The organism is Photorhabdus stackebrandtii, from assembly GCF_011189495.1.
In the GTDB taxonomy this organism is placed as follows: domain Bacteria; phylum Pseudomonadota; class Gammaproteobacteria; order Enterobacterales; family Enterobacteriaceae; genus Photorhabdus; species Photorhabdus khanii.
Map to the genome: position 1 here is coordinate 57,672 of NZ_PUJV01000004.1, position 57,671 is coordinate 115,342.

At 44.4% G+C, this 57,671-nt stretch carries 40 protein-coding genes and 1 pseudogene (1 of these 41 only partly in view); 33 read left to right on the forward strand and 8 right to left on the reverse strand.

Annotated features, from left to right (window positions below; all coding sequences use genetic code 11):
* Positions 1–2,035, reverse strand: the 5' portion of a protein-coding gene (locus tag C5470_RS04900) for a DUF6137 domain-containing protein (RefSeq protein ID WP_166286466.1). The gene continues 1,997 nt to the left of window position 1, outside the view; 2,035 of the gene's 4,032 nt are visible here — the first part of the coding sequence; its start codon is at positions 2,033–2,035; its stop codon lies off the left edge, out of view.
* Positions 2,036–3,832: 1,797 nt separating this feature from the next.
* Here C5470_RS04900 and C5470_RS04905 point away from each other — a divergent pair.
* The 6 genes from C5470_RS04905 to C5470_RS04930 all read left to right on the forward strand — a co-directional run bounded on the left by C5470_RS04905 (position 3,833) and on the right by C5470_RS04930 (position 10,591).
* On the forward strand, positions 3,833–4,345 hold the full coding sequence (locus C5470_RS04905) for a fimbrial protein (RefSeq protein ID WP_166286468.1): 513 nt from the start codon (positions 3,833–3,835) through the stop codon (positions 4,343–4,345).
* 56 nt (positions 4,346–4,401) lie between these two features.
* Positions 4,402–5,070: a fimbrial biogenesis chaperone gene (locus C5470_RS04910; RefSeq protein ID WP_166286470.1), complete on the forward strand. Its 669-nt coding sequence runs from the start codon at positions 4,402–4,404 to the stop codon at positions 5,068–5,070.
* A gap of 23 nt (positions 5,071–5,093) precedes the next feature.
* Positions 5,094–7,574: a fimbria/pilus outer membrane usher protein gene (locus C5470_RS04915; RefSeq protein WP_166286472.1), complete on the forward strand. Its 2,481-nt coding sequence runs from the start codon at positions 5,094–5,096 to the stop codon at positions 7,572–7,574.
* A gap of 27 nt (positions 7,575–7,601) precedes the next feature.
* Entirely contained in the window at positions 7,602–8,567 is a 966-nt protein-coding gene (locus C5470_RS04920) for a fimbrial protein (protein ID WP_166286474.1), read from the forward strand.
* Positions 8,568–8,788: 221 nt separating this feature from the next.
* Positions 8,789–9,802 carry a fimbrial protein gene (locus C5470_RS04925; RefSeq protein WP_166286476.1) on the forward strand — a complete coding sequence of 338 codons (1,014 nt, stop codon included), beginning with the start codon at positions 8,789–8,791 and terminating at the stop codon, positions 9,800–9,802.
* Between the two features lie 45 nt (positions 9,803–9,847).
* Positions 9,848–10,591, forward strand: a complete 744-nt coding sequence (locus tag C5470_RS04930) for a 4'-phosphopantetheinyl transferase family protein (protein ID WP_081738284.1) — start codon at positions 9,848–9,850, stop codon at positions 10,589–10,591.
* A gap of 78 nt (positions 10,592–10,669) precedes the next feature.
* On the opposite strand, the gene hpaR is transcribed toward C5470_RS04930, so the two are convergent.
* Complete coding sequence (gene hpaR / locus C5470_RS04935; RefSeq protein WP_036849932.1) at positions 10,670–11,116, reverse strand: homoprotocatechuate degradation operon regulator HpaR; 447 nt, start codon at positions 11,114–11,116, stop codon at positions 10,670–10,672.
* Between the two features lie 386 nt (positions 11,117–11,502).
* Between hpaR and C5470_RS04940 the strand changes: the two genes are divergently transcribed.
* The 21 genes and pseudogenes from C5470_RS04940 to C5470_RS05045 all read left to right on the forward strand — a co-directional run.
* Positions 11,503–12,135, forward strand: a complete 633-nt coding sequence (locus C5470_RS04940; RefSeq protein ID WP_166286478.1) for a fumarylacetoacetate hydrolase family protein — start codon at positions 11,503–11,505, stop codon at positions 12,133–12,135.
* Entirely contained in the window at positions 12,132–12,896 is a 765-nt protein-coding gene (locus tag C5470_RS04945) for a fumarylacetoacetate hydrolase family protein (RefSeq protein ID WP_166286480.1), read from the forward strand. Before C5470_RS04940 ends, C5470_RS04945 begins: the two co-directional genes overlap by 4 nt.
* Positions 12,893–14,359, forward strand: coding sequence for a 5-carboxymethyl-2-hydroxymuconate semialdehyde dehydrogenase (gene hpaE / locus C5470_RS04950; protein ID WP_152963043.1), 1,467 nt, complete (start codon positions 12,893–12,895; stop codon positions 14,357–14,359). The genes C5470_RS04945 and hpaE overlap by 4 nt, the downstream gene beginning before the upstream one ends.
* 64 nt (positions 14,360–14,423) lie before the next feature.
* Positions 14,424–15,302 carry a 3,4-dihydroxyphenylacetate 2,3-dioxygenase gene (gene hpaD / locus C5470_RS04955; RefSeq protein ID WP_166286482.1) on the forward strand — a complete coding sequence of 293 codons (879 nt, stop codon included), beginning with the start codon at positions 14,424–14,426 and terminating at the stop codon, positions 15,300–15,302.
* A 13-nt stretch (positions 15,303–15,315) separates the two neighbouring features.
* Positions 15,316–15,705, forward strand: a complete 390-nt coding sequence (locus C5470_RS04960) for a 5-carboxymethyl-2-hydroxymuconate Delta-isomerase (protein ID WP_166286484.1) — start codon at positions 15,316–15,318, stop codon at positions 15,703–15,705.
* On the forward strand, positions 15,705–16,934 hold the full coding sequence (locus tag C5470_RS04965) for a Bcr/CflA family multidrug efflux MFS transporter (RefSeq protein ID WP_081738283.1): 1,230 nt from the start codon (positions 15,705–15,707) through the stop codon (positions 16,932–16,934). Before C5470_RS04960 ends, C5470_RS04965 begins: the two co-directional genes overlap by 1 nt.
* Entirely contained in the window at positions 16,924–18,396 is a 1,473-nt protein-coding gene (locus tag C5470_RS04970) for an NAD-dependent succinate-semialdehyde dehydrogenase (RefSeq protein WP_036849914.1), read from the forward strand. Before C5470_RS04965 ends, C5470_RS04970 begins: the two co-directional genes overlap by 11 nt.
* A 4-nt stretch (positions 18,397–18,400) precedes the next feature.
* Positions 18,401–19,204, forward strand: coding sequence for a 2-oxo-hept-4-ene-1,7-dioate hydratase (gene hpaH, locus C5470_RS04975; protein WP_152963046.1), 804 nt, complete (start codon positions 18,401–18,403; stop codon positions 19,202–19,204).
* An 11-nt stretch (positions 19,205–19,215) separates the two neighbouring features.
* Positions 19,216–20,022: a 4-hydroxy-2-oxoheptanedioate aldolase gene (hpaI, locus tag C5470_RS04980; RefSeq protein ID WP_152963047.1), complete on the forward strand. Its 807-nt coding sequence runs from the start codon at positions 19,216–19,218 to the stop codon at positions 20,020–20,022.
* Positions 20,023–20,120: 98 nt separating this feature from the next.
* On the forward strand, positions 20,121–21,497 hold the full coding sequence (gene hpaX, locus C5470_RS04985; RefSeq protein WP_036849908.1) for a 4-hydroxyphenylacetate permease: 1,377 nt from the start codon (positions 20,121–20,123) through the stop codon (positions 21,495–21,497).
* A 27-nt stretch (positions 21,498–21,524) separates the two neighbouring features.
* The gene (gene hpaA, locus C5470_RS04990; protein ID WP_152963049.1) at positions 21,525–22,415 is read left to right on the forward strand and encodes a 4-hydroxyphenylacetate catabolism regulatory protein HpaA; all 891 of its coding nucleotides are present in this window, start codon (positions 21,525–21,527) and stop codon (positions 22,413–22,415) included.
* 365 nt (positions 22,416–22,780) lie between these two features.
* Positions 22,781–23,098: a YjeO family protein gene (locus C5470_RS04995; RefSeq protein WP_036849904.1), complete on the forward strand. Its 318-nt coding sequence runs from the start codon at positions 22,781–22,783 to the stop codon at positions 23,096–23,098.
* 376 nt (positions 23,099–23,474) lie between these two features.
* Entirely contained in the window at positions 23,475–23,954 is a 480-nt protein-coding gene (locus tag C5470_RS05000; protein ID WP_036849901.1) for an Hcp family type VI secretion system effector, read from the forward strand.
* 2 nt (positions 23,955–23,956) lie between these two features.
* Complete coding sequence (locus C5470_RS05005) at positions 23,957–24,826, forward strand: RNase A-like domain-containing protein (RefSeq protein WP_166286486.1); 870 nt, start codon at positions 23,957–23,959, stop codon at positions 24,824–24,826.
* A 66-nt stretch (positions 24,827–24,892) separates the two neighbouring features.
* The gene (locus C5470_RS05010) at positions 24,893–25,213 is read left to right on the forward strand and encodes a contact-dependent growth inhibition system immunity protein (RefSeq protein ID WP_132355035.1); all 321 of its coding nucleotides are present in this window, start codon (positions 24,893–24,895) and stop codon (positions 25,211–25,213) included.
* Positions 25,214–25,474: 261 nt separating this feature from the next.
* Positions 25,475–25,765: a contact-dependent growth inhibition system immunity protein gene (locus C5470_RS05020; protein ID WP_166286488.1), complete on the forward strand. Its 291-nt coding sequence runs from the start codon at positions 25,475–25,477 to the stop codon at positions 25,763–25,765.
* Between the two features lie 41 nt (positions 25,766–25,806).
* Positions 25,807–26,127, forward strand: a complete 321-nt coding sequence (locus C5470_RS05025; RefSeq protein ID WP_166286490.1) for a contact-dependent growth inhibition system immunity protein — start codon at positions 25,807–25,809, stop codon at positions 26,125–26,127.
* A gap of 44 nt (positions 26,128–26,171) precedes the next feature.
* Positions 26,172–26,777: a contact-dependent growth inhibition system immunity protein gene (locus C5470_RS05030; RefSeq protein ID WP_166286492.1), complete on the forward strand. Its 606-nt coding sequence runs from the start codon at positions 26,172–26,174 to the stop codon at positions 26,775–26,777.
* Positions 26,778–26,821: 44 nt separating this feature from the next.
* The gene (locus tag C5470_RS05035; protein ID WP_166286494.1) at positions 26,822–27,130 is read left to right on the forward strand and encodes a contact-dependent growth inhibition system immunity protein; all 309 of its coding nucleotides are present in this window, start codon (positions 26,822–26,824) and stop codon (positions 27,128–27,130) included.
* 45 nt (positions 27,131–27,175) lie between these two features.
* Positions 27,176–27,490 carry a hypothetical protein gene (locus tag C5470_RS05040; RefSeq protein WP_036849896.1) on the forward strand — a complete coding sequence of 105 codons (315 nt, stop codon included), beginning with the start codon at positions 27,176–27,178 and terminating at the stop codon, positions 27,488–27,490.
* Between the two features lie 387 nt (positions 27,491–27,877).
* A pseudogene (locus tag C5470_RS05045) lies at positions 27,878–28,195 on the forward strand (SDR family oxidoreductase); the annotation flags it as partial.
* Between the two features lie 288 nt (positions 28,196–28,483).
* On the opposite strand, the gene C5470_RS05050 reads toward C5470_RS05045, so the two are convergent.
* From C5470_RS05050 to C5470_RS05070, 5 genes are all read right to left on the reverse strand, one after another.
* Positions 28,484–31,498 (reverse strand): PfaD family polyunsaturated fatty acid/polyketide biosynthesis protein, encoded by a 3,015-nt coding sequence (locus tag C5470_RS05050; protein WP_166286496.1) that lies wholly within the window; start codon positions 31,496–31,498, stop codon positions 28,484–28,486.
* Between the two features lie 2 nt (positions 31,499–31,500).
* Positions 31,501–35,754 carry a hotdog fold thioesterase gene (locus C5470_RS05055; protein WP_166286498.1) on the reverse strand — a complete coding sequence of 1,418 codons (4,254 nt, stop codon included), beginning with the start codon at positions 35,752–35,754 and terminating at the stop codon, positions 31,501–31,503.
* A 92-nt stretch (positions 35,755–35,846) separates the two neighbouring features.
* Positions 35,847–42,485 (reverse strand): type I polyketide synthase, encoded by a 6,639-nt coding sequence (locus C5470_RS05060; protein WP_166286500.1) that lies wholly within the window; start codon positions 42,483–42,485, stop codon positions 35,847–35,849.
* Between the two features lie 166 nt (positions 42,486–42,651).
* A complete protein-coding gene (locus C5470_RS05065) occupies positions 42,652–42,894 on the reverse strand; it encodes a DUF6347 domain-containing protein (RefSeq protein WP_166286502.1) in 243 nt (80 codons plus the stop codon).
* 571 nt (positions 42,895–43,465) lie between these two features.
* Positions 43,466–43,699 carry a hypothetical protein gene (locus C5470_RS05070; RefSeq protein ID WP_166286504.1) on the reverse strand — a complete coding sequence of 78 codons (234 nt, stop codon included), beginning with the start codon at positions 43,697–43,699 and terminating at the stop codon, positions 43,466–43,468.
* Positions 43,700–43,962: 263 nt separating this feature from the next.
* Here C5470_RS05070 and hpaB point away from each other — a divergent pair, with 263 nt between their 5' ends.
* From hpaB to C5470_RS05095, 5 genes are all read left to right on the forward strand, one after another.
* Positions 43,963–45,525 (forward strand): 4-hydroxyphenylacetate 3-monooxygenase, oxygenase component, encoded by a 1,563-nt coding sequence (hpaB, locus tag C5470_RS05075; protein WP_152963060.1) that lies wholly within the window; start codon positions 43,963–43,965, stop codon positions 45,523–45,525.
* Between the two features lie 20 nt (positions 45,526–45,545).
* The gene (gene hpaC / locus C5470_RS05080; protein WP_166286506.1) at positions 45,546–46,064 is read left to right on the forward strand and encodes a 4-hydroxyphenylacetate 3-monooxygenase, reductase component; all 519 of its coding nucleotides are present in this window, start codon (positions 45,546–45,548) and stop codon (positions 46,062–46,064) included.
* Between the two features lie 355 nt (positions 46,065–46,419).
* Positions 46,420–47,889 carry a dipeptide/tripeptide permease DtpB gene (gene dtpB, locus C5470_RS05085; RefSeq protein ID WP_166286508.1) on the forward strand — a complete coding sequence of 490 codons (1,470 nt, stop codon included), beginning with the start codon at positions 46,420–46,422 and terminating at the stop codon, positions 47,887–47,889.
* A gap of 142 nt (positions 47,890–48,031) precedes the next feature.
* A complete protein-coding gene (locus C5470_RS05090; protein ID WP_036849877.1) occupies positions 48,032–48,298 on the forward strand; it encodes an AbrB/MazE/SpoVT family DNA-binding domain-containing protein in 267 nt (88 codons plus the stop codon).
* Entirely contained in the window at positions 48,298–48,681 is a 384-nt protein-coding gene (locus C5470_RS05095) for a type II toxin-antitoxin system PemK/MazF family toxin (protein ID WP_036849874.1), read from the forward strand. Before C5470_RS05090 ends, C5470_RS05095 begins: the two co-directional genes overlap by 1 nt.
* Before the next feature lie 184 nt (positions 48,682–48,865).
* Here C5470_RS05095 and C5470_RS05100 read toward each other — a convergent pair whose 3' ends face one another.
* On the reverse strand, positions 48,866–49,585 hold the full coding sequence (locus C5470_RS05100; protein WP_166286510.1) for a class I SAM-dependent methyltransferase: 720 nt from the start codon (positions 49,583–49,585) through the stop codon (positions 48,866–48,868).
* Between the two features lie 1,244 nt (positions 49,586–50,829).
* Between C5470_RS05100 and C5470_RS05105 the strand changes: the two genes are divergently transcribed.
* On the forward strand, positions 50,830–57,453 hold the full coding sequence (locus tag C5470_RS05105; RefSeq protein ID WP_166286512.1) for a Tc toxin subunit A-related protein: 6,624 nt from the start codon (positions 50,830–50,832) through the stop codon (positions 57,451–57,453).
* The last annotated feature ends 218 nt before the right edge of the window (positions 57,454–57,671 follow it).

Consider the following 57,671-nt stretch of genomic DNA (forward strand, 5'->3'; position numbering starts at 1 on the left):
TCCGCAGGGTCTCCATCAGGCTGGCAGTGGCTTGCCGTAAATCCGCTGCTTCGCCGGCGCCAGCCAGTGCAGCGGCCGCCTTAAAGCGTTTCAGCGGAATTAAAAAAGCCAGGTAGGCAGCAAATGCTTTGGGTGCACATACCAGACTAGCAAGCGCAGTCGGTGCTAATTGGCTATGGTGTATTATTTCTAATAGAGAGCCAGGAGAAAGCCCGGATTCTACTGCACTGACCAAAGCATGTACGATATTTAGCCGATCGGCATCCTCGTAAACGGGCAGAATTTCTGTATCTTCTAGTACATAAAGTATACATTCCAGCAACAGGCGTGCATCGCTATACGGTTCGGTTATCGCAGCATCAACCCATGGAGCCAGTCGGATGGATGGCAATTTCTCAATCCATGCTTCAGTTTTGATTAATTGCATAAGCAGGCGCAGATCATTAAGTTGGATGATCCTGTCTGCAAGTGTTGGGATAGCCTTGCATAAGCGCGATAACGCAGACTGAGGATTGTTTTTGGCGGTGAAAACACTGAGATAATCCGCGGTTGCGTCCGTTGTCGGCCAATGAGAGGGTAGAAACTCAATGGCTCTCTCACCTGTCTGTGCGAGAAGCCAACCGGTTAAACCAGGGCTCCGAACAACATTACCTTTTTGTAGCCAGGTATCTGTTGGAAAAATCGAGCGTTGTTTAAGGGCGGTATAGGCTTTTTCCGTTAACATAGGCAAACCGGTCAACGCGTTTTGCAGAAGATCGGTAATACATTGAGATGTAAGCACCCCAATCGGCAGGGATTCACTGTCGTCAAACACACGTTGCGCTGAAGCCGGCAAATTAACCGATTCGGCTGCTTCCGTTTTCAGTACGACAAGCGGCTTTTGTGCACTAAAGTAGGCCAGCTCACCCATACCATCAATGACTACCCAGGGAACAGCGGGTAGATCCATTAATTGGGTAAGAAAAACCGGCAAATTTTGTTGGCGAAACATGATACCTGCATGTTCACAGGCCACCCCAGATTCAACGAAGACAGCGGTAAGCGCCGTTTGCACCGATGGGGGAAGACGCAGGTAACGAGACCAGGCATCATCCAATGTCGATGCAGAAAGGAAGCTGCCTAAAGAGGGTGCGACAGGATGCAATAGGGCTGTCACCGGTACTGCACGCATACAACGCGCCAACTCGGTTCGTACCTCGGCTGTTAACCGTTGAACACGACGTTCAAGCGTGTAACCCGGTGCAGGGCGCACCTGTACTAACCAAAGTTTATTTACGTGCACTTGGCATAATTGCGAGCTATACCACAAGGGAGCAGCTAATGTCGGCCAATGATAGGCGACCGAGTTTACCCTTGAACCAGGTGATTGCGCCGACGCAAAGCCAAAACCAAACGCCAGTTCACCCCGGATGCCATCAGGGGCGGCCAAGGTCAGCCCAGTAGCCGATACCAGGCCATGATCTGTTTCCAATACCCACTCAGTATCTAACGCAACTTCAGAAAAATATTGATGCAACTGCAGGATAATTTTGTACAAACTATGACATACATCAGCAGTCAGATAGGGTGCCTGTAAGGGTTCCACTAGGGATGGAATACCTTCAATCAACCGCTGAACAAAACAGGCGATTGGCTGAGGTTGATAATCAGGATTTATTAGCCGCTGTTGTGCAATAGCCTGAGGTTCAAATCCACTAAAGGTAACCTCAGCAACAGTCTCGGCAAAATCTGCTGTGCGATGGCAAATTACACTGGCATAGCCACCCGCATTGACGAAAGCGTCACCATCCTCCAGACCAGCACTACGAACAATCCAGGGAGGCGGACCACAGACTTCCACTACCTGTTTAACCCAACCGTGTTGCTCGGTAATATGCTTGCTGTAGATGGTGCGTAGTAGATCAGCATCAGCTTGTGGAGAAACCGCTGTGATAGCAAGCGCTTCATCAGCAGGAAGTATTACCAAAGGGGGAATAAGCACCGAAAAATCGACGTGCTGGGCTAGCTGGTACAATCGTTCAAATTTTACAGTCATACGTTTATTTTCTTACCTTCAAAGCCAGAATCCCAGGTGAGTTTTCGCATTGACAAATATGAGTCGCGACTTTCCTCCCACCGCTTCATTTTCTATAACATGCAGTGCTGTATTAATTGATGCGTATACGCCAATACTGCAACGTCACTAATTCAAGCCCTAATGACACAAATATTGCCTGCTCGATAGTCAATACATTAGGAAATAACAATGGCTAATTTTAAACAGTTTGTTAACTATCGGTATCAACATTACGTGCTTTCATATAACCTGTCAGCAATTTTACTGGCTGATTTTCCGCTTTTGCTCAACGTTGTGTATACGCCCTGTTAATCACCTTAGCTTAGCTTCTCTTCTAACTGAATTTTTCCTTGAATTGAATTTCACCAACTACGAAATTACGCTGTAGTTAAATCTCTTATATGAATGGTGGTCCATGAGACATAAAACCATCGAACCCATGAACCACATAGCACATTTAAAAATCAATTATTATTTTGTCGGAAAGCCTATTTTAAACTGATGGTTTCCTTTTCCATCTACCTTATTATGATAGTTCATCTTTCCATTACAACGCCCATATTCATGATCTCCATATAACTTCCCTGAGTTACTATTATTAGGGCCTACGGTAAAAAAACAGCGAAAACACAGACTAACCCTTGCTAACACAGTTATTTTTGCCTGATTAATGATTAAATCTTCACAATTAAAGCTATCGATAATGATTTTGATCATAAAACACACGACCTAATCATTAGCAATAGAATATCCCAACAAATAACCAGAAAAAAAGAACTAAATCGTCTGATTCATATCATTATTAATGATAAAACATTAGATTAGATAATAAATATCACTACTATCTCCGCTGTTCAAAACATTTAATCAATTGTTTAAATCTGAAAATTACATACAAACACACCAAATCAAACGATTAATTTATAATTATAACATTATGAAATAACAAGATATTTTTATAAAACAGAAAAAAAACACTATTTTTTTATTTAAGTTGTTGAAAAAGATCATATTTTAGTTAATACTCCTCTTCATCGCATGAGAATAGCCCTAAAGGAAGATGAAAGTTCCAAATTGAAAACAAGTTAGTAATATTAAGAAAAAATTGTTGCTATCGTAATCATAATCAAGATGGCAGTTTTTCTAATTGTATTAATATAGCAGTACAATGATTCGCTCAATCAGAACATTGATGTGAGTCTCTGTATTAAGATACATATGCCGAGCTTAACAGTGGTAGTTCGTCTTTCATTAACGCAGTTATTTCACTAGTGGACATCCGCTCAAAAGACAATAAAGATAAATTTATCCATGTATATATCTTGCCCACAAGCGCTTTTCACTGCATGATAACAATCACCTTGTAAAATTTCATGATTGGTATGAAAATTTATCTTATCTTGGTACTTGCGATATTTTAACAAAAATAAGAATCATTATTAATAACGTTAAAAAATTTGCAGTAATAGATGATATTTGGGAGAAAAAATTGCTCCTTGGGCTAAAATTAATATCAAAGATTATTATTAACAAACATGATGATATATCCAAAAAAAATCACAGAAATTACTGACAAACTATTTATCAGTAAAAGATGCTTAGTAAAAAATTAAAAGCATATACAAAATAGAGGTAAAAACTCAATCGAGTTATATATCACTATGTAAATTAATTCAATTATATAATCAACCATTAAATTATAACTCTGGTTGGGTATATAGTTTTATTACACAGAAAAAATCACACACATTTTTATTCAAGGTAAGGTATTTTTAAATGAGAAAGAATTTTATTTGGGTTTCTTTAGTGACAATATTAGGGTTTTTTAGCAGTTTTAGTGCGTTATCCCATGACGGAACAATTAGATTCCGAGGTACTATTGATAATGCAGGATGCACAATAAGTACCAAGAATGTAGACGTTAAATTCGGTAAATTATCAAAAAACACTTTTGGAACAGCTTCAAATACAGTTGGTGTAAGTAAAGATTTTTCTATTTCCTTAACAACCTGCCCCAGAGCAGAAACGCTAGGTATCTCTTTTGATGGTGATCCTGATACTAATAATAGAAACGTTTACAATTCAGGAGTTGCTGGAGTAGGCATCCAAATACTCAAGGCAAATGATGGAACTGAAATAAAACCGAGAGAACATGCTACAGGACTTGCAACAGTAACAAAAGGTGGAAATGCCGACATGCAATTCATAGCAAAACTAATTTCGACAAATAATAGTGTTTCAGAAGGTGCTATAGACAAATCAATCGGTTTCACAATCATATATCCATAATCATCGAATAAACATCTTTAATACAATTAAATATTTTTATAACTAAAGGAGTAAAAATGCTTCGCTTTATTACTCCCTTTTTACTTGTCCTTTTTATGGGACAAGTACAAGCAGGGATTACTTTAGGCGGCACCCGCCTTATCTATAATGGCTCACAAAAAGAAGCCACTATTTCTATCACCAACTCGGATACAGAAAGACCTTATCTTGTTCAGTCGTGGGTAGATAATATCGATAACAGTCAAAACAAAGTACCGTTTGTTATCACACCACCACTGTTTAAGGTATCGAAAGAGAGCGAACATCAGATCCGTGTTTCATATATCGGAAGCCATCTACCATCGGATCGGGAATCGATATTTTTACTGAATGTCAATGCAATTCCAGCGGTAGAAAAAAATGACAACAGCAAAATGATCATCACGATAAAAAACATTATCAAACTGATTTATCGTCCAACCGGGCTATCTGATAATGACGCTAATAATGCAATCAATCGTTTGGAAATATCACGTAATACCAATGGCATTCAGTTAACCAACCCCACTGCCTATTACGTTAATCTTAATGAAATGAGAATTGATGGAAAATCAATCGATAAACCCGGATTTATCCCGCCTTTTAGTGACAAGGTATTTCCAACCAAAAGTAGTATAAGAAGGGTGACTCTGACTGCTATCAATGACTACGGTGGTACAACAGAAGAGCGCCTGCTTAGTTTCTAATAAAATGATCTGATGAGTGTATTGTGAAAAAAATAATCAGCGTTGCTTTAATTGCTTATTGTTTATCATTACCAGCCTATGCAGAGCTGTACTTTGATATCAATGCATTACAATTATCAGATGAAGACAGAGAAAATATTAACCTGGATAGCCTGGCGAAAACAGATTCTCACATTCCAGGCGTCTATAAAGTCAATGTTATCGTCAATAGAAAGGATATTGGCATCAAAAGCCTATCCTTTATTGACTGTGGAGAGAAACTTTGCCCTGAGCTATCTGTCAGCTTACTAAAGGAAATCGGGGTAAAAACAGAAAGCTTTCCTGAATTAGCGTCACTTTCTGAACAAGAAATCATTTCTCAACCAGAAAAATATATCAAACAGGCATCAACAGAGCTGAATTTAAGCCAGCTTACTTTGCACCTGAATTTTCCTCAGGCAGCAATGAGATCACAAATCAGGGGCGATATCTCTCCTGATCAGTGGAATGATGGTTTGCCTATGTTTTTCACCAATTATCATCTGATAGGGATGCAATCCTGGAATAAAAATCAACGTGAACAGAATCAATATCTGAATTTACGCAGTGGTGTTAATTTAGGTCCGTGGCGTGTTCGCCATAGTAGTTATTACAGCCGTAATAACACAACATCTGAATGGAAATCACTTAAAGCCTATGCTGAACGGGATATTCGTCCATTAAAATCCCGTTTGGTATTAGGTGAAACATCAACCGACAGTATGGTTTTCGATAGTTTCACTTTTAATGGTGTTAAATTGATGTCTGATAGCCAAATGCTGCCGGATAGCCAGCAAGGTTTTGCCCCTGTTGTTCGCGGTATTGCCATGACTCACGCCAGAATAGAAGTCCATCAGAAAGATAATCTTATTTATCAAACTTTTGTTCCACCGGGTGCCTTTGAAATTACCGATATTTATCCCAGCAACCTTAATGGCGATCTGGAAGTATCCATTTATGAAGAAAATGGCAAAGTCAGGAAATTTACTCAGCCCTTTTCTGCCTCACCCTTGATGATCCGTGCAGGCCAAATGAAATACCTGGTTAATATCGGTAAATTCAGTGGCGACAAACAAACCAGTAAAAAAAGGTTTATGCAGACAGAGGCGATTTACGGGTTATGGGACAGTACCACTATTTATGGCGGCGCCATTATTTCTCCTGACTATTTAGGTAGTGCACTAGGCTTAGGACATAATCTTGGCTCATTTGGTGCGGTGTCAATCGATGTGACAAATGCACAAACGCATTCCCCCACCGGAGAAAAGAAAACTGGCCAGTCTTATCAGATACGTTACAGCAAAGGTTTTACCGCGACCAATACAACGGTGACATTAGCGGGTTATCGCTACAATACCAATGGTTATTACAGCTTTAGCGATGCCAATAATAACCACCAATTTACTGATAACCACCAAAATAACGCGCCAAAAAACCGGATGCAAATAACAATGGGCCAGAGTTTAGGCCAATATGGTAGTTTTTCATTATCTGCCTGGCAACAAGATTACTGGCAAGATAAAACCAGCAAGAATCAGTCATATTCTATGTCTTATAACACCAGTATTCATGATATCTCTTTATCGTTGGGCTACAATTATCACCGCAATCGCTCAAAAGTTAATAACGACCGGGTTTTTTCACTCAATATCAGTGTTCCTTTGGATAAGTGGCTGCCATCAGGTAATCACAGTGCAACCGTAGATTATAACACCTCTTATAATACAAACGGTGACAGCCAGCATTCGATGTCATTATCCGGCTCGTTACTGGAACAACAAAATCTAAGTTATACCATTTCTCAGGATTACAGTTACGAAAAATCAGAGAAAGAAAAAGAGTCAGGTAATACCGCCAGCTTATATTACAGAGGATCATATGGTTCAATTAATGCCGGTTACACCACGGATCATGGCAAAAATCAACGCATTAATTATGGATTAGAGGGTGCAATTATTGCACATCCCTACGGCGTTACACTGGCTCAAAATATCAGCGAAAGCGGCGCTAGTGCCTTAATCCGCGCCCCTGGAGCAGCCAATGCAAAAATACTTAACAATACTTCTATCAGTACCGACTGGCGGGGATATACCGTTGTTCCTTATATATCGCAATATCGGGAAAACGCGTTATCTCTTGATACAAATACATTCGGTGATGACGTCGATATTGACAACCCGACGGCTAAAGTTATTCCAACGAAAGGCGCATTGGTACTGGCGGATTATTCTATTCGCGTTGGTCATAGAGTATTTTTAACTTTACAGCATAAAGGTAAAAAACTCCCTTTCGGAACGGTAATCACCGGTAAGAATGGCGTCAATGGTATGATGAATGAAAGAAGTGAAGTCTTCCTCAGCGGTGTGAGTGACACAGCAGAATTAAAAGCTGATTTAGGCGATAAACAAAGCTGTTATATTAATTTTGACAGTAAATTATATCAAAAAAATAATGGTATTATCCTGGCTTCATTGAGTTGTCAGTAACTAAGAGAATATTTATCCCGGAACAATATGAAAAATAAATTAATTACACTGGCAATATTAATACTGACACTATTCAATATCACAAAATCAATTGCTACATGTACATTAAACAAAAAATTTAAAACTATTGATTTAAATGTTAATATAAATGAAATTATCAATGCAGATTTTAACACTCGAAGACCTATTACTATCGCTGAATATGGCCCAATGGAGCTGGCTAACAAAGTAGGAATTAAAGCCGATGCAACTATTGCTATCTGTGATAGTAATGAAAATATAGTTCATAAAACAAAATCAGGTGAAATAAAACCATTCAAAGATAGTGGCCGGATAAATACAAGTGTAGATAATTTATATTTTGTCGTATCCTATGATGGAAATGGTAGCTCTCATGATGATATCAATAAAAAAATAACTTTAAGAGATATCGGGAAAATAAAAATTGAGCTTATTCAAGAAAGAGATATCCGATCAAACTCTATACTAAAAAAAGGGTTGATCTCTTCTTTATCAACAGATGATGGTAAAAAATTAATAAATATCACATATAACAAGGACAATATCATTGGCAGTAAAAGCTGTATGACATCAACACCCTATAAAGAAATAAAACTCGGAAAGATTCATTCTTCTGCATTTAAAGGAAAAGGTTCTATAGCCGGTCGTAATGATTTTTATATTTTGATTCAATGTAAAGATAAAAATATCCCTGATATTAGTTTCTCAGGGGAAGTAGTGAGTTCAAGCCTAAATAACATTATTAAATTACATCAATACGGCGATGGAAACACAGCCAAAGGTATTGGTGTTCAATTATTACATAAAAATAGACCTGTTGATATGAACACACGTATTCCTATATCTGAGTGGGGAAGTAGTGAAAAAAATCTCTATTATTTACCACTTACTGCTCACTATTATCAAACTGATGATAAAATAACAGGTGGAAAAGCTAATGCCACAGTACATTTTACAATTGAATATAAATAGCTTTACAACTCCCTCTATTGATATTAGCATGTTAACATTATGCTAACATATAAAAAGCGAAACTCTCCGCAGTCGTGTTAACAAATAATTAAAAACAGATTTATACGAGAAATAAATCTGCCCTATTAATTTCACCAGTAAATTATATCAGAAAGATAATAGCATTATTCTGGCTTCATTGAATTATCGGCAATTAAGAATAAATCTCAACTGGAATATATATGAAACGCTACTTAATGATAATCACAATATTTACATTAATATTACTCAGTATTACAAACACATACGCACGCTGCTTATTAAATGCAAAACAGATTAGCTTAGATATTGAGCTTAATAGTATTAACATTAATCCCAATATAAATGAGAAAAAAAGCATTCTTGTTGGCGAGTTTAGACCATTGCAACTCGCCCAACTCATGAATATTAATGAAAATACGCCGCTTCTTAATCCCCATGATTGTGATCCAACAGGAGAACCGCTTATTTTTACGGGAGATGTATATCCATCTAAAGCTGGAAATACACCTCATGGCACAGGTATGATAACCACAGGAATAGATAATCTCTATTTCTATATTACTGCCTCTGGAGAAGAAGAAAATATGAAATTACCCACAACAAGTGGCAGTAATTACATTTATAAATATAAAGATGGAATGACATTAAAAGATATAGGAAAAATCAGTATTTATCTTTACCAAGAAGGAACGTTGGCATCAGGGAAAATGCTCAGGCCAAGAAAGATTGCTATGTTACAGACACTTGCAGGTACAGAATTAATAAGAATAAAAACTAAGAACAACTACACGATAAAAACTCAAACTTGCTCGACAACAACCCCAAGGCCAATGGTCGATTTTGGTCGTGTGAATAGTTATTTATTTAAAGGTATAGGCTCTACTGCGGGTAATGCGGGTTTCAATATCGAAATTAAATGTACAGAAAGTGTTAAGCCCAAAATTACTTTTTCAGGAGAAAAAATAAATTATGCCCCAGATAGTATAATTCAATTAAATAACCCCAATAGTAAAAATACAGCTAAAGGAGTTGGTATACAAATCTTATATATGGGAACAACACCTGTTTCTCTGGAAAATCCGCTAGTTTTCGGGTATGCAGCAACAAACGTCACCTACACATTACCTTTCACTGCCCGCTATTACCAAACCGATGAGAAAATAACAGGTGGAAAAGCTAATGCCACAGCATATTTTACAATTCAATATGAATGATATTAAGTATAGACTGTAGGATATTTCATCTTCTGGATAATAAACATGGAACAGACAGTTATACACACCAATCAAGCATCACTGCCAAAACATAACAGTGAATTTATGACTCAAATCGAGTATGGAACGGTTGTTAAACACCCCCAAGTGAATTTTTGGCATGCCCGTTTTGATCTTTCACATTATCACGATGAACTCTTCGAACAATTAAATCTCCCCTTCCCTGCGACGTTGGCTAAGGCAGTCAACAAGCGACGAGCTGAATATCTGGCAGCACGTTATTGTGCCAGACAACTTTTAGCACAATTAGGGCAACCGGAGTTTAATTTGCTCTCTGGTCATGATCGCGCACCAATTTGGCCAAAGGATATTTGTGGTTCTGTTTCTCATTCATCTCATTGTGCAATTGTGCTGGCTGCACCGCAAACTGATAACAGATTAATTGGTGTCGATATCGAAGCTATCGTCAATCGTCAAAATATGGATGAGATCACAAAAATGATCGTGAATGACCGAGAAATTCAACTCCTGAAACATTGTCATTTACCCTTTGAACAAGCATTTACCCTCGCCTTCTCTGTAAAAGAGAGCTTATATAAAGCGCTTTATCCACAAGTAAAACGGTTCTTTGGCTTTGAAGCGGCTGAAATTACCGCCCTATCCCTTGAAAATAATGCAATAACATTAGCATTGCGGGAAACTCTCACCCCCCATTATCCGGCGGGTACAGTATTCCATGGGCAATTTATTATCTACCCACAGGAAATATTAACGCTAATTATTCAATAGCCAAAAATAACAATTGCTGATACCGTCCCTGATCAGCAATTTTACTGTTATTCATCATCATTATTTTGAATAAAATTTTTATTTAACGTCTTTATCCATATTTCCCGGCGAATTCTTACCTACAGCAATTAACTCCTCCAACAACGCTGAAAGCTGAACCATCTTCTCCGGCGAAAAGGCTTTTTCTATGGCCCGATATCCCTGTTCAACCTGCTCTTTCGCCTTTTCATAAAGTTTCTGACCATCCTGCGTTAAAGAAACATAAAGTTTGCGCTGGTCATTCATCGGTTTAAGACGAAAGATCAATCCATCACGTTCCATACGAGTCAATATCCCCGTCAGACTTGGACGAAGAATACAGGTCTGGCAAGATAAATCATAAAAATCAATTGACCGGTTATTCGACAGTACACGAATAATACGCCACTGCTGTTCAGTCAAATTATGACTCTTAAGGATTGGGCGGAAAAAACCCATCGCGGTTTCCCGCGCCTGAAGTAACGCAATTGTCAGAGATTCATGCATGGGTAATGAAGGCTCTCATCTTAGTTAATCACTGATTTACTCTCTGTCGAGAGTGTCTATGTCACTCTATAACCACCATAAAAAAGACTAGCACGTCACTCCATCAACCACAAAGAAAAAATCATAAAAATATTAATAAGTAAACAAAAATAAACCCCGAAAACCAGGTTAATAAAAAGTTAATATAATAGTGATAATTTTATTTGAAAAAATATTAACATATTGATTAATAATAACAAAAAACAAATTTAGCAAAGATATTGTTACTGAGATCACAATTAAAATTAACAAATACATTAACATATTGCAACAAGTCGATTTGTGGTTTATTAATATATTAATAAATGCATCTTAAAGCTGTCTGTTTAAGCTCAGAGGAGTCGTTAATGAAAGGCACTGTCTTCGCCGTAGCCCTCAACCATCAGAGTCAGGTCGATTTCTGGCATGACTCATTTCAGCAAGCGCCTTATAACACCCTGCCTAAAACCCCGATATGGTTTATCAAACCACGGAATACCGTTATCACCTCCGGTGACGTTATTCCCCATCCTGCGGGAGAAGAGGTTCAGAGCGGCGCAACACTGGCGCTGGTGATAGGTAAAACCGCCCGTAAAGTCACCGCTGAAAACGCAGCCGAATATATCGCAGGTTATGCATTAGCTAATGAAGTCAGCCTGCCTGAAACAGCGTTTTATCGCCCGGCCATTAAAGCGAAATGTCGTGATGGTTTTTGCCCTATAGGTCAAATGATCAACCCTGAATCAGTTGATGCACTGGACATCATTACTGAAATCAATAGGCAGGAAGTTGATCGCTGGTCAACCACTGATCTAGTGCGTTCAGCCGCAGAATTAGTCGCGGCATTAAGTGATTTCGCCACCTTGAAGGAAGGTGATGTGATCCTGCTTGGCACTCCGCATCAACGGGTTTCCATCAAACCAGACGACAACGTGGTTATCCGGGCAGCAGGTTTCCCATCGCTGGAGAATCAGGTTGTGCAAGCAGGAGAAAAAGCATGAAACACGCAAGAGTTCGTTATCAGGGTCAGGATCTGAATGTGACGGTTGATGATCAGGAAAATGTCTGCCTGCCAGATGGCAACAAAGTCAGCAGTGAATTCGTCCAATGGCTGCCACCCGCCGACGGAACCCTGTTTGCCCTCGGTCTGAACTACGCCGATCACGCCACTGAACTTGAATTTAAGCCACCGGAAGAACCACTGGTTTTTATCAAAGCATCCAATACGCTGATCGGCCATCGTCAGGTTTCCGTTCGCCCGGATAATGTGGAATACATGCATTATGAATCTGAGCTGGTGGTTGTCATCGGCAAAACCGCCCATAAAGTCGCCAAAGAACAGGCGATGGATTACGTTGCCGGATACACGGTTTGTAACGACTACGCGATCCGTGACTATCTGGAAAACTATTATCGCCCTAACCTCCGGGTAAAAAGCCGCGACACGCTGACCCCCATCGGCCCGTGGATCATTGATAAAAAAGATGTACCAGATCCGCATAATCTGACATTAAGCACCTGGGTCAATGGTGAATTGCGTCAGCGCGGCACCACCGCCGATCTGATCTTCGATATCCCATTCCTAATCGCCTATCTGAGCGACTTTATGACGCTGCAACCGGGAGACATGATCGCCACTGGGACACCAAAAGGGTTGTCTGATGTCGTACCGGGGGATGAAGTGATTGTTGAAGTTGAAGGCGTTGGGCGTCTGATCAACCGTATTGTCAGCCAGCAAGCGTATGAGGAGAGCCTGTCATGACGACGGTTAATCATTGGATCAACGGCAAAAACGTCAGCAGTAAAGAATATTTTGCAACCACCAACCCGGCTAGCGGTGAAGTGCTGGCTGAAGTGGCTTCTGGTGGTCAAGAAGAGATTGATCAAGCGGTTGCAGCAGCAAAAGCAGCCTTCCCCAAATGGGCTGATCTGCCGATGAAAGAACGTGCACGCCTGATGCGCCGTTTAGGCGAACTGATTGATGAGAATGTGCCTGAAATCGCGGCAATGGAAACTAAAGATACCGGTTTGCCTATTCATCAAACGCAAAATGTCCTGATCCCACGCGCTTCTCACAACTTCAACTTCTTTGCTGAGATTTGTCAGCAAATGAATGGCCGGACCTATCCGGTTGACGACAAGATGCTCAACTATACGCTGGTGCAGCCAGTCGGTGTTTGTGCGCTGATTTCGCCGTGGAATGTGCCATTTATGACCGCGACCTGGAAAGTCGCCCCCTGTTTGGCACTGGGTAACACTGCGGTGCTGAAAATGTCAGAACTTTCCCCATTAACTGCAAACCGTCTGGGGGAGCTGGCGCTGGAAGCCGGGATCCCTGCCGGTGTTTTAAACGTAGTGCAAGGATACGGTGCTACTGCCGGTGATGCATTAGTGAAACATCACGATGTTCGGGCAGTCTCTTTTACCGGCGGTACCGCAACCGGCCGCCAGATCATGAAAAATGCCGGTCTGAAAAAATATTCAATGGAGCTGGGGGGTAAATCGCCGGTTCTGATCTTCGAAGACGCCGATATTGAACGCGCACTGGATGCCGCTCTGTTCACCATTTTCTCTATCAATGGTGAACGTTGTACCGCCGGTTCACGCATTTTTATTCAAGAAAGCATCTACCCTGAGTTTGTGCAACGTTTTGCTGAACGTGCGAATCGTCTGCGGGTTGGCGATCCACAAGATCCCGGCACGCAGGTTGGTGCGCTTATCAGCAAACAGCATTGGGAAAAAGTCTCCGGTTACATTCGTCTGGGTATTGAAGAAGGGGCAACGCTGCTGGCCGGCGGCCCAGATAAACCCACTGATTTGCCGGAACACCTGAAAGGTGGCAATTTCCTGCGCCCAACAGTGCTGGCGGATGTCGATAACCGTATGCGCGTTGCGCAGGAAGAGATCTTCGGCCCGGTCGCGTGTTTGTTGCCATTCAAAGATGAAGCAGAAGGTCTGCGTCTGGCGAATGACGTGGAATATGGTCTGGCTTCTTACATCTGGACTCAAGATGTCAACAAAGTATTGCGTCTGGCCCGTAATATTGAAGCAGGCATGGTATTCGTCAATACCCAGAATGTTCGCGACCTGCGCCAGCCATTCGGCGGCGTGAAAGCCTCCGGTACCGGTCGTGAAGGCGGTGAATACAGTTTTGAAGTGTTTGCAGAGATGAAAAACGTCTGTATCTCTATGGGGGATCATCCCATCCCGCGTTGGGGGGTATAACGGTTTCATCAGCGTTAACCACGGCGAATTCCGGTTCGCCGTCCTGATATCAAATGAGGATTTTATGGGTAAGTTAGCGTTAGCGGCCAAAATTACACATGTGCCATCAATGTATCTGTCTGAACTACCGGGAAAACATCATGGTTGCCGTCAGGGAGCCATTGACGGGCACAAAGAGATTAGCCGTCGTTGCCGTGAAATGGGTGTCGATACAATTATCGTGTTTGATACCCACTGGCTGGTGAACAGTGCCTATCACATTAATTGTGCCGACCATTTCTCCGGTATTTACACCAGTAATGAATTGCCACATTTCATCCGCGATATGAGTTATGAATATGACGGCAACCCTGAATTGGGACACATGATCGCGGAACAGGCGCGCAATATGGGCGTGCGCGCTCAGGCACATGAAATCCCAAGCCTGACACTGGAATACGGCACGCTGGTACCAATGCGTTACATGAATAGTGACCGACATTTTAAAGTTATCTCTATCTCCGCGTTCTGTACTGTTCATGCTTTTGAAGACAGTCGTCGTCTTGGGGAAGCCATTCTGAAAGCAATTGAGAAATATGACGGCACGGTTGCGGTGCTGGCCAGTGGCTCCCTTTCTCACCGCTTTATTGATGATCAGCGCGCAGAAGAGGGCATGAACAGCTACACCCGCGAATTTGATGAACAGATGGATCGCCGGGTGGTACAACTTTGGAAAGAGGGCAAATTCAAAGAGTTCTGCAAGATGCTGCCGGAATATGCGGATTACTGCTACGGCGAAGGCAATATGCACGATACCGTGATGCTACTGGGCCTGCTCGGTTGGGATAAATACGACGGTAAAGTGGAATTCCTGACCGAACTGTTCCCCAGTTCCGGCACCGGGCAAGTCAACGCGGTATTCCCGTTGCCTGATGACATTACCGATAAGCAAGCCACAGCCTGATTTGGAGTCACCTATGCCACATTTTTATGCTGAATGTACGGAAAATATCCGTGAACAAGCCCATCTGCCAGCGCTGTTTGCCAAAGTGAATCAAGCACTGGCAGATACCGGCATTTTTCCATTAGCGGGCATACGCAGCCGTGCTGTCTGGCTGGATACCTGGCACATGGCTGACGGTGAGCAGGATTACGCCTTCGTCCATATGACGCTGAAAATCGGTGCCGGGCGCAGTCTTGAAAGCCGTCAACAGGTTGGCGAAATGTTGTTCAGCCTGATCAAAGAACATTTTGCCTCACTGATGGCACAGCGTTACCTCGCCCTCTCTTTTTCGATGGAAGAATTGGACCCGGTACTGAACTACAAACAAAACAACGTTCACGCCTTGTTTCGTAAGGAACAGTGATGCCGAAGCCCTTTAATCAACATCCCCCGCGCTGGCTTATCCCGTTATTGGGTGCGCTGGTGGCATTCGGGCCTTTGTCGATTGATATGTACCTGCCAGCCTTGCCAGAAATGGCAAGGCAACTACAGGCGACACAAGGGCAAATGCAATATACTCTAGGCGCGTTTTTCGCCGGTTTTTGTATTGGCATGCTGTTATATGGCCCACTGAGTGACCGTTTAGGACGCAGAAAGCTGTTGCTCAGTGGCATGGTGTTATTCGTCGTCGCCAGTGTGGCATGTACATGGGTGACGCAAGTTGAACATTTGATTTTACTGCGTGCATTACAAGCATTTGGCAGCGGCGCAGCCGTTGTTATGGCCAGAGCCATCGCCCGTGATATCTATCGCCCTGCGGAATTACCCCGGGTGCTGTCACTGATGACGCTAGTGACGATGATAGCGCCACTTATCGCCCCCTTACTCGGTGGCTTACTGTTAACCTATTTCAACTGGCAGGCCATATTTATTTTACTGACGCTGGTTGGCTGTATCAGTGGGTTATTATTATTATTTTTGTTGCCAGAAACGCTGCCTGCCAATAATGACGGTGGAAAACTTATCTCCGCGTTTAAAAACTACGGCAAATTACTGGTTGACCGTGAAGCCATGGCGACTATCGGCACATTGGCATTCACTTGTGCCGCCATGTTCGCTTTTATCAGTGGCTCGCCTTTCGTCTATATCGATTATTTTCAGGTTCCGGCCAACTACTACGGATTACTGTTCGGCTGTAATGCACTGGGCATGATAGCGATGGTGCTGTTCAATGTCTGGTTATTGAAAGTTTACAGCCTTTCCCGTCTGTTATTGATCCAAACCAGCGCTCAATTACTGTTTGGCATTTTGCTGGTTATTTTTTATCAGCAAAACCTGACTGTTATCGTTATTTTGGTTGTACTGGTTATATCGCTGGTTAATGCCATTGGTACTAATAGCCTCTCTTTATTACTTCAACATCGTGGTCAACTTGCCGGCAGCGCCAGCGCACTCGCTATCTCTTCGCAATTCGCGATGGCGGCGCTCGCCAGCGTTGCCGTCTCTTTATTACAAGATGAAACCCCTTTTGCTATGGCCCTTGTGATAGCCGTTTGCGCCGGGTTGAGTTGGTTATGTCAGCTACTGGCAACTTCTCACCAACAGACGCAATCCATCCAAGTGTTTTTAGGAGAAAAAAACAATGACAAATAATGTGAATACAGAACTATTACGTCAGCAGGCTTATATCAACGGGCAATGGCTCGATGCCGATAACAAAGTCACGTTTAAGGTGACTAACCCGGCAAATGGCGAGGTAATTGCACAAGTCAGTAATATGGGCGCAGCGGAAACCGAACGGGCAATTGCCGCCGCTCAACAAGCCCTGCCTGCCTGGAGAGCCATGACCGCCAAACAACGCAGCCAGCTTCTGCAACGCTGGTTTCGGTTAATGATGGAGAATCAACAGTCTCTGGCAGAATTGTTGAGTCTGGAGCAAGGGAAACCGCAGGCGGAAGCGATGGGAGAGATCGCTTATGGTGCCAGTTTCATCGAGTGGTTTGCGGAAGAAGGTAAACGTACCTACGGTGAAACGATCCCAAGCCCGCTGCCCGGTCGCCGGATCATCACGATCAAACAGCCTATCGGCGTTGTCGCCGCCATTACGCCGTGGAACTTTCCTAATGCCATGATCGCCCGCAAAGTTGGCCCGGCACTGGCCGCTGGCTGTACTCTGGTACTGAAACCCGCCGCAGAAACGCCACTTTCAGCTCTGGCTTTAGCCGCGCTGGCTGAACAAGCAGGCATTCCCGCAGGCGTACTGAATGTTGTCACGGGAAAAGAGGCTAAGGCCATCGGTGGTGTTATGACCCAAAGCCCGATTGTGCGCAAACTCTCGTTTACCGGCTCAACCAGTGTCGGCAAATTACTGATGGCCCAAAGCGCCGATACCGTGAAAAAGCTGTCACTGGAACTGGGTGGCAATGCGCCATTTATCGTTTTCGATGACGCAGATATTGATGCCGCTGTACAGGGCGCACTTACCGCTAAATTCCGCAACAGCGGTCAAACCTGCGTTTGTGCTAACCGTATCCTAGTGCAGGAAACTATTTATGACACCTTCGCAGAACGTCTGGCACAAGCAGTCAGTGCATTACAGGTTGGCCCAGCCAGCGACGTCAAATCACAGCAAGGCCCGCTAATCAATCAGGCAGCCGTCGATAAAGTGCAAGAACACATTAGTGATGCCGTTTCTCATGGCGCACGCATACTGGCTGGCGGCAAACCACACGCTCTGGGCGGCTTGTTCTTCGAACCTACCGTGCTGGTTGACGTCACTGAATCCATGCTTATCTCCCGTGAGGAAACATTCGGGCCTATCGCCCCTCTCTTCAAATTCCGTGATGAGGCAGAAGCCATTCATCTGGCAAATGATACTGAATTCGGCCTGGCAGCTTATTTTTACTCCCGTGATATCGGCCGGATCTACCGTGTGGCTGAAGCGCTGGAAAGCGGCATGGTCGGCATCAATGAGGGCTTGATTTCTAATGAAGTCGCTCCATTCGGCGGCATTAAACAATCGGGGCTGGGGCGAGAAGGTTCACGTTACGGCATCGAAGATTATCTGGAAGTGAAATATCTCTGCTTTGGTGGCATAGAGGACACAGGAGCTTAACCACATGTTACAGAAAGAAGTCGTATCACAGGTTGCACACCGTCTGCATCAGGCAGAGAAAAGTTGTCAGCAAATACGCCAGATCTCGTTGGATCACCCTGAAATCACTATTGACGACGCTTATGCCATCCAGCGTGAATGGGTGAATTTGAAAATTGCGGAAGGTCGCGTACTCAAAGGCCACAAAATTGGCCTGACTTCCAAAGCCATGCAAGCCAGTTCACAAATCAGCGAGCCAGACTATGGCGCTCTGCTGGATGATATGTTTTTCCCTGATGGCAGCGATATTCCCTGCGACCGCTTTATTGTGCCCCGTATCGAAGTCGAACTGGCCTTCATACTGGCAAAACCACTGCGTGGCCCAAACTGCACTTTGTTTGATGTTTACAATGCGACAGATTATGTCATTCCGGCGCTGGAGTTGATCGACGCCCGTTGTCACAACACCGATCCGGAAACCCATCTCCCACGCAAAGTGTTCGATACGATTTCTGATAATGCCGCCAACGGCGGAGTGATTATGGGCGGCCGCCCGATTAAGCCAGACGAGCTTGATCTGCGCTGGATCAGCGCCCTGCTCTATCGCAATGGCGTGATTGAAGAATCCGGCGTTGCGGCAGCAGTGCTTAATCATCCAGCTAACGGTGTTGCGTGGTTAGCAAACAAACTGGCACCACACGGTGTTCAACTTGAAGCAGGGCAAATCATCCTTGGTGGCTCTTTTACCCGCCCGGTTCCGGCACGTAAAGGGGATACTTTCCATGTGGATTACGGCCCACTCGGTTCCATCAGTTGCCGTTTCGTTTAAGGGGGAAAAATATGGATCGATTAACCAACACATTTAAACAGGCATTAAAAGCAGGCCGTCCACAAATCGGCTTATGGCTGGGGCTTTGCAGCCCCTACAGTGCAGAATTAGTGGCCGGATCCGGTTTCGACTGGCTATTGATCGATGGCGAACATGCGCCGAACAACGTTCAGACGATTCTGAGCCAATTGCAAGCAGTTGCACCTTATCCAAGCCATCCCGTTGTACGCCCGCCCTGGAATGATCTGGTGATCATCAAGCAGTTGCTGGATGTGGGTGCCCAAACCTTACTCATCCCCATGATACAAAACGCCGAACAGGCTTACGAAGCGGTTCGTGCCACCCGTTACCCACCGGAGGGTATTCGTGGCGTAGGCAGCGCTCTGGCAAGAGCTTCTCACTGGAATCGAATTCCTGATTACCTGCATCGTGCCAACGATGAGATATGCGTTCTGGTTCAGGTAGAAACCCGTGAAGCACTGCGTAACTTGCCGGAGATTCTTAAAGTAGACGGTGTGGATGGTGTTTTTATCGGCCCGGCGGATCTAAGTTCCGATATGGGTTTTACCAATAATCCACATCACCCTGAAGTGAAAGCGGCGATTGAGCAGGCTATCGCTCAAATCAAAGCAGCGGGTAAAGCGCCGGGTATTCTGATGTCAGCCCCCGCTGTTGCCGAGCATTACCTGAAACTCGGCGCGTTGTTTGTTGCTGTCGGTATCGACACAACGTTACTGGCTCGCGCGGCAGAAGCGCTGGCGGCACGGTTTGGCGCGGGCAAAGACCTTCCCGCAACGCCTGCATCCAGTGTTTATTAATCCTGACAATGACCAACATTAACAACCGATTTACCCGACAACCTTTTGATTTGCCATAACAACGTAATACAGATAAAAAAATAATAAGGAAAATGACAATGAGCGATTCATCCACTGCCGCGCAACAGTCGGATCTCCCGGCGGCTAAACATAAGCAGCTAACGGCACAACAGCAATCCATCATTAACAAGCTATTCCGTCGCCTGATTATTTTCCTGTTCGTCTTATTTGTATTCTCGTTTCTGGACCGAATCAATATCGGGTTTGCCGGCCTGACCATGGGTAAAGATCTTGGGCTGAACGCGACAATGTTCGGTCTGGCAGCAACCCTGTTCTATGTCACTTATGTCATCTTCGGTATTCCCAGCAATATCATGCTCAGTATTGTCGGGGCGCGACGCTGGATAGCCACGATCATGGTGCTTTGGGGGATCTCCTCCACTGCCACCATGTTCGCCACCGGACCAACCAGTCTGTACATCTTACGTATGTTGGTCGGTATCGCCGAAGCAGGTTTCGTACCGGGTATCCTGGTCTATCTGACTTACTGGTTCCCGGCTTATTACCGCGCCCGCGCCAATGCGCTGTTTATGGTGGCAATGCCGGTAACCATGGCTTTTGGTTCTCTGGCTTCCGGTTACATTCTGGCAATGGATGGCCTCTTGAACCTTCACGGTTGGCAATGGTTATTCCTGCTGGAAGGTTTTCCTTCGGTATTACTGGGAATAATCGTTTGGTTCTATCTTGATGATTCACCAAAACGAGCCAAGTGGTTGACAGATGAAGATAAAAAATGCTTACAAGAGATGATGGATAACGACCAACCTGCTCCGGTTCAACCGACAGGCTCATCAACTCATCAAACCATGCAAAAACGCAGTATATGGCGTGAGATTTTCACCCCAATAGTGCTGATGTACACCCTAGCCTATTTCTGCCTGACCAACACACTGAGCGCGATTAATATCTGGACGCCACAGATTGTACAAAGTTTCAATCAGGGCAGCAGTAACATCATGATCGGTATTCTGACCGCCATTCCTCAGTTTTGTACCATTATCGGGATGGTTTACTGGAGTCGCCGTTCAGACCGGTTACAGGAACGTAAAATGCATACCGCTCTGCCCTATCTGTTCGCTGCCGTGGGCTGGATATTGACGTCACTGACCAACCACAGTGTCATTCAGTTGATTGGGATTATTATGGCTTCGACCGGTTCATTTACCGCAATGGCCGTCTTTTGGACAACACCGGATCAATCCATCAGCTTACGCGCAAGAGCGATCGGCATTGCGGTTATTGCCGCCACGGGTAACATAGGTTCAGCACTCAGCCCGTTATTAATCGGCTGGCTGAAAGACCAGACCGGGAGCTTTAATACGGGTCTCTATTTTGTAGCCGGATTACTGATCATTGGCGCAGCCATTATCCAGACGATCCCAATGAAACATGCCAGACCGAGAGCAACAACGTAATTTTCAATAATATAAGGAAAAACCAGCATGACCGGGCCTATCATTGCCAATATTGATATCAGCAAAGATTATGATGAGACCCAAGGCACAGATGATGTGCATTACCAAACTTTTGGCCGAATGGCGGCATTTTTCGGTCGTGATATGCAAGCTCATCGCCATGATGGTTTCTTCCAGCTTCATTTTTTGATCACCGGCCATATTGAATTGCAGTTGGATGATCAACACTATTCTGTACAGGCACCGCTGTTTATCCTGACGCCGCCCTCCGTTCCTCATGCTTTTTTTACTCAGGATGACAGTGACGGATATGTACTTACCGTGCGGCAAGATCTGATATTACCGCTATTAGAATCACTCTATCCTACCAACAAAGATATTCTGGATATTCCGGCGATTTGCTTATCTGTCGCAGATAAACCGGAAGAGCTGGAAGCTTTTAACCATTACTGGGCATTAATAGCCCGCGAATCATCCAATAACTTTATCGGGCGGACGCAATCACTGACATTTTTAGCGCAAGCGCTATTCACCTTGCTATTGCGCAATATTCCCCTTGATGACCACCCCGTCAATGGGGTGCGGGGAGAAATTAGATTATTTCAGCGATTTAACCAATTAATAGACAACTATTATCGTCATCATCTTTCCGTACCGGAATATGCCCATAAACTAGGCATTACCGAATCACGGTTAAAGGATATGTGCCGTCGGTTTGCCAATCGCCCACCTAAACGATTAATTTTCGACCGTCAACTACGTGAAGCCAAACGGTTATTACTCTTCAGTGATTGCGCTGTATTTGAAGTTGCTTATCAACTTGGATTCAAGGATCCCGCCTATTTTGCCCGTTTTTTTAATCGATTAGTTGGCTGTTCTCCCAGCCTTTGGCGAGAAAAAAATACTCGCGAAATATAAACACCAATACTATTTATAGCAAGATAGGCACTTTTTATTCTAACCGTAAGGAAAATATGAAACTTGAAAGTTTTAATATCGAACGAAAATCTTTACTTTAAACTACAAATGAGGTGATGATTACTTCGCTATCTTTTTTTCAAATCTTTATATTTTCTGCTATCAACTCACCCCAAGTTTAATCATTTTTGTTACAAAATCTCTTCCCAGAATTAAAATTATGAATATACTGGAGTTATACGACTTACTGGAACTATTAAGGATAAGTTAATGGCGACCGGAGTGCCGATACTAAGGAAAAACCGCTATTTTACTATTTGTGGAAATAGAGAAAAGACAATGCATTTAATAATGAGAATTTCAGAATGAGCAGATTAGCTATCGCTTTGGTTTTAAATATCAGTTATGCCATTTTTTGCGCGTTATTTATATTTTTGATGTCTTATTTAGAAGAAGAACACTACGTAGTTGGTAAGGATTTAAATAACATCTGTGCTATTTATAGCGCGCTTATAGATGATAACCGTGATCTATTTGCACCAACATGCTTACTGATTATATCGCCATTAATTTATGCAACTGCAAAGAAAAGATTCAAATCACGTTCCCTTAATGTCATTACATTTACGTTACTGGGATATTGGATATGGCGGTTTTTTATCAGACTCATGGTATGTATTTAAAATAATTTCGAACAGTTAGGTAGCAACTATCAGATGCTACCTGAATATCCTGTCGGTCTTAAACTCCATTTTATACTTTGATTTTATGACAATCGTGGCATTTAAAAACCACGTATTTCCTGATATGCAAATCACAGAATTAAAAATATCTTTATAAACCTCTCTTCATGAAAAAATAACCATCTCATTATCACTAACCATATGATATAAAAAGATAAATAACCTGATGGCATTGATAATATTGACCCTATTTCTTCGCCATATTCCTTTTGTATCCGCCTTATTAATGTAAATTATTTCAAATTTACAAATTTTTGGTTGATTTTTCCACACACCCTACAGGAGAATCGAATAAACAGTATAAGGAGCAACCAATATGGCGAATATAATTTACTTAACACTGAAAGGTAAAAAACAGGGTTTAATCTCCGCTGGCTGCGGCTCCTTAAATTCTATCGGCAATCATTACCAGCATGGTCATGAAAATGAAATTTTCATTTACACTCTTCAACATTTAATGACCCGAGAGCAACATGCTTCTCATCACCCGGTCATGATAATAAAGCCTATCGATAAATCTTCTCCTTTACTGGCGCAATGTTTTTCTGAAAATGAAGAACTGGAATGTTTATTTGAATTGTACCGAACGTCACCAACCGGAGGGTTAGAAAAATACTATTCTATCAGGCTAGGCTATGCTTTTATATCCAGCATAAAAACCAATTACCCGCACTCCAAAGACAATAATTCAGGCACACCACAAGAAGTTATCTGTTTTACTTACAAGAATATCACCTGGAACAATCTTGCTTGTTCAACGGGTTCTTACAGCTTCTGGGATGACAGGATCTATTAACCATGAATAACGCCAATTATTTGACTGATGATGCTGTTGATTCAGAATCTGAAAATGGGTTACGCATTGTTTTATCGCCGGTTCAGTTGGCAGCGATTCTGTCGGATAATACCGTTACTGAAGAGGAAACCTGGAGTAACCGAATATTAGGTGGGGCTGGTTTAGCCGCCGGGGTGGTTGAACTTATTGGTGCAGGTGGTCTCTGCCTTGCACCCGACCCGACAACGCTAACTAAAGCGGCCTGTGTTATTGTCGGGGCACATAGTCTTGACGTCATGAATGCTTCTGCCAGTCAAATGATAACCGGCAGAGAAACAATGACGGAAACTTATCGTGCGGCGGTAGATTTAGCGAAAGAATTTGGTGCTGATGACTATACCGCGTCTGAAATAGGTCTTACCGTTGATATTGCTGTACCGTTATCATTTGCTTCAATAGTGGGAGCTGTTAGGGTTGCCTCGGTACGAGTAGGCAGAATTAAATTAATTGAACATGAGTCAGAGACAGGGTTAAAACCGGGTGGTCATACTTTGGCTAAACATGTTGGGTTATCGGAGCAGGAGTTGAGGGATAGGATACTAAACAGTAAAGGAAGATTAAGAGAAGCAAGCACATTTTATAACCAAAATGTGGCAGAGAAAGTAATTTCAAAAGCCTTAAAGAATAATCAGATAAAAATAACCACTCTGCTAAAACATACTCCAAAAGGAGTAAAAGAAGAGATTGAATATGTTTCAAGCACACCTGTTGGTTTTGGTATTATTAATGGATCTCAAAATATACAGAAACTGTATAAAGTTAGAGTAGTTCTAACTCATTCCGAATTCAATGGTAAACTATATTATATATTAACAGCATTTCCAGTATATTAGGATTTACAAATAAAAACTTTAAAAGACTAAGATTATACATTCCAACATATAAAAGGTTTAATTAAAATGAACGGACAATATCCATTTCTAGACATCTTAGTAGGTGCTTATTTTTGTCAAGATTATGACTTATTGTATGGAGAAACTATGGATGAAGTCATAGATTGCTTTCTTAATGTTGCAACTCATGAAATGATTAAGAAATTAATAGAAGAGATTGACTCTTTTATTAACATTTCAGAAGATATAGAGAAAGATTTTGACGCTCTTTATTATAGTGACTTCGACCCAGACTTTTGGGATACTGCTACAGCGCTTGGTTTTTTAAACTATGTATCCAAAAGAGCTCGAGATTATCTAAACAAGCATACTGAAAAGGAAGTTTAGCTTATAAATGGACAATATCCATTTCTAGACATCTTAGTAGATGTTTATTTTTGTCAAGATTATGACTTATTGTATGGAGAAACTATGGATGAAGTCATAGACTGCCTTCTTAATATTACAACTCAGGAAATTATTAAAAATATTAATAAAAGAGATTGACTATTTTATTAACACCTCGAAGGATATAGAGAAAGACTTTGACGTTCTCTATTATAGTGAATTCGACTCGGATTTTTTTAATTAAAATTTATGGAGAAGAAGATGGAACTAAATCGTTTAATGTTTGCTTATTTCAATCAAGATTACGATATAATATCTGGTCCAGAACTTGATGACGTCATAAATGACTATCTTGATACTGCAAGTGAAGCAATGAAAAGAGAGTTAATGAAGGAGATAGAATCCTTTATCCAGAATTCAGAAGATATAGAGAAAGACTTTCAAGTACTCTATTATAGCTCTAGTTTTTGCCCTAAATTATGGAATACCACAGCATTTGAATTTTTTAAATACGTATTGAAAAAGACACAAGATTGTTTAGATAAATATTAAAGTATTCTTGAATGCAACAATAGAAAAGGAGGTTTAATTTGATGAACGAACAGTATCCTTTCCTAGATATTTTAATGTACGCTTATTTTAATCAAGACTATGCGATAATATCTGGACCAGAGCTCAATGATGTTATAGATGACTTTCTTAATGTCGCGACTCAGGGAATGATAAAAGGGCTAATAGAAGAAATCGATGACCTTATTGACACATATAAAGACGTAGAGAAAGGGTTTGATTCTCTCTATCACGACTCTGATTTTTGCCCTGAACTGTGGGACACCACTGCGCTTCATTTTCTAAATTACGTCTCTAAAAGAGCGCAAGAATTTTTAAATGAACACCCTGAAAAAGATGAATAATTAAAACATTCTTAACACAACAGAAAATAAAGAGGTTTAATTCAATGAAAAGAGAAACTAAAACACAATACTTAGATAACTTTATAGGTGCTTATTTTAACCAAAATTGTAATAGGTTTGGTGAAGCAACAATAGATGAGGTAATAACTGAGTATATAAATAGCGAACCTCCCCTTCTTATGAAAAAACTAATAAAAGATATTGATTACTTTATCCGTAATTCCGAGGATGTAGAAAAAGAATTCAAAGAACTGTATCGCCATAGTTTTAATTCTGACTTATGGAAAACTGCTGCTTTAAACTTTCTAAATCATGTATCGGAAAGAGTACAAGATTATTTAGAATTCAATGGAGACAAAATGGAACTCAATCGTTTAATAGGCGCTTATTTTAATCAAGATTGCGAAATAATATCTGGTCCAGAGATTGACGATACGATAAATGACTATCTTGAAACAACAACTAAAGGGATGAAAAGAGAATTATTAGAGGAGATCAAGTCTTTTATCCATAATTCTAAAGATTTAGAAAAAGAATTCAAAGAACTATATCGTTATGATTTTAACCCTGATTTATGGGAAACTACTGCTTTAGACTTTCTAAATCATGTATCAAAAAGAGTACGAGATTATTTAGATAACGATAACTAATCATAGTATTCTTAATGCAACAATAAACAAAGAGGTTCAATGAAATGGAAAAAGAAATAGAAAGGAAATATATAGATGATTTAATACTCACTTATTTTCATCAAGATTATCAATTATTTGGCGAAACAATAGATGAAATAATTGATGACTATCTAAATTGTCAATATCCAATAACCATAATAAGCTTAATAAGAGAGATTAGAATTTTTATCAGTAATTCTGATGACGTAGAAAAAGATTTTGATAGTTTAAATTATAATGAATTTGTTCCTGAATTATGGGAGACCACTGCATTAGATTTTCTAAATCATGTATCCAAATTAGCACAAGAATATTTGGATAAAGATGACTAATCATAGTAATTTTTAATATGACAGTAAATAAAGAGGTGAAATATAATGGAAATGAGAGAAAAATTGCAGTACATAGATAAGCTGAAAAATGCTATTGATAATAATGATTTTGAATCATTTCACAAAATATTCAATGAGTTGCAAGGAAACTTTCTTAATATTGCACCGCTAATATTATTAGACAATATTAATCATCTTATCCGTGACGCTAAAAATATAAAAGGATGTTTTAGCAGCCGTCATTATGATGCAACTGATCCAAAGTTATGGGAAACTATTAGCGCCATATTAGAACATCTGAATCAGTCATCAAAAATAATGCAAAGTTATATGAATAAACACCTTGAAAAGGATAAATAAATCAACCTTGAATTCATAAAATTTTCAAATAAAAAACGCTTTTGAAGGTCATTAATTATATATTACATTTCAAAAGCGCCATTCAATAATAAAACACTATATATTAGCTGAATTTTCAGAATAAAAATCACATATAAAAAAGTTTAACTTAATATAATCAGAAACATAAACACAGTATTACAATAATATTAGAAAATGTTATTTTCATCCAAGGCAATTATTTATCTTGCGAAACAGCAATTAACTATAAAAATATCCTCAACCCTATTCACAATAGGAATAATAGAACATATCAATTATTTTATATTTAATTACAAACAGTTAGAGAAAAAATTAAAATAATTACATTATAGTGACTTTAATTCTAATATATGGAAAACTATTATAGCAGCATCCCGGCTGGGAGCACCGCATGAATATATTGATTACGCGGCATCGAAAGGCGCAATTGATACTTTAACTATCGGTCTGTCTCTGGAAGTCGCAGATCAGGAAATTCGGGTAAATGCCGTTCGCCCCGGATTTATTTATATTGATATGCACACCAATGGCGGCGAGCCAAACCGGGTTGAACGGGTAAAAAATTCCCTGCCGATGAAACGTGGCGGACAACCGGAGGAAGTCGCCCAGGCTATAGCCTGGTTGTTGTCAGATGAAGCTTCATACGTCACCGGGAATTTTATTGACCTGGCCGGAGGGAAATAAAAAAATCAAAATTATCAGAGCAAGTACACTCCCCGTTTCATCAAACCTGAAACGGGGAAACTCATACAGTAAACAATCGACATTGACTCAGATTTCCTCTGGGATAAAGCAGGATTGGCATATTAATAGCAAGGCAAATTGCTGCTGCCTGGATAAATAATATGCCAGAACGATCGTCCAGCTTAGTGCATATCCTCCGCGGTCACCAGATAGCCGATATCCAGCAGCACCTCGACAACCACCGAACCAAAACCGCCTGCCGCACCAGTGATGACGGCAATTGCCGACTCATGTATCAATCCCTTCTTTGAAAGTAGTGTCGATAATCTTGCGGGCGTTAACCATGGCATCGAAGATGCGTTCTTCGAAGAAGCGCACATCATCCTGTGACATCAGCAAGTTGGAATAGATACGCGACAACGGAGAGAACTGGATGCCGTAGTGTTTAGCCGTCTCGCGAATAATACCGCCGCAGAACTTTACCTTATCTCTGTAACCCAGGGATTGCTCGACCGGCTCCTGCTGGGAGTGGTACACCAGCGCGGTTGGCATGCCCTGAATCACCAGAGGTAGATCAACCGCTTCAGCCGCCTTGACGAAGACATTGGCAAGTTGACGAGTAATGCCGGCCATGCGGTCGTAACAACCCAGATCACGCTCAATCAGTGAAAAGGTTGCCTTGATAGCCGCCAGCCCCAGCGGGTAACCGTTGAAAGTACCGGTATGAATTACTTTGCCACAGGTATACAAGTTCATGATGTCGCGGCGGCCAGCAATGGCGGAAATCGGCATTGCACCACCACCCAACGCCTTGCCAAAGGTCGCCAAGTGCGGGGTGACGCCCAACAGTTGCTGCGCACCGCCGAGGCCCAGGCGCACACCAGTGATAACTTCATCGAAAATCAGCACAATATTGTATTTTTCACACAGCGCCTTGGCCTTCTCCAGATAGCCTTCACGCGGGAAAATACCGCCACCATTGATACAGATGGGCTCCATCAGCACAGCTGCAATTTCGTCGTGATAGCGCTCAATAGTCGTCGCGAGCACGTCAATGTCATTCCACGGCAGCATAAAAGACTGACCTGCAATCGAACCGCTCTCTTGTCCCCAGGTATCGGGCAAATCGCCCTGAAACTGCTCCGGCGCCGGATAGCGAAGATCCTGCGCATTACACCACCCCATCATGTTATCGGCATTGCCATGGTAATGGCCGTGGAAACGAATAAAGCAATTTTTACCGGTAAAGCCGCGTGCCAAACGTAACGCGTTCTGTACTGCCTCGGTACCACTCAGGCAGAAGCGGACCATCTCGGCACAGGGGATGTACTTCACCATGGTTTCACACACTTCCACTTCCAGATCGCAGGTATCCACCGACGTGATCTTGCCCATGTACTGAATTAGCGACTCGTTGTAGGCTTCATTGTGATGACCAACAAACAGTGCGCCGAACTTACAGAATAGATCGAGGTGTTCATTACCATCCAGGTCCCAGACGCGCGAGTTGCGCCCACGGTTGAACGGGATCACCAGAGACCGTTCAAGATCGCCGAAGTTGTAATGAGTGCCACCAGGCAGCAGATCCCAACACTTTTTATAAAACTCCGTTGAACTTTTCAATGACAGTTTTGTTACTGCGTCTATAGATTGCTTACTTTCCGACTGTGTTTGTGGTGTCGAATTGCCGTTAGCATGATTCACACCTTTGAATAAGTTAAATGGCGCATACCGCTTAACCGGTTCAGGAAGCGTGACATGCATAAGCTCAAGCAGTGCAATGCGAGTCAGGTAGGCGGCACCACTCATCAGCAGATGGGCAAGTTCCGCCACCTTGCGCTGCGCCACATCTTCCAGTAGCGTGCCCTGTAGCCACTCGTTCATCGCCCCCATCGCCGAACCGCACCAGATTTGATAATCCATATGGCGCGTCGCTTCACCGCTTATCGCCCAACGTGATGACTGGCCGAGATACCACTGGAACAGCAGCGCCATTTTTTTCTTTGGCTGCTGTTCCGCCTTTTCAATCACCGCAGACAGGTTGCAACGCTGGAAATAAGCCACCGTCTCCTGCCAGATTTCAGCCAGCGGCTTATGGAAGATCTGCTTTTCCAACTGGGCCACGTCCTGAGCCGGAAGCACGTCCAAGCTGTCGTACTGTTTATACAGCGCGTAGAGTTTCTGGGCGCGTACCGCATACATACTGCCCAGTTTCAGCACTTGTACTTTAGCGCCCAACTCAAACATATCTGCCGATGGTGCCATCGCCACGTCACCTATCTGCGCCTTGCCCAACATCTGTTTTACCGCCTCAGAAGTGCCGGACTCCACGCAAGCCTGGTTTATTGAACCAGTCACCACATACGCCGCGCCGAGGGCAAAAGCAGACAGAATGGCGTGAGGGGTTCCCAAGCCGCCTGCCGCGCCAATCCGCACTCGGAAACGGTGGCCGGACTCATGCTCAATATCGTCGCGTAGCTGCACCACGGAGCGGAAGATGCAGGACAACACCCCTTGATCAGTATGACCACCGGAGTCTCCTTCCACGGTAATGTCATCCGCCATCGGCACCTGACGCGCTAACGCTGCCTGCTCTGCGGTAATCATCCCCTCAGCCAGCAATTTTTCCAGGATATTTTCCGGTGCCGGACGCAAAAAACACTCGGCAACCTCACGGCGTGATACCTTAGCAATGATGCGGTTTTGGCACAGGATGCCGCCATCTTGTTGCCGCTTCAGCCCACAGGTACGGTAGTACACCAATGCCATGCTCAGTCTGATGTAGGCCGAGGCCTCAACCACCCTGACCTGGTGCTCCATGCACAACCGCACACAGGCCATTTCCCACTCCGGGTTGCCGGGGTTGTGCAGTAGGTTGACACCAAATGGCCCGTTGGGCAGGTGCTCGCGCAGCGTGGTAATCGCCTCGGCAATACGCGGAATGCTCAACCCGCCAGCACCTAAAATGCCGAGGATACCTTGCTGACCCAGGGCGATCACCATCTCTTCTGAATGAATACCATTTGCCATCGCCCCGGCGTAATAAGCCAGGCGTACGCCATAATCCCGGAGGAAACTGTTATCCCCCAGATCGGCTGCCGTTACCGCCGGTAACATGCCGAGCACGACCGCCTGCCCGGAAGGAAGTGGTTCATTGGCCGGTAACAGCGCCACCCTGTCACCCCATTGCACCACTTGCAGGGCGTGATCAAGATCATACAAACTGGCAGAACCCGCCGTCAGCGGCAGCGCAGATGCTGGGTGTCGGCTACCGGATTGATTAACAGATAAACGATGACTCATTTTCATGCTCCCTGTGTCAACAGCGCCGCAGAGGCAGTAGAAGGCAGAGGCAGGCGCCGGGTAAAGCCTGTACCCAGGTTATCACACAGACCAATGACGTTGCCGCGATAGATGATTTCAGCGATGAAGATCAGCGAGATAGCCGTCAAAGTAGTGCTATCATCCTGGTACTGAGCATCGATCGATTTACAGGTCAGGCGATAACGCAACACGTCACGTTCGCACTTCACTTCACTGCGGAATTTGGCGCTGCACTGAAGGTTGTACAGCGTGTGGGAGACCAAATCGCTTTGCGAGTTCAGCCCAAGATAATACAGGTAGAACTTTACCAACTGTTCGCAGCCCTCAACCAATAACGTTCCCGGCATGACCGGATCGTTTTTGAAATGCACTTTGAATACCCAGTGTTCGGGATCAATATCCACCTCACCGATCACCTCCCCCAAGCCAAAAGCACCGCCGGACAAATCAACATTCAGCACCCGACTAAGCATGCGTGAATGTGGAGCAGAAAATTTGACGGCACCTTCATGGGCATACTGCGGACCAAAACAGGCGGCGATGTCCCCTTGCATCAGGGCACTGATATGCTGTTCGTCAAAGCGTTGACGCAGGCAGCGCAGTGGCGGAGTGAAGGGTTGGGCCAGTTTTGCGGCGGCAAAATACGGCGCGGTATCTATCTGCCTGACTTTGGCGATCTCGCGCATGGTGAAGAAGCCGGAATTACCTGTCTGTTTTAACACCAGTCGCTCACCGACGTAGCAGTAGTATTCATAGGCAATCAAGACCATCCCTCCAGCGCGCACGCAGGAGTTGATATCGACCCGGCCACGCAGCACCTCACCCGCCTTTGGCATCTCGCTGTACACCGTGGTCTGACTGTCTACCGCGCGGTAGCCCAATAGCCCTTTGAACAGGTGGTCGCAGCCGATGACAGTGAAGGCTACTATCAGCGCGTGGGAGGATTCCAGGACGATAAAAACCGGAGCCTTGCCATCCACCACATACCAGGCATCAACAGGAATGTCGTACTCCCACTCAATGTAGCAAGGCTCAAGCCGATCCTTTACCGCTGACAGCGCGGTAATACGCGAGACAAACAGGTACGGCGGGGACGGCATGCGAGTGCGTACCGGATAACAGTCCACCTTGGTATACTCTGCCCCCAGCACATTCGCAACCAAACCGTCAGTCAGCTCAATAATCTGGCTTTCATCGAACAGCGGCGCACTAGCAGCTGCTGAGGAATGCTCACTGAGGATGTGATTGAGCAACTGATAATAGGACTGCTCAAGGCGCAGATACTGTAGTTGAGTTTGTGCATTGCGCACCAGGTACTTGAGCGCAGTAGCCGCAGGAGTCACCTGGGTATCAAGGTTGGTCGCGATGTTCACCGCCCCCGAGAAATATGCCAGATTAGCCTCGTTGATGATGAAATCGGCCAGCATTTTCTCCCTGGCGGTATAGACCGTGACCTTAAACTCCCCCGCAGCCGGTACCGTGGCTTTTGCAGGCCGGGCACGCGGCCCATCCTGCGATTCGCGCAGGATCATATGACTGTAGGCGCGGTCGATACCGATATGGTTGATTGCCGCACGCCGCAGCCCCTGTGCCGGTTGCGGCCAGAACTGCGTTTGTCTCGGCAGGGAAAAATTATTTCCGGCGCTGTAGGTCAACTGAGTGGATTGTGCATAATCGGGCAACGCCGGCAGATAGCGCTGGGTAAGTTGCAACGCCGCTTTGATAATTCCCAGCAAGCCATTGGCTGCCGACAGATGACCATAGTGCGCCTTCAATGTACCAAGGGTCAGCGGTGCCTGGCGCTGTGGCGAAGCATACACCCGGCCCAATGCGGCCAGCTCGGTGGCAATCTCATCAGGCCGCCCACCAGCGTAAATCTCAAGGTAGTCTATCTGTTCCTCAGTGCAACCCGCTGCCGCCAGCCCCTGCGTCATCGCCGTAACCATCTCCTCTTCATCGGCGCTGAACGCCAGTTGGCGATCCGCCGCATGGCCGATCGCCAAGCCTTCAACCACCGCATAAATGGGAATGGTCTCGCGCAGAGCATCCTGTTCGCGCCGCAGCACCACGACACCACCACCATCACCCACCGCCTGATTCGCCTGACACGACTGATGGTCCCACAAGACGTTTTCTACCCCGCCGGCAAAACTACAACTGGCAACAATCACGGCATCAACCTGTTGGCGGGCGAGCATGAACTGTGCCAGTTCAAAGGCTTTGAACGGTGCACTCTCTTCACTGTACAACGAGAATACCGGGCCATTCAGGTGCAAGTGAGCGGCAAGCCGACTCGCCACCACGTTACCAATCCCACCGGTAATGCCCTCCGGGTACGGGGTCGGGCACAAGCTATCCTTCAGGATGGTTTGTAACGCCTGCACATCGGTGTCAGGCAGTTCGATGCCGTGACTGCACAGACTCTGCGCCAATTGCCAGCTGATTTCATTGCGTGCCTGGTTACGTAAGCAGCCATAGTCCACCCCTCCGGCTACAATCACGGCAATGTTGCGTTTACTGCCGTCCAACGCATAACCTGCGTCGATGAAGGCACGCTCGGCCACCGGCAATAAAAATAGATGGGAAAGCAGATACGGGCCGACTACGTTCGGTGGCAGTTTGAAACGTTTGCAGTCGAACTCAAATTTCTCAATGTAGGAACCTGGCGGCGGTTGCTCTACCCCACGCATCGCCAACACATCAGCACGTTGTTCAATGCCCATCCAGCGCGTTGGCGGCAGCGTATATAAATGCTGTATTCCTTGTTGCACCGCCTGGTCCAGGGTATCGGTATCCTCCGTCTGCGCCAAGTGTACGCCAATACCCACCAGCGCCAGAGGCGCGATCACCAGTGGGCTCCAGGATTCGCTTTGCGTGGCACGCAACTGTGGATGATCCTCACTGATTACCATATGGGCATTGACACCGCCGAAACCGAACGCATTAATTCCGGCACGCTTTGGCCCGCCATTGGCAGGCCACGGCTGGGTACTACGAACCACGTGTTCCAGACCAAGCTGACCAGCCGGCGTGGTCACCAGTTGCTGCACACCAAGGGTCGCAGGAATCAGATCGTGCTGCATGGACAGGATCACCTTCAACAAGCTGCCCATACCAGACGCCGTCAGCATGTGACCATTGTTGGCCTTGTTAGCCCCCAGTAGTGGCCTCTTTTTCGCACAATCAAAGAAAGCTTCAACCGTCGCCAATTCGATTTGATCACCCACCGGGGTACCGGTGGCATGGCATTCGAGATAGTCTATCTCGGGGCTACTGTTGCGGTAGGCGCGCTCCAGCGCCAAGCGCTGTCCGTTGACGTCTGGCACCAGAATGTGCTTAACCCCAGCGTCGTTGGATAAACCGATCGATTCAATTACGCCATAAATTTTGTCATTATCACGAATGGCATCGGCATAACGTTTGATCGCCACAATGCCAACTCCCTCACCCGCTTTCAACCCTTCGGAGGTGCGTTCAAAGGGCACCGAGGCACCACCATCCGGGAAGGCCCGCAGGATATTAAACCCTTGGTTAATGTAGATATGATCGGCATGGCAAACAGCGCCGACCAGCATCATCTCTGCCTTGCCGCAAGCAAGGTAATCTGCAGCCATTTTTATTGCGTAAAGCGCCGATGAACAAGCGGCATCCAGGGCATAACTCGGCCCCTGCAAGCCCAATGCCTGGGCAGCGATGGTGGCATTATGCCCACCCGTTATCAGGTTAAGATCTGAATGCACCTCTTCCGGCCAGAATCGATCGAAGCTGAAATCTGGTCGTCCAATTAATTGCTGGATATATGGCGTTAATAAACGATGGTAAAACGGGCTCATCAAACGCTTGCCACTATGCGTCGGCATACCTATATTACCAATTAACAACCCCGTCTTTTTTAACACGGCCTGTTTATCACGGTATCCACTATCATTCAGCGCCTCTGCCGCCGTATAAATCGTCCATTTAAACAAATTATCCAAAGTCAGTATTTCATTCTCAGGCAGTGCATAACCTTTCGCGTCAAAGTGAAAATCGCGAACATGTCCATTTCGGTTATAGCTTATTTTATCAACTGTGCCTGAAACCGGATGATAATAAAATGCAGGATCAACACCGACTTCCTTAGCAGATAACGGGGTTGTACTATCATTTTTCAGGCAAAGGTTTGCCCAGTACTTTTCAATGGTATCTGCCTCAGGAAACAGACAGCCCAGCCCCACAATCGCAATATTTTCCATGACAGAGTAACTCCTAAGCATGACAAGATTCTCCTGAGCGCTACGACTGCCCCCAGGTACATATCAAACTGATTTTGTTTTATCCGGAAAGATTACCTTGTGTTTTTTTCCACCTGTTTCGAGTCGGCTTGGGTGAATAATTCCCTCAACGCAGCCGAGACGGTAAATTTGACATTATGCAAACGACCGTAAATATTCCCCATTAAGTCATGCAAGGTAATATCAACAACCAGCGCCAAGGCGGTTTTGGTATTAATTCGCATAGCAGCATAGAATTCTTCACCAAATGCCAAGGTAGCATATTGTTCAATTTTCCCAATTGCGCATGGCAGGCCTGCTTTATCCAAGCGCTGCATCAGCCAGAATAAGGGCAGTTGCAAAGCGACATCATAAATAAACAGGTTGAAAGAATTGACCGGGAACTGTCCCTGTAATTCAGGCGCTACGTCATCCAGTCGGCATTTCAATATCAGGTATTGATCATCAATATGGATAACCTTGCGTATTCCCTGAAATATGTTGCCGTGGAACAACATTCTGCCCTGACGCATATCGCCATACAAAGGATGAGCCAGGGCAATCTGAGTGTGCAAATCGGTATGCAGTTCTTCGCAGGCCGCTGCCCGGCGTTGAGTGGTGAGGAATAGCGTGGACTGATAGTGTTCAACCGTGCTTTTTCCCTGCTGACTGGTGATAGAAATATCTACCGCCAGCCGCTCATCCCCTCGCACATAGCCGCAGTTGGGCGTCAACACCGCGGTGTAGTCGCCAGGCTGGGTACCATCAAACACAATCCCCTGCAATACGCTGAAATCCACCACGTCCTGAAGCTGGTAGCCCGGAAAACGCTCTTCACAAATGCGCGTCATCCAGCCAATAGCGGCAGTGGCCGGCAATACCGGGTTGTCGCAGATGACATAGTGGTGCAGGAACGGATTGGCTTCCAGCGTCAACAAACGCTTAACTTGCTCCTCATCCGGCAGCGATTTCACCTGACGTGTGGCCTTGTAGTTTTCACCACCAACAATTACCTGCTTAGATTCAGTATCAGTAAATTCCTGTACGAAATAGCGTGTTCCCACATTGCCAGGAATGATCACCATGTTGCGGGCACTATAGGTACGTTTTAATGTGTCGTTGACCATGCCTCCGTCCCACGGCCCCCAGTTGATGGCACGGACGACCAGACGACTGTCACCTTTCAGTGGTAGGTAAGCAAATTTACTCAGGGTTTCATTGGCCATCGCATAATCGGCTTGCCCGGCATTGCCGAAATAACCGACAACGGATGAGAACAGCATTACATGGCGCAAACTAGCAATATCCACGACCTGGCACAGGTTTTCCAACCCTTTGACCTTAACGTCAAACACTGAGCGTAAATCATCCAGCGTTTTCTTCTCAATACGCTTGTCCGCCAGGTTGCCAGCACCGTGAATGATACCCGTCACTGGTCCAAATGCCTGCTGTGCTGCGGCAACCGCCGCCGCAACCTGCTGTACATCGGTAATATCGCAGTGCAGGTAACAGGCATCTCCCCCAACCTGCCTGATCTCTTGCAAGGTTTGGTTAATCTCATCGGCATATAACATCCCACTCAACATGGCATCAATTTTCACCGGCGTTGGCTGGACCTGTTGGGATTGCAGATAGGCGATCGCCGCAGCCTTGCGCTCATTGAGCGTGGTGGTACCCTGTGCCCATGTCGGCAAAGGCGCGTCCAACTCGGTTCTTCCCAGCAGGACAAAGCGTGCCTGGCTGAGTTTCGCCATCTCGATGATACATTGGGCCGTGATGCCACGTCCCCCGCCGGTCACCACAAAAACGTCCTCACGACTGACCTGGAGCGGTGCATCAACAGGTTCCTTCACTGCAAGCGCCAGCGTCATGCGCTCGCCATTCACACCACGGCCAACTTCGGTCAGATCGGTACAGCTATCCTGCAACTCTTCGATCAGGATCAGGGCAACATCACGCGGTTTCACTTGGGCGTCGATGTCGAGAGTACGGCAGAATACGTTTTTCCACTCAATATTCAATGACTTGGTCAACCCGCTGACCCCACTTGCGACGACCTCAGCCAGCCCGTTGTCGTTCGATGTGGACAGCGCGCCGTCCCCACGGCCTACGATAAAGAAGTAGCCCGCAAGGTTTTCATCTCGGTTCAGACTGCCCTGCAAACGCTTGGCCAGCAGGAACGTGGTTTCAATCGAGAGATAACCCTGCGCGCTGAACACCTTAGCCAGCGTTTTCACACTCTGCCGTGGCGTTTGAAGGTAGATCACGCCATCGATCGGCCCCTGCTCCTGTTCAATTTCACTGATTGCTGCATCCAATGTGGCTTCATCAGCGCAGTTCAGTACGTAGTGACCGGCGGTTTTGACATACTTTTCATTTTTTGCCATTCCCGCATTCAGAGTCAGTACCGCCACCCGCTGGCCCCGCTGTTTCAGCTGTTTAACCACCTCATCGACGACTGTTTTACCCTCATCCACCACCAACCAAAGGCGCGACAACGCAAACGTCAGCGGGTAACAGTCTGGAGTCGGTAACGATCGTAACATTACCGTATAACGAGCAACCCGAGGTTCAACTGGCACAACCTCTTCGGCAGGAATAGGCTGAACCGCAGGTGTAACACTCAGTTGCGATTCAGCCAAAGACTTTTTTGCGCTGGCGGCCTTTGACACAGAGGCGGTTGAGGTAACAAAGCCCAGCGTACGCTGCGGTGTTTCTGCCTTCACATCTTCTGACGCTCTTAGGTTGTGCAGGACTTGGCCGCTATCCTGTTCACTGGGATTGTCTTCAATAAAGGAATCCTTTGGCGCATAGCCCGAATTTTTACGACGGATATCGGCGATAATCTCATCGTTCATTTGTTTAAAAAACACGGAGATCTTACTGATATTGCTCAGTACTTCGATATCGAAAGTTTCCAGATACTTGTTCTTCAACGCATCGTGATAGATGCCGGTGTCTGCGGAAAAGGCATCAAACATCACGCCGAAAATTTCCAGACGTTTGATAGAATCAATGCCGAGATCGGCCTCAAGATCCATTTCCGCATCAATCATATCCTGCGGGTAACCGGTTCTGTCGCTGACGATGGCAACCAATTTGCCAATGATTTTCGCCTCGGTAATTTGCTCAAAATGTTTGATTTGTTTTTCCAGTTCCGGGTCGCTCACGCTGGATTTAGTCGGCGCAACCGGCTGACTCACTATCGGCTCAGAAGTAGTGGCTGGCATGGTCAGGCGCGGCGCGGCAATTTCTCCCATAGTTGGGACCTGCGCGATGACAGGAGCAGCCTTAGGCGCTACAACGGCAACTGCCGGCTGCATAGCCTGCCCCGACTGGAATAAGCTCTGCTGGGTGGCAAAATATCGCTCATGGTTGGCGTGATACAGCTCCAGGTTTTTATCCAACAACTGCACACTTTGCCCCAGGCTAGACAACATGGCCGGCAGGTTCTGGTGATCCTGGAACTTCTCCAACAGGGTGTATTGCTTGTTCAACAACAGCTCCAACAGTTGGATATACTCTTTCTGATTGGTTTGAAACTGTTCATGCAGCTGGCTCATGACCCGTTGCGCCTGCAACAGCTCATCCAAATTGCTCTTACCCACGTTCTCATTCAATTGATTATTCTGTCCCATAGTGTTGTCTCGCTTCTGAATTGCAACCGGCGTGCTTTGTTGAATAAATGGAGCAGGACCCTTTAGCGATCCCGTCTTTACCACCGACGCCGGCCTGGAGATCACTGATGCTGCCTCAGGTGCACGGTTGGTGATGAACCGTTCCACCACAGCGGTGTCGCCGTCACGCATCGCACGTTCACGCCGTTCCTGATTCTTATCTGACATGAAAAAACCGCCACTGAGCTTGAACGTCAGACGATTGTTTTTTTCCTCCGATGGCGGTTGTACACGGGCATGCCGGTCCAGGGCATTTAACCTGAATCCTTCTGCCAGTAACCTGGCCTGGGCCCTCGCCAGTTGTAACCTCTCCTCGCCTTTATTACTGGAACTGACCGAGATGATGCTGTGCTCTCTGCCATTGAGGATGTCCGCGACCAGCTTACTCAACACCCCTTTTGGCCCAATTTCGACAAACAGGCGGCCACCATGCTGATAGATGGTTTCGATCGTTTCACGAAAACGCACTGGCATGACCAACTGTTCCGCCAGCAGGCTGGCAATGTCCGCAGGCGACTTGCCGTAAGGTGCCGCCGTCGCGCTTGAGAACAGTGAGCACTGAGGTGGCTGGAAGTTGATTTGTGCCAAATGTTCGCGAAATGGCGCATAAGCTGACTGGATAAATTCGGTATGGAACGCGGCCGACACGGGTAAAATGCGGCAGTGAATCTGGCTGGCCTTCAGTTCATCATGCAGCTGATGGATCAATCTTGTGGCTCCGGCCAGCACCACCTGCGAAGCAGAGTTATCGTTGGCGACGGTAATCCCCGGATAGAGTTTGAGCACATCTTCACGTTGCTCTGATGTTAGAGACACCGCCAACATTGCCCCGGCATCTGAGTCTGCTCCCTGGTCAGCGGCGGCAAACGCTACAGCCGTTCCCCGCGCCAGTGACACACGGTAAAAATCAGCATCAGACAGCACGCCAGCCGCCCATAAAGCGGTAACTTCACCATAGCTGTGACCAGCAACAAAATCTGGGTTAAAACCATTCTCTTTCAAAATCGTAAAATAGCCGGCGCTGATAGCCCCCAATGCCGGTTGGGCATTGACCGTATCAGTCAAGAGCTCGTTTTGTTGCTGCCGTTCAGCATCGGAAAATACCGGAGTGGGATAAATCACGTGCGACAGCCCCTGACCACGCTCGTTGGCCGCCAGCACATCCAAGGCCTCCAACGCCTGGCGCATTTCAGGGTAGTCATTGGCAATGTCACGGCCCATATTGACATACTGCGATCCCTGTCCAGGAAACAGCGCCACCACTTTTCCATCCAAGTTTTTGGCCGAGGGCTGGTAGTAAATTCCCAGTGGGTGTTCCCAGCCACTTTCACTCTTTTGCTTCAACTGTTTTACTGCCGACGCCATTATCTCCGCCGCCTGTGTGCCAGATGTAGCAACAAACAACAGACGTGCTTGATGAGGTTGCAACCCGTTAAGATCCTGATGTGCAAGATGCTCGCGTAACGCCTGCCCAGCAGACGACGCGCGGCCAAAACGCGCCAGCGCCACCTCACACTTAGCCAGCAGTTGCTCAGGGTTCTCACCGCTGAACAACAACGTGACTACCGGTCCATTCAAACGATAGGCGCCACGCGGCTCTCGCTCATACTCTTCCAAGATCGCATGGAAATTTGTTCCTCCAAAACCAAAAGCACTGAGAGCAGCGCGGCGTGGCGCAGCGTTGAGAGGTCGTAACCAGGGACGAGGCTCACTGTTGACATAGAATGGCCCGTTATCCCCGGACAACATTTCGCCAGGCTGAGTGACATTGATCGTGGGAGGTAACACTTTGTGATGCAGGGCAAGCGTCGCTTTGATCATTGATGCTGCCCCCGCCGCACTGCGGGTATGACCAATCTGTGACTTAATGCTGCCTATGGCCACCGATTTCGCCGCCACCTTGTGCTCATCGAAAACCATACGCAGACTTTTCAGCTCTGTATTGTCACCGGTGGCCGTCCCGGTGCCATGCGCCTCGACCAGTTGAATGTCCGCTGGAGTAAGGCCGGCACGGGCATAAGCACGCTTGAGTGCTTTTACCTGGCCTTCATAACGGGGGGCAAAAATGCTTTTCGCTTTACCATCACTGGATGCCTCGAGCGATTTGATCACCGCATAGATATTATCACCATCCAACTCGGCGTCTTCCAGACGTTTCAGCACCAGCATGCCAACACCATCACCGAGCATGATGCCATCGGAGTCACGATCGAAAGGGCGCGACAAGTTGCTTTTCGACAGTGCCGGGGTTTTGCTGAAACATACGAAAGAGAACGCTGAATTCTCCAGGTTAACACCCCCCGTCAGCACAGCATCACAGCTGCCTGAATTGAGCTCACCGATAGCAGCTTTGATCGCCGCCAGGCTGCTCGCACAGGCGGCATCCACCATGTAGGACGTCCCACCAAGGTCAAAATAGCTGGCGATGCGACCACAAGCCACATTACCAAGGAAACCGGGTAAACAGTCCTCATTCCATTCAAGGCATGAATCATGCACCCGGTTGATCACTTCGTCCACAACCGCCTCCGGCAAACCGGACTTGATCATGATTTTACGCAGGTATGGGGTTTGCTGACGGCCTGCCAGCGAGAATAAGGTATTGCCGTTACCGCCGCCGCCCAGAATAACGCCGATGCGATCGCGGTTCACTCGCTGGTTTTTTTGACCAATTAATCCCGCATCCTGCATTGCCTGTTTGGCCACATACAATGAAAATAATTGTACGGTACTAATTGAATCAACAATGGCCGGCGGAATTTTAAATTCCACCGGATCAAAATCAATAGCAGGAACAAAACCGGCTTTATGACCATACGTTTTATCCGCAGCCGACGCATCTGGATCATAAAAATCCTCTTTGCTCCAATATTCTATCTCTGACACGGTGGTAATATCAGTCAAAGAATCTTTTTTAGCCATTATGTTTTCCCAGAACTCATGCAGATTTGAGGCATCAGGGAAATGGCTGGCCATGCCGATAATAGCAATATCGCCCTGGCCTTTTTTATCGTGCACTAAATATGTCTCAGACATATACTCCTCACGCTTTAGGTGAAATAATCCCATACGCAACACACATCAATAAATTGTGCTATGCATAGTGAACTCACCGCTGTTGTTTACACCAAAATGATCTTTCCATGATCGTTTAATGACTCATCAAAAATTATTTACTGCAATATTGTTATATTTTCTGCAATCACAGTTGAATTTTCCCCATGCCTGATAACCTTGATTTTTTTATACGGATATTATTACCAAGATTATTCTTATCCTCGCGTTCATATTTTCTTACAGTCTGCATTACACCGTCAAAAATAACTTCCGCTGAAACAGAAACAATCACCACCAGTAAATAGAATGCCAGAAAAATGCCAATGGAAGGTGAACCTCCTGCCATGTGCTGAGGAAAAATAAATACCACCAATAGGTACAGTACCAATAACGCTACAAATCACAGTATTAAAGAAAACCAATCCAAATAGCCTATTACCCCTAAAAATTACGGTCATGACATTCTCTTAACTTACTAATAGTATACCGCGCCATTCGTAATGGCGTGTGTAAGTTATATTGATTTATTTCGTATTTTTCAAGGCAATAAAACTAACTTTAATCTTTATAGATAACTGGTATACATCGGTTTAGCTTAACTTTCAAATCTCAGTAAAAATTGGCTTATATTAAAAGAAAAAGACAACATAGTCCTTTTAAATCAATCAAATACAAAAACAATAAAACATTAACAAATCATTATATGTATTAACAATGGTAAAAAAATGGAAGATAAGACCATAAAAACCATAAAAAAAACAAAAAATAAAATTTTATATCAAATTAAATTAAAATTTAAAAAACACAACAAAATAGATAATAAAGCCGCAACAATTACGTGAGGTAGATTGGATTTTAATAAAAAATTTATCAAAAAATCTTTACATAAAATGATACGAGGTGCGATAGTTAGAAATATATAATGCGGTATTGAGGTTGCTTAGTTAATCCTATTCCTTTTATTTGGGCGGCGATCCCCCCAGAACCGATATGATATGGCGAGTTTCAACGAGATGACAGGAAGTAACCGTAAAATAGCTGGCATCCAGACCTACCGTGACCATTGAAAACGCGAAGCAAACCATCTGGCGACCAAGTCGTTCAATACAAAATTGAGTATCACGAACATTGCCTGGAGCAACATACGTATTCGGTGATAATCCCGAATTCGCTGTCCACCGTGTAGTAGTCAATCTCGTAAGAAATCTTATTTACTCAACCGGCGAAAAACAGATTAAATAATCGCTACAAAAACATTACCTAGATCACACTTTAGTCACAAATCGCCATTTCCCAACGAAAAGTACCAGCTAACCTTCCAAAAATCTATTCAAGAAAAGCCATTCTGAGGCTTCAATTAAGAAACACAAAATAAACATTAAATTAACATTTCCGTGCCAATATTGATTATATTTATATCAAGACCGGCGCTTTTTATTCAGACTGTGAGGTAGACATGAAACCAGAAGATTTCCGCGCCGATAAAAAACGCCCGTTTACCGGTGAAGAGTACCTGAAGAGCCTTCAGGATGGCCGCGAAATTTATATTTATGGTGAGCGCGTAAAAGATGTCACCACACATCCTGCGTTCCGCAATTCTGCTGCCTCAGTCGGTCAATTATACGATGCCCTGCACGCGCCTGAAACCCATGATGCTTTATGCTGGAATACCGATACCGGCAATGGCGGGTATACTCACAAATTCTTCCGCTTTGCCACTTGCGCTGACGATCTGCGCCAACAGCGTGACGCTATCGCTGAGTGGTCACGTCAAACCTATGGCTGGATGGGCCGTTCACCTGACTATAAAGCGGCATTCGGCAGTGTGTTAGGCGCATTCCCTGAATATTATGGTCAATTCGCTGATAACGCCCGTCATTGGTATAAAAAGATTCAGGAAACGGGGGTTTATTTTAACCATGCAATCGTTAATCCCCCCATCGATCGCCATAAACCCGCTGATCAAACCCGTGATGTTTTTATCCAACTGGAAAAAGAGACGGATGCAGGTATTATCGTCAGCGGCGCAAAAGTGGTCGCGACCAACTCGGCTCTGACTCACTATAACTTTATCGGTTTTGGTTCCGCGCAAGTCATGGGAGATAACCCTGATTTCGCCCTGATGTTTGTCGCCCCAATGGATGCCGATGGGGTAAAACTGATTTCCCGCGCGTCTTATGAACTGGTAGCCGGTGCGACAGGTTCCCCGTTCGATTATCCTTTATCCAGCCGTTTTGATGAAAACGATGCGATTCTGGTGATGGATAAGGTCCTTATCCCTTGGGAAAATGTCCTGATTTACCGTGATTTTGACCGCGCACGTAACTGGGCAGTTAAGGGCGGTTTCGCCAGCCTGTTCCCATTACAGGCTTGTGTGCGTCTGGCAGTGAAACTGGATTTTATTACCGCCCTGCTGCAAAAGAGCCTGGAATGTACTGGCGTGATAGAATTCCGCGGTGTTCAGGCCGATCTGGGTGAAGTGGTTGCCTGGCGCAACCTGTTCTGGTCGCTGAGTGATGCTATGTGGGCAGAAGCCAAGCCGTGGCAAGGTGGTGCTTATATGCCGGATACTCAGGCAATACAAACTTACCGCGTGATGGCCCCAACCGCTTATACGAAAATTAAAAATATTATTGAAAAAAACGTCACCAGTGGTCTGATTTATCTGCCATCCAGTGTCCGTGATATGCATAACCCAGAAATTAATAAATATCTGGAGCGATATGTTCGTGGTTCCAACGGTATAGATCACGTTGAACGAATCAAAGTGTTAAAACTGATGTGGGATGCCATTGGCAGTGAATTCGGTGGTCGCCATGAGTTGTACGAAATCAACTACGCCGGCAGCCAGGATGAAATTCGTCTGCAATGTCTGCGCCATGCCAACGGTTCCGGCAATATGAAGAAAATGATGGATATGGTTGATCGCTGTCTTTCCGACTATGATCAGAACGGCTGGCTCAGACCACACTTATACAACAATAACGATATTAACCAGTTAGATACGCTGCTGAAATAATCGGTAGCAGGAGGCCAATTATGTCTGTAGAAAATGAACATCGCCTGCGTTTCAGAGATGCGATGGCGAGCCTGTCAGCCGCGGTGAATATCGTCACCACCGATGGTCCTGCCGGATGCTGTGGTATTACTGCCACTGCGGTATGTTCGATCACCGATACGCCGCCCACTCTGATGGTATGCATTAACCGAAGCAGTGCTATGAACTCAGTTTTTCAGGAAAATGGCCACCTGTGTGTAAATGTCTTAAACCATGAGCAAGAATTAATGGCACGCCATTTTGCGGGTATGACCGGAGTCAGCATGGAAGAACGTTTTCGCTGGAATATCTGGCAAAAAGGTCCGCTGGGCCAACCTGTGTTGACCGGCACCCTCGCCAGCCTTGAAGGTGAAATTGAGCAGGTTCAGGAAGTCGGCTCTCATAATGTGTATCTGGTTCACATCAGGCATATTACCGTGAGCGAACAAGGCCACGGCCTGATCTACTTCAAGCGTAATTTCCGTCCGGTTATGCTGGAAACTGTCGCTGCCGCAGTTTAACAATCTACTGAATTAAGCTCTAAGCTGCTCCTCCAATATTCAGGCCAGAAACGGCCTGAATAGCCCTCTTTGCTTGCTCTATTCAGTTAACAATTCAACTAAATCCTCTTCCTAACCCTTTTTGATATTCACTTAATGAATATGCTGTTAAATTTTATACGCAATCTTTATGTTCGTGTGATCGACCATTGAGAACCTATTTTAACCCTATAATAACCTACCTCTCTCAATATTCACCCAAATAAAGTTCATAAAAACATAATCTTAGCGATACATCATTTCACAGGGATGTTAATTACCCTGCATTTCCAGGTGTATTCCAAGATAAATGATAACTAATCAGAGGTAATCAACTATGAATAAACCCGCTTCGCTCGGTTTATTACAACAACCCAAGCCGTTTTTCATGATCTTTTTCGTCGAGCTTTGGGAACGATTCGGCTACTACGGCGTACAAGGCATTCTTGCAGTTTATTTTGTCCAAAAATTAGGATTTTCTCAGGAACAGGCATTTACTACCTTCGGGGCATTCGCCGCGTTGGTTTATGGCCTTATCTCTATTGGTGGCTATGTCGGTGACCACTTACTTGGAACTAAACGAACCATTGTGTTAGGCGCTATCGTCCTGGCAGTGGGTTATTTTATGACTGGCCTCTCCATCCTGAAACCTGATTTAATTTTCTACGCATTAGGAACGATTGCTGTTGGTAACGGCCTGTTCAAAGCAAATCCAGCCAGCTTGCTGGCTAAATGCTATCCACCGAAAGATCCTCGTCTGGACGGAGCTTTTACTTTGTTCTACATGTCAATCAATATCGGCTCGCTGTTCTCACTCGCTATCGCGCCGGTTATTGCTGAAAAATTCGGTTATGCCGTTACCTACAATATTTGTGGTATAGGCCTGATTATTGCGTTATTGGTCTATATCTTCTGTCGCAATACGGTTCGTAATATTGGCTCTGAACCAGACCATCAACGAATCAACTATAAAAACCTGATCCTGGTTCTGGCGGGAACTGTTGCAACGGTTTTCGCCTGTGCATGGCTGATGCACAATGTAAAAATTACTAATGTTGTTCTGATTGGATTGTCTGTGGTCGTGGTGTTTATCTTCTTCCGTGAAGCACTTAAGCAGGATAAAGTTAGCCGTAACAAAATGTTTGTCGCTTTCATCTTGATGCTTCAGGCTATTGTGTTCTTCATCCTGTATGCTCAGATGCCAACTTCCCTGAACTTCTTCGCTATCCATAACGTTCATCATGAGTTGCTTGGTTTTAATATCAATCCGGTCAGTTTCCAGGCACTTAACCCATTCTGGATTGTTGTTGCCAGTCCAATACTGGCTATGCTGTATACTCATTGGGGTTCTAAAGGTAAAGACCTGACAATGCCGGCTAAGTTTACCGTGGGTATGTTCCTGTGCTCTTTAGGTTTCCTGACTGCCGCTGCTGCGGGTTTGTGGTTTGCTGATGAGCAAGGTTTAACTTCACCCTGGTTTATCGTTCTGGTTTATCTGTTCCAAAGCCTCGGTGAATTGATGATCAGTGCATTAGGTCTGGCAATGGTTGCCGCTCTGGTTCCTCAGTATCTGATGGGCTTCATTCTGGGAATGTGGTATTTAACTCAAGCGACCTCATTCTTACTCGGCGGCTATGTGGCAGCCTTTACCGCAGTACCGAAAGGCATTACTGATCCACTGCAAACATTACCTGTCTACACCAGTGTATTCGGCAAAATTGGTATTGCTACCTTTATTGTCGCGATCATCATGGCGATCACAGTGCCGTGGCTGAATCGTATGATGAATGAGAAACAAAAAGCATGATTTGTTTTAATTGAATTGTCGTGTTTCTTGTCCAGCCTGTGTTGGTTCAGGAATACATTCGTTTGAACTGCGAGCATTGACAGTGTTTATACAGAGTATATACTTATTGTTTGTGTAAACAATGTTTATCAAGAGGTGAGTTATGGCTCAGATAGTTCACACGAAAATCCAACGTTGGGGAAATGGGTTGGGGCTGCGCGTTGCTGGTTTAATCAGGGATATTCCTCATTTCACACCAGACACTGAGATTGAAGTGGAGGTGTTTGAGGACGGTTTTACCGTTAAGAAAGCAAAGCTGGCACGACGTAAACTGCCTTACTCAGAGAGCGAATTGCTGGAAGGACTGACCTCAGACACTGTACAGGTTGGGCTGCTGGCTACATTGTCTACATCCGAGGTTGATAATTAATGCCAAAAATATTTATCCCAGAGCGTAACGATATTATCTGGCTTGATTTTGAACCAACCAAAAGCAAAGAAATTGGCAAGTACCGGCCTGCATTAGTTCTGAGTAGTCAAGCTTATAACCAGCAAACCGGATTGCTGATTTGCAGCCCGATCAGCACCAGCATTCGTGGTGCCAAAACGGAAGTCCCTGTGAAAAATCTGGATGAGCCGTCCGTTGTTGCTTCAAGCTTGATCCAGACGTTGTCCTGGAAAGACAGAAAAGCACAATTTATTACCAAAGCAGAGGCTGGGATACTAAATGAAGTACTGCTGCGTTTACTTCCTTTAATTGGTGCAGATGCTTTAATCGAAAAATTAATGAATGATGACAAGCCATCCAAGTGATGGCTTTTGTTTGGTGTCACTTAATCTAATTGTTCTCTTCGCTGATCACAAAATATTAATCATTTTACTTTTTATAAAATACCATTCAAAACAATATTAAATTGCATTCGAAACTAATCATGTGGAATCCCTCACCGACATTTTTGTAACAAGCAAGGAATTCCATCAGTCAGATATGAAGCATCTAGAATTTAGTCGCTTTGAACATGACGAAAGGTGGGTAATATTGTAGACCTTCAGTATCCTTTGACGCATCAGCGTCACTGTGTTCAAAAAGCTCAATAGTTTGGAACCCGGCCTCGTTCAAGATTTTGTAATATGTATCTTTATGCCAATGCGTATCTGAAATCTTAAAAATACCTCCATTTGGCAGATCTAAATACACTGGTTTGACTTCTCCATCACTGTATTTTTTATTTGGATCACCGCTCATAAAAGAACTGAACTTAATCCCAGCGGAATCCGGATTGGTATCCAATACGTAAAAAATGCCGCCAGGCTTTAATGTCCTGTGAATTTCCTTGGCGATTTTCAAAAGATCAGACTTTTCACTGTTAGTAATGAACACGTAACAGCATATAGCTGCGTCGAAAGTATTATCATTGAAATTAAGGACATCAGTTGTGATTTGATGATAAGAGCTATTGCCACGATTGATGTTGCTGGAAGCTTTATCCACCATGGTTTGTGAAATATCTACTCCCGTTACCGTCTTTATACCTCCAGCAATTAGCCGACGTGACACTTTCCCACCACCACAACCGTAATCAAGAACCGATACGTTTTGGCCCAAGCTCTCCTTAAGGTTCTCAATCAACGGCATGTACCCAAGTCTCTCCTCCAAATAATCATCATATTGATCGAATAAGTTTGAAGCCTCTTTATTCATCCAGTCAGTATTCATTTATCATCTCATATTCATTTATGTGTAGTAATAACCAAAAAAGGACTAGATTTTCCTATTTCATCCCGTTCAATAAAAAAGATCTGTGAAATGGATGGACGCTTTCAATCAGCATATCAGGCACGCTCTCCCCGCTTAGGAAATAAATGTTCACTTTGAAGAGACGGAGAATTTCTATCCAGTACTCGTCTAGTGGAAGCTGATTTATATCGCTCAAAGATAATTCAGAGCGACGAATTATCTTTTCGTACTCCAGAACCCTGGATACCACTGAAAAATCCGATTTAGGCATTACAGGCAGTAAACATATTGGCTCAAATGTTTCAAATTGACGATCCAGTATGAATTGGACTTTCTCTTGAATTGAGCGTGTATTTTCTGGGTACATCATATTTAGCAATATTATTTTTTCTTTAAATTGATCACGCTCCTTCAGCCCCCATTGTGAAAAAAATTCAATATCAAAATGACACAAATACAACCATGTGTATATGGGCATTATCTATATATTGAGTTCAGTCACAATATTCATTCTTTTACAGGAGGTTTCTTGGATATATTACCATTATAAGAATAGTTTTAAAAAAATAATAACTATACCCGTTATCTTTCAAGTTGCCTCTTTGTTGGCTGCACTCGCTCACCCCGGTCACATAGTTCGCTATGCTCCCGGGGATTCGCTCCCTTGTCGTCGCGATGCATCTTGAAATCTATAGGGTATAATTCATTGAAAATCATTATTTCATACAGAATGATATATAGTCGCGATAATTACTATAATGATACACCAAAAGAAAAAATGTTCACTGAATGCCATCTGACAATTGCCTAAAACTGGCCCTAAAAATGGGGACAGAAAACAATCGAAATAATGTTTTTTCTAATCGTTCTCTTCGCTCATCACAAAATATTAATCATTTTATTTTTCATAAAACACCATTAAAAACAATAGCAACTATTTCATGATCTTATCATTAATTAATGATAATTATTATTGGTGTGATTATAAATTTTGTTATTGCATTGCCACAGTCATTTAGAGAAACAATAGATAATAACGCTATGAAATAGTTAATGGCCTAATGATACCGTTTTACCTACCCGTTATTTTCAGCCTATTTCAGCCCGTTATCAGACGTCATATTTGCTGCCTTATTCTAATGAATATCAATAACTTTTTTATTGTATCCATGATACGCAGGACAGCATAAATGTTTTATTTTTAACATCTAAAAGGAATAAACATGAGCACACTCACGCCAGAACGCCCTGAAATAACACAACAGGAACAAAAAGCTAACCGACTGCATGAAGCGAGTATTCTCAAACGTGCCAATCCTCAATTACAAAATGCGGTACATCTTGCCATTACAGAGCCTCATGCTGATCAGCAAGGTTATAACAGTAAATTTGGCAATCGCGCCAGTCAGTATGTCGCCCCAGGCACAGTTGCTTCCATGTTCTCTCCCGCCGCTTATCTGACTGAGCTTTATCGTCAGGCACGCGGTTTACATGAGGAAGGTTCCATTTATCATCTGGATAAACGCCGCCCTGATTTAAAATTACTGACACTCAGCCAGCAAAATATGGACGATGAAGTTTCTACACTTTCTCTATCTAATAAGGTGTTGCTGGAAGGCATTAAGACACTGACCGGGTTGGAAGGACATACTAACGTGATGAAAACGCTATCAACCTTCCGCCCTTCTGGCCCAATGCCATATCACGATGCTTATGAAAATGTGCGTAAAGTTATCCAGTTGCAAGCTCCAGTATTTGAACAATTCAATGAGTCACCGAAAATCGCTGATCTAATGTATCAAACCTCCCTATTAGGAATTAATGCGTTTATCTCGCCTGAGTTGTTTAATATTTTGGTGGAGAAGATTACCGATGACGAAGAGGAAATTAAGAGGCTCTATGGGAAGAATTTTGGTGATATTGAACCTGCTCTGATGGCAACACCGGAAAAGCTGAAAAGTTATTATAATCTGACGGATGAAGAACTTAATCAGTTTATTGACCAGCAAAAGATTAGACTAATACATGAGGAAATGAATTCCGAATACCCCAATCAACAACCAGCTCAATATTATCTGCTGATGCTCAATAAGATTATTCGCCTGTCCCAGGCAACAGGGCTGACACCAACAATCCTTAAAAGTATTATCTCTAGTAGCACCTATCAGGAGGTATCTATATATCCAGAGGTAATCCTGGAAGCTGTAATCACCGTATACAATGAACTTAATAATGGACCGGATATTGACGCAGAGATATTAAAGAAAATCTCTCGTGTTAAATGCTATATGCAGCGTTACGGTATTGATGCTGAAACCGCACTGATACTGTGCAATGTACCCATTTCAGGAAACATCTATAGTGGTTCCCCCAGCCAATTGTTTAATCGCTTGTTTAATACCCCACCATTGGATGGTCAGAATTTTTCCACGTCGGATGAGGAAGAGATTGATTTAAATCTGGGTAGCACCAATGATTGGCGTAAAGCAGTGCTTAAACGTGCTTTTAATGTTGATGATGACTCATTAAAACGCCTGTTCAAGATTACCAATCGTACCAACACTAATGGAAAGATAATCCATAGCGTAGAGAATCTTTCTTATCTCTATCTGGCCAAATTGTTGGCAGACATCCATCAATTGACAATTGATGAACTGGATTTACTGCTAGTTGCCATAGACGAAGGAACAACCCATTTATCTGGGATCAATGATGAAAATCTGGCTGCTCTGATTGACAAACTTTATGCTGTTACCCGCTGGTTACGCGCACGGAAGTGGGGTATGTACCAGTTGCTTGTGATGACCACCACTGACTATAACAAAACCCTGACTCCAGAAATCCAGAACCTGCTAGATACTGTCTACAATGGCTTACAGGGCTTTAACAGTGAAAATCAGGCAAATCTGCTGTTGAAAATGTCTCCTTATATCACAGCCGCTCTGCAATTGCCGTCAGAAAATGTTGCTCACTATGTGCTCACCTGGGCAGATCAGCTAAAACCTAGTGCAGGAAAAGTAACGGCAGGAAAATTCTTGGGATGGTTGCAGGCTCTACGCGATCCAAAACAACCAAAATCCGCTGTAACACAAGAGCAGGCTGTTCAATACTGCCAATGCCTGGCACAATTAGCGCTGATTTACCGTTCCACCGGCCTTAGCGAAAACACTTTACGTCTGTTTGTCACAAAACCACGGCTCTTTGGCCTTACCGAAGTAACAGCATCAACACACAATGCATTATCACTGATAAAGCTGACTCGTTTTACTGACTGGGTTAACTCTCTGGGTGAAAAAACCTCTTCTGTACTGACCGAATTTGAAAAGGAAACATTAGAGGCAAAACAGTTGGCTGATGCCATGAATCTTGATAAAAATCTACTGGGGCAAGCCAGTGCTCAAGCACAAGTGAACTTCTCCAACTGGATATCTCTCGACACCATCCTGCAATGGGTGCATACCGCGCATCAATTGAACATTTCTCCACAAGGCGTTTCCACACTGGCGCAAGTAATGACCGCAGAATCTCCCCCTGACTATACCCAATGGGAAAACGTCGCTGCAATATTAACCGCCGGACTGGACACCCAGCAGACCAACACCCTGCACGCTTTTCTGGATGAGTCTCGCAGTGCCGCATTGAGTGAATACTATATCGGTAAAGTCGCTAGTCAAAACTCAGCGATTAAAAACCGTGATGACCTGTACCAATACTTATTGATTGATAATCAAGTTTCTTCTGCCATCAAAACCACGCCGATAGCTGAAGCTATCGCCAGCATCCAGCTATATGTCAACCGGGCATTGAAAAAGATGGAGGGTGATGCAGTCACAAGTGTCATCTGCCACCCGTTCTTCATCAACTGGGATAAATACAACAAACGCTACAGCACCTGGGCTAGCGTCTCTAAACTCGTTTACTACCCCGAAAATTACATCGATCCGACTATGCGTATCGGACAGACAAAAATGATGGATACGCTGCTGCAATCCATCAGCCAGAGTCAATTGAATACCGATACGGTAGAAGACGCTTTTATGTCTTATCTGACATCGTTCGAACAGGTGGCTAATCTGGAAGTCGTTAGCGCCTATCATGACAATGCCAACAGTGATCAAGGATTGACCTATTTTATCGGACACAGTAAAACAGAGGTTAATCAATATTACTGGCGTAACGTGGATCACAATAAATTCAGCGACGGTAAGTTCCCTGCCAATGCCTGGAGTGAGTGGTACAAAATTGACTGTCCAATAAATCCCTATAAGAACACTATTCGCCCAGTAATCTTCCAATCCCGCCTGTATTTAATTTGGCTGGAGCAGAGAAAGGCTGTTAAGCAAATAGAAAATAATAATCAAACCGTCGAAGAAGATTATCATCTTGAACTGAAATTGGCTCATATCCGTTATGACGGTACCTGGAATACACCAATAACCTTTGATGTAAGTGACAAGATATTGACTGTTTTTAAGATATTGACACCATTAGAACAATCGAACGCATTGGCGTTGTTGGAGCAATTGAAAAAATACCAAAAACAATTAGAGGAGAAACTGGAGGAACAGAAAAAATTCGAGGAACAACTAAAATCACTCAAGCCACTCAATCCAATAAGTCCGCCAGTATTGCTCCGCCCCCAAGAGTCATCCGAATCATTAGAAGCGCTACTAAAACAACGCAAAGAACAATTGGCTCAATGGGAAAAACAATTACTTCAACAGGAAAAACAAACGACGGAGATAAACATACTGGAAAAACAAATGGAACTAAATCAACAGGAGATACAGAAGCAACAAAATTTACTGGAACAGCAACTAGGGTTTTATTGTACAAATCATCAACACAATAAATTGCTAGTAATGTTTTATCAAAAACAGGATGATCGGGATAAATACACAACAGACGCACCAATAATCGGGCTGCATATCTCCTCAAACATGTTATCTGAAGATATGAATCTTGAAGATTACTTAACTCACATTCATAAACAATTTGATACTTATACTAAGGCCAACAGTGCCATAAGGATGAATAACCGGTATGAAGTCTCTTCATCAGCAGAAACGGATGATGATAATATCCTGGCTCTTCACCATGATACAAACGGGGCACAATATATGCAGTGGGGAACCTATCGTATTCGCCTTAACACACTGTTTGCCCGTAAATTAATTAGCCGCGCCAACACAGGGCTCGATACCATTTTGAGTATAGAAACCCAAAATATTCAAGAACCGCAATTAGGTCAGGGATTCTATGCTACGTTTATTATGCCCCCCTATAATCCATCAACTCATGGTGAGCGTTGGTTTAAGCTTCAGGTCCGATATCCTGCTGGTAACCCATATACTATCTATTCAGGCCAGTTAGAAGATACAAGTGTAAGCATCACACTATTTATCCCTATGATTACCTTTCCTTATGCTCCTCCGAACCCTGATTATCACGCCAGAGTTAATATTATCTTCAAAAAAGTTCAACAAGACTCACATAATTACCGGCCAGGTCCTTTATTTATTAAAGATCATCAGAATAAGATATCAATAAAATTGGACTCTAATCTAGAACATTTCCAGAACGTCAATGTATTGAAGGATTCTAACAGCGAACCCATGGATTTTAGCGGCGCAAATAGTCTCTATTTCTGGGAACTGTTCTATTATGTCCCAATGTTGATTGCTCAGCGTTTACTGCACGAACAAAACTTCGATGAAGCTAACCGTTGGCTGAAATATATCTGGAATCCGTCTGGTTATATTAAGCACGGTCAAATTCAGCATTACAACTGGAACGTTCGCCCGTTGCTGGAAGATACTAGTTGGAACGATGATCCATTAAATTCAGTCGATCCTGATGCTGTAGCACAATATGATCCAATGCATTACAAAGTCGCTACTTTTATGCGCACCCTTGATCTGTTGCTGGACCGTGGAGATTATGCATATCGTCAGTTAGAACGAGATACGCTTAACGAAGCTAAGATGTGGTATATGCAAGCACTGCATCTGTTGGGTGATAAACCTCATCTATCGTTCAGTTCAGAGTGGAGCAAACCGAGTTTAGGTGACGCGGCCAGAACAGAAAAACAAGAGGAACACGCCCAAGCAATAACCTCCCTACGACAAGGTGATGTTAGTCGGCACAGCAACCCGACAGATCTTTTCTTGCCACAGGTCAATGAAGTGATGCAAAACTACTGGCAGAAACTGGAACAACGGCTGTACAACCTGCGTCATAATCTCTCTATTGACGGACAACCGCTACATCTGCCTATTTACGCTACACCGGCAGATCCAAAAGCATTACTCAGCGCCGCTGTCGCCAACTCCCAAGGTGGAGCAACTCTCTCTCAGCCATTTATGTCACTGTGGCGTTTCCCACACAGGCTGGAAAACGCACGCGGTATGGTGAATCAGCTCATTCAATTCGGCTCTACGTTACAAAATATTATCGAACGTCAAGATGCTGAAGCCTTAAATGTCCTGCTACAAAATCAAGCAAAAGAGCTGATATTGACCAATATGAGCATACAGAACAAAACCATCGAAGAGCTGGACGCTGAAAAAATCGTGCTGGAAAAATCTAAAATCGGGGCTCAATCACGCTTTGACAGCTACAGCAAGCTATACGATGAAAATGTCAATGCGGGTGAACGCCAAGCGCTGGATATGAGAGTAGCTTCCCATAGTATTACAAGCGGATTGAAAAGCCTGCATATGGCTGCTGCTGCACTGGATATGGTACCGAATATCTACGGCCTGGCTGTCGGGGGATCGCACTATGGTGCTATCGCCAATGCAATTGCTATCGGTGGTAGTATTGCCGCGGACGGTTTATTGATTGAAGCCGATAAAGTCTCGCAATCTGAAATATGGCGTCGTCGCCGTCAGGAATGGGAAATTCAGCGTAATAATGCACAAGCCGAGCTAAACCAAATCTACGCTCAACTTGGTTCACTGGCAGTACGCCGTGAAGCTGCAGTATTGCAGAAAACTAGCCTGAAAACCCAGCAGGAACAAACCCATGCACAACTGACCTTCCTGCAATGTAAGTTCAGCAATCAGGCGCTGTACAACTGGCTGCGTGGTCGACTGGCCGCCATTTACTTCCAGTTCTACGATTTGGCGATATCGCGTTGTCTGATGGCTGAAATGGCCTATCGTTGGGAAACTAACAATAAATCTACCCACTTTATTAAGCCTGGTGCCTGGCAAGGAACTCATGCCGGTCTGCTCGCGGGTGAAACCTTAATGTTGAATCTGGCACAGATGGAAGATGCTTATCTGAGGTGGGATAAACGCGCTCTGGAAGTGGAACGTACTGTTTCATTAGCAGACGTTTATACGGAACCTAATAAAGACAGAATTGATTTGACAGCCGAAATCACCGACTTACTCGAAAAAAGGAAAGATAACTTGGGCAATGACGATAATGGCATCCGTCTCAATGACAATAAATTGATAGCCACAGTCAATCTTGCCAGTTTGAACATTCTGGAAGATTACCCAGCATCTGTTGGTGAAACCCGACGCATCAAGCAGATCAATGTCACCTTGCCAGCCCTATTAGGACCATACCAAGATGTACAAGCCATTCTGTCCTACGGAGGAAGTGAAACCGGGCTGGCCGAAAGCTGCAAATCACTGGCAGTTTCCCATGGAATGAATGACAGCGGCCAATTCCAACTGGATTTCAACAATGGTAAATTCCTACCGTTTGAAGGGATTGCGATTAATGATACGGGTACATTGACGCTAATTTTCCCAAATGCGACTGACAAACAAAAAACCATATTGCAGACACTGAGCGATATCATTCTGCATATTCGCTACACCATTCGCTAATAAACATTCCAATCAAATGTTAAAGACAGGCTCCTAAACGGGGCCTGAATCTTTCACGAATATACACCACACCCACTGTCTACTTTCTTATCTGTTTAGTACTCGTTATAACAGAGATACCTTCTTTTCTATTGAGTCCCATTGCCTACTATAAAATATCAACCCTCTTCTTTTTCATAGTATTCCATATGTAACAAAAGTAATTATTTCTTATCGTT

Bases quoted from the DNA above. Each gene is read 5' to 3' on its own strand.
- C5470_RS04905 (WP_166286468.1), top strand. From the start codon at position 3,833: ATGAGAAAGAATTTTATTTGGGTTTCTTTAGTGACAATATTAGGGTTT.
- C5470_RS04910 (WP_166286470.1), top strand. From the start codon at position 4,402: ATGCTTCGCTTTATTACTCCCTTTTTACTTGTCCTTTTTATGGGACAA.
- C5470_RS04920 (WP_166286474.1), top strand. From the start codon at position 7,602: ATGAAAAATAAATTAATTACACTGGCAATATTAATACTGACACTATTC.
- C5470_RS04925 (WP_166286476.1), top strand. From the start codon at position 8,789: ATGAAACGCTACTTAATGATAATCACAATATTTACATTAATATTACTC.
- C5470_RS04930 (WP_081738284.1), top strand. From the start codon at position 9,848: ATGGAACAGACAGTTATACACACCAATCAAGCATCACTGCCAAAACAT.
- hpaR (WP_036849932.1), bottom strand. From the start codon at position 11,116: ATGCATGAATCTCTGACAATTGCGTTACTTCAGGCGCGGGAAACCGCG.
- C5470_RS04940 (WP_166286478.1), top strand. From the start codon at position 11,503: ATGAAAGGCACTGTCTTCGCCGTAGCCCTCAACCATCAGAGTCAGGTC.
- C5470_RS04945 (WP_166286480.1), top strand. From the start codon at position 12,132: ATGAAACACGCAAGAGTTCGTTATCAGGGTCAGGATCTGAATGTGACG.
- hpaE (WP_152963043.1), top strand. From the start codon at position 12,893: ATGACGACGGTTAATCATTGGATCAACGGCAAAAACGTCAGCAGTAAA.
- hpaD (WP_166286482.1), top strand. From the start codon at position 14,424: ATGGGTAAGTTAGCGTTAGCGGCCAAAATTACACATGTGCCATCAATG.
- C5470_RS04960 (WP_166286484.1), top strand. From the start codon at position 15,316: ATGCCACATTTTTATGCTGAATGTACGGAAAATATCCGTGAACAAGCC.
- C5470_RS04965 (WP_081738283.1), top strand. From the start codon at position 15,705: ATGCCGAAGCCCTTTAATCAACATCCCCCGCGCTGGCTTATCCCGTTA.
- C5470_RS04970 (WP_036849914.1), top strand. From the start codon at position 16,924: ATGACAAATAATGTGAATACAGAACTATTACGTCAGCAGGCTTATATC.
- hpaH (WP_152963046.1), top strand. From the start codon at position 18,401: ATGTTACAGAAAGAAGTCGTATCACAGGTTGCACACCGTCTGCATCAG.
- hpaI (WP_152963047.1), top strand. From the start codon at position 19,216: ATGGATCGATTAACCAACACATTTAAACAGGCATTAAAAGCAGGCCGT.
- hpaX (WP_036849908.1), top strand. From the start codon at position 20,121: ATGAGCGATTCATCCACTGCCGCGCAACAGTCGGATCTCCCGGCGGCT.
- hpaA (WP_152963049.1), top strand. From the start codon at position 21,525: ATGACCGGGCCTATCATTGCCAATATTGATATCAGCAAAGATTATGAT.
- C5470_RS04995 (WP_036849904.1), top strand. From the start codon at position 22,781: ATGAGCAGATTAGCTATCGCTTTGGTTTTAAATATCAGTTATGCCATT.
- C5470_RS05000 (WP_036849901.1), top strand. From the start codon at position 23,475: ATGGCGAATATAATTTACTTAACACTGAAAGGTAAAAAACAGGGTTTA.
- C5470_RS05005 (WP_166286486.1), top strand. From the start codon at position 23,957: ATGAATAACGCCAATTATTTGACTGATGATGCTGTTGATTCAGAATCT.
- C5470_RS05010 (WP_132355035.1), top strand. From the start codon at position 24,893: ATGAACGGACAATATCCATTTCTAGACATCTTAGTAGGTGCTTATTTT.
- C5470_RS05020 (WP_166286488.1), top strand. From the start codon at position 25,475: ATGGAACTAAATCGTTTAATGTTTGCTTATTTCAATCAAGATTACGAT.
- C5470_RS05025 (WP_166286490.1), top strand. From the start codon at position 25,807: ATGAACGAACAGTATCCTTTCCTAGATATTTTAATGTACGCTTATTTT.
- C5470_RS05030 (WP_166286492.1), top strand. From the start codon at position 26,172: ATGAAAAGAGAAACTAAAACACAATACTTAGATAACTTTATAGGTGCT.
- C5470_RS05035 (WP_166286494.1), top strand. From the start codon at position 26,822: ATGGAAAAAGAAATAGAAAGGAAATATATAGATGATTTAATACTCACT.
- C5470_RS05040 (WP_036849896.1), top strand. From the start codon at position 27,176: ATGGAAATGAGAGAAAAATTGCAGTACATAGATAAGCTGAAAAATGCT.
- C5470_RS05050 (WP_166286496.1), bottom strand. From the start codon at position 31,498: ATGAGTCATCGTTTATCTGTTAATCAATCCGGTAGCCGACACCCAGCA.
- C5470_RS05055 (WP_166286498.1), bottom strand. From the start codon at position 35,754: ATGGAAAATATTGCGATTGTGGGGCTGGGCTGTCTGTTTCCTGAGGCA.
- C5470_RS05060 (WP_166286500.1), bottom strand. From the start codon at position 42,485: ATGTCTGAGACATATTTAGTGCACGATAAAAAAGGCCAGGGCGATATT.
- hpaB (WP_152963060.1), top strand. From the start codon at position 43,963: ATGAAACCAGAAGATTTCCGCGCCGATAAAAAACGCCCGTTTACCGGT.
- hpaC (WP_166286506.1), top strand. From the start codon at position 45,546: ATGTCTGTAGAAAATGAACATCGCCTGCGTTTCAGAGATGCGATGGCG.
- dtpB (WP_166286508.1), top strand. From the start codon at position 46,420: ATGAATAAACCCGCTTCGCTCGGTTTATTACAACAACCCAAGCCGTTT.
- C5470_RS05090 (WP_036849877.1), top strand. From the start codon at position 48,032: ATGGCTCAGATAGTTCACACGAAAATCCAACGTTGGGGAAATGGGTTG.
- C5470_RS05095 (WP_036849874.1), top strand. From the start codon at position 48,298: ATGCCAAAAATATTTATCCCAGAGCGTAACGATATTATCTGGCTTGAT.
- C5470_RS05100 (WP_166286510.1), bottom strand. From the start codon at position 49,585: ATGAATACTGACTGGATGAATAAAGAGGCTTCAAACTTATTCGATCAA.
- C5470_RS05105 (WP_166286512.1), top strand. From the start codon at position 50,830: ATGAGCACACTCACGCCAGAACGCCCTGAAATAACACAACAGGAACAA.